The sequence below is a fragment of the Sphingomonas endophytica genome, from assembly GCF_014199415.1.
GTDB classification, from domain to species: domain Bacteria; phylum Pseudomonadota; class Alphaproteobacteria; order Sphingomonadales; family Sphingomonadaceae; genus Sphingomonas; species Sphingomonas endophytica.
The window spans coordinates 395992-450866 of sequence record NZ_JACIJN010000001.1 but is presented as its reverse complement, the minus strand read 5'-3'; the positions used below and the strand labels follow the sequence as shown (position 1 = coordinate 450866).

General features: G+C 68.8%; 56 protein-coding genes and 1 other RNA gene (2 of these 57 only partly in view). 31 read left to right on the top strand and 26 right to left on the bottom strand.

The genetic code is table 11. The features are described from left to right. Positions 1 to 531: the end of a glutamine--fructose-6-phosphate transaminase (isomerizing) gene (gene glmS / locus FHS97_RS02095; RefSeq protein ID WP_184032789.1), read on the top strand. It extends 1293 nt beyond the left edge of the window; 531 of the gene's 1824 nt are visible here — the last part of the coding sequence; its start codon lies off the left edge, out of view; the stop codon is at positions 529 to 531. Positions 532 to 533: 2 nt separating this feature from the next. Here glmS and FHS97_RS02090 read toward each other — a convergent pair whose 3' ends face one another. Genes FHS97_RS02090 through FHS97_RS02080 form a run of 3 tightly spaced genes read right to left on the bottom strand, consistent with a single transcriptional unit; the run spans position 534 to position 5082 of the window. Next, positions 534 to 1976 carry a flavin-containing monooxygenase gene (locus FHS97_RS02090; protein ID WP_184032788.1) on the bottom strand — a complete coding sequence of 481 codons (1443 nt, stop codon included), beginning with the start codon at positions 1974 to 1976 and terminating at the stop codon, positions 534 to 536. 35 nt (positions 1977 to 2011) lie between these two features. Further along, positions 2012 to 4066 (bottom strand): TonB-dependent receptor, encoded by a 2055-nt coding sequence (locus FHS97_RS02085; RefSeq protein WP_184032787.1) that lies wholly within the window; start codon positions 4064 to 4066, stop codon positions 2012 to 2014. Positions 4067 to 4095: 29 nt separating this feature from the next. After that, the gene (locus tag FHS97_RS02080; RefSeq protein WP_184032786.1) at positions 4096 to 5082 is read right to left on the bottom strand and encodes an alpha/beta hydrolase; all 987 of its coding nucleotides are present in this window, start codon (positions 5080 to 5082) and stop codon (positions 4096 to 4098) included. A 222-nt stretch (positions 5083 to 5304) separates the two neighbouring features. Between FHS97_RS02080 and FHS97_RS02075 the strand changes: the two genes are divergently transcribed. Together FHS97_RS02075 and FHS97_RS02070 are read left to right on the top strand one after the other, a co-directional pair. Beyond that, positions 5305 to 6375, top strand: coding sequence for a LacI family DNA-binding transcriptional regulator (locus FHS97_RS02075; protein WP_184032785.1), 1071 nt, complete (start codon positions 5305 to 5307; stop codon positions 6373 to 6375). Between the two features lie 101 nt (positions 6376 to 6476). Next, positions 6477 to 8174 carry an asparagine synthetase B family protein gene (locus FHS97_RS02070; protein WP_184032784.1) on the top strand — a complete coding sequence of 566 codons (1698 nt, stop codon included), beginning with the start codon at positions 6477 to 6479 and terminating at the stop codon, positions 8172 to 8174. Here FHS97_RS02070 and FHS97_RS02065 read toward each other — a convergent pair. The 4 genes from FHS97_RS02065 to FHS97_RS02050 all read right to left on the bottom strand — a co-directional run bounded on the left by FHS97_RS02065 (position 8140) and on the right by FHS97_RS02050 (position 12057). Next, positions 8140 to 9096: an alpha/beta hydrolase gene (locus tag FHS97_RS02065; protein ID WP_184032782.1), complete on the bottom strand. Its 957-nt coding sequence runs from the start codon at positions 9094 to 9096 to the stop codon at positions 8140 to 8142. The genes FHS97_RS02070 and FHS97_RS02065 overlap by 35 nt on opposite strands. A gap of 72 nt (positions 9097 to 9168) precedes the next feature. Beyond that, entirely contained in the window at positions 9169 to 9594 is a 426-nt protein-coding gene (locus tag FHS97_RS02060; RefSeq protein WP_184032780.1) for an MAPEG family protein, read from the bottom strand. Positions 9595 to 9656: 62 nt separating this feature from the next. Continuing rightward, on the bottom strand, positions 9657 to 10715 hold the full coding sequence (locus FHS97_RS02055) for a 1,9-bis(guanidino)-5-aza-nonane synthase (RefSeq protein ID WP_184032779.1): 1059 nt from the start codon (positions 10713 to 10715) through the stop codon (positions 9657 to 9659). 109 nt (positions 10716 to 10824) lie between these two features. After that, positions 10825 to 12057 (bottom strand): type III PLP-dependent enzyme, encoded by a 1233-nt coding sequence (locus FHS97_RS02050; protein ID WP_184032778.1) that lies wholly within the window; start codon positions 12055 to 12057, stop codon positions 10825 to 10827. A gap of 149 nt (positions 12058 to 12206) precedes the next feature. Between FHS97_RS02050 and FHS97_RS02045 the strand changes: the two genes are divergently transcribed. Together FHS97_RS02045 and FHS97_RS02040 are read left to right on the top strand one after the other, a co-directional pair. After that, positions 12207 to 13169: a threonine ammonia-lyase gene (locus FHS97_RS02045; RefSeq protein WP_184033042.1), complete on the top strand. Its 963-nt coding sequence runs from the start codon at positions 12207 to 12209 to the stop codon at positions 13167 to 13169. Further along, entirely contained in the window at positions 13166 to 13345 is a 180-nt protein-coding gene (locus tag FHS97_RS02040; RefSeq protein WP_184032776.1) for a hypothetical protein, read from the top strand. The genes FHS97_RS02045 and FHS97_RS02040 overlap by 4 nt, the downstream gene beginning before the upstream one ends. A 325-nt stretch (positions 13346 to 13670) precedes the next feature. Here FHS97_RS02040 and FHS97_RS02035 read toward each other — a convergent pair whose 3' ends face one another. Both FHS97_RS02035 and FHS97_RS02030 read right to left on the bottom strand, forming a co-directional pair. After that, a complete protein-coding gene (locus tag FHS97_RS02035; RefSeq protein ID WP_246346367.1) occupies positions 13671 to 13841 on the bottom strand; it encodes a hypothetical protein in 171 nt (56 codons plus the stop codon). A 194-nt stretch (positions 13842 to 14035) separates the two neighbouring features. Continuing rightward, a complete protein-coding gene (locus FHS97_RS02030; protein WP_028965652.1) occupies positions 14036 to 14692 on the bottom strand; it encodes an alpha/beta hydrolase in 657 nt (218 codons plus the stop codon). A gap of 84 nt (positions 14693 to 14776) precedes the next feature. Here FHS97_RS02030 and FHS97_RS02025 point away from each other — a divergent pair, with 84 nt between their 5' ends. From FHS97_RS02025 to FHS97_RS01990, 8 genes are all read left to right on the top strand, one after another. Next, positions 14777 to 15829, top strand: a complete 1053-nt coding sequence (locus tag FHS97_RS02025) for a cysteine desulfurase family protein (RefSeq protein ID WP_425506271.1) — start codon at positions 14777 to 14779, stop codon at positions 15827 to 15829. Further along, a complete protein-coding gene (locus tag FHS97_RS02020) occupies positions 15826 to 16905 on the top strand; it encodes a cysteine desulfurase family protein (protein WP_184032770.1) in 1080 nt (359 codons plus the stop codon). The genes FHS97_RS02025 and FHS97_RS02020 overlap by 4 nt, the downstream gene beginning before the upstream one ends. Further along, positions 16902 to 17189 (top strand): 2Fe-2S iron-sulfur cluster-binding protein, encoded by a 288-nt coding sequence (locus tag FHS97_RS02015; protein ID WP_184032768.1) that lies wholly within the window; start codon positions 16902 to 16904, stop codon positions 17187 to 17189. Before FHS97_RS02020 ends, FHS97_RS02015 begins: the two co-directional genes overlap by 4 nt. A gap of 70 nt (positions 17190 to 17259) precedes the next feature. Then, a complete protein-coding gene (locus FHS97_RS02010; RefSeq protein WP_184032766.1) occupies positions 17260 to 17589 on the top strand; it encodes a hypothetical protein in 330 nt (109 codons plus the stop codon). A gap of 49 nt (positions 17590 to 17638) precedes the next feature. Next, positions 17639 to 17736, top strand: an RNA gene (gene ffs, locus FHS97_RS02005) — signal recognition particle sRNA small type. Positions 17737 to 18281: 545 nt separating this feature from the next. Further along, positions 18282 to 19919, top strand: a complete 1638-nt coding sequence (locus FHS97_RS02000) for a DNA polymerase III subunit gamma/tau (protein WP_184032764.1) — start codon at positions 18282 to 18284, stop codon at positions 19917 to 19919. 13 nt (positions 19920 to 19932) lie between these two features. Then, on the top strand, positions 19933 to 20256 hold the full coding sequence (locus tag FHS97_RS01995) for a YbaB/EbfC family nucleoid-associated protein (protein ID WP_184032762.1): 324 nt from the start codon (positions 19933 to 19935) through the stop codon (positions 20254 to 20256). A gap of 89 nt (positions 20257 to 20345) precedes the next feature. Continuing rightward, positions 20346 to 20591: a hypothetical protein gene (locus tag FHS97_RS01990; protein ID WP_184032760.1), complete on the top strand. Its 246-nt coding sequence runs from the start codon at positions 20346 to 20348 to the stop codon at positions 20589 to 20591. Positions 20592 to 20756: 165 nt separating this feature from the next. Here FHS97_RS01990 and FHS97_RS01985 read toward each other — a convergent pair whose 3' ends face one another. The 4 genes from FHS97_RS01985 to FHS97_RS01970 all read right to left on the bottom strand — a co-directional run bounded on the left by FHS97_RS01985 (position 20757) and on the right by FHS97_RS01970 (position 26989). Next, positions 20757 to 22364 (bottom strand): DNA methyltransferase, encoded by a 1608-nt coding sequence (locus FHS97_RS01985; protein ID WP_184032759.1) that lies wholly within the window; start codon positions 22362 to 22364, stop codon positions 20757 to 20759. Positions 22365 to 22655: 291 nt separating this feature from the next. Then, positions 22656 to 24836: a sodium-translocating pyrophosphatase gene (locus tag FHS97_RS01980; RefSeq protein ID WP_184032757.1), complete on the bottom strand. Its 2181-nt coding sequence runs from the start codon at positions 24834 to 24836 to the stop codon at positions 22656 to 22658. A gap of 78 nt (positions 24837 to 24914) precedes the next feature. After that, complete coding sequence (thiL, locus tag FHS97_RS01975) at positions 24915 to 25793, bottom strand: thiamine-phosphate kinase (protein ID WP_184032756.1); 879 nt, start codon at positions 25791 to 25793, stop codon at positions 24915 to 24917. A gap of 134 nt (positions 25794 to 25927) precedes the next feature. Further along, positions 25928 to 26989 carry a DUF2332 domain-containing protein gene (locus tag FHS97_RS01970; RefSeq protein WP_184032755.1) on the bottom strand — a complete coding sequence of 354 codons (1062 nt, stop codon included), beginning with the start codon at positions 26987 to 26989 and terminating at the stop codon, positions 25928 to 25930. A gap of 46 nt (positions 26990 to 27035) precedes the next feature. Here FHS97_RS01970 and hisG point away from each other — a divergent pair, with 46 nt between their 5' ends. Continuing rightward, the gene (hisG, locus tag FHS97_RS01965) at positions 27036 to 27701 is read left to right on the top strand and encodes an ATP phosphoribosyltransferase (protein ID WP_221233064.1); all 666 of its coding nucleotides are present in this window, start codon (positions 27036 to 27038) and stop codon (positions 27699 to 27701) included. Further along, positions 27698 to 28993: a histidinol dehydrogenase gene (hisD, locus tag FHS97_RS01960; RefSeq protein WP_184032753.1), complete on the top strand. Its 1296-nt coding sequence runs from the start codon at positions 27698 to 27700 to the stop codon at positions 28991 to 28993. Before hisG ends, hisD begins: the two co-directional genes overlap by 4 nt. 145 nt (positions 28994 to 29138) lie before the next feature. Here hisD and FHS97_RS01955 read toward each other — a convergent pair whose 3' ends face one another. Continuing rightward, the gene (locus tag FHS97_RS01955; protein ID WP_184032752.1) at positions 29139 to 29654 is read right to left on the bottom strand and encodes a YciE/YciF ferroxidase family protein; all 516 of its coding nucleotides are present in this window, start codon (positions 29652 to 29654) and stop codon (positions 29139 to 29141) included. Between the two features lie 134 nt (positions 29655 to 29788). Here FHS97_RS01955 and nusB point away from each other — a divergent pair, with 134 nt between their 5' ends. Beyond that, complete coding sequence (nusB, locus tag FHS97_RS01950; protein WP_184032751.1) at positions 29789 to 30244, top strand: transcription antitermination factor NusB; 456 nt, start codon at positions 29789 to 29791, stop codon at positions 30242 to 30244. A 2-nt stretch (positions 30245 to 30246) separates the two neighbouring features. After that, positions 30247 to 30426 (top strand): DUF4169 family protein, encoded by a 180-nt coding sequence (locus tag FHS97_RS01945; protein ID WP_184032750.1) that lies wholly within the window; start codon positions 30247 to 30249, stop codon positions 30424 to 30426. Here FHS97_RS01945 and FHS97_RS01940 read toward each other — a convergent pair. Beyond that, on the bottom strand, positions 30413 to 31315 hold the full coding sequence (locus FHS97_RS01940; RefSeq protein WP_184032749.1) for a pirin family protein: 903 nt from the start codon (positions 31313 to 31315) through the stop codon (positions 30413 to 30415). The two genes, FHS97_RS01945 and FHS97_RS01940, sit on opposite strands and share 14 nt — an antisense overlap. Positions 31316 to 31427: 112 nt before the next feature. Between FHS97_RS01940 and FHS97_RS01935 the strand changes: the two genes are divergently transcribed. Both FHS97_RS01935 and FHS97_RS01930 read left to right on the top strand, forming a co-directional pair. Then, complete coding sequence (locus tag FHS97_RS01935; protein ID WP_184032748.1) at positions 31428 to 31817, top strand: hypothetical protein; 390 nt, start codon at positions 31428 to 31430, stop codon at positions 31815 to 31817. 37 nt (positions 31818 to 31854) lie between these two features. After that, positions 31855 to 32211 carry a hypothetical protein gene (locus FHS97_RS01930; protein WP_159760654.1) on the top strand — a complete coding sequence of 119 codons (357 nt, stop codon included), beginning with the start codon at positions 31855 to 31857 and terminating at the stop codon, positions 32209 to 32211. 249 nt (positions 32212 to 32460) lie between these two features. On the opposite strand, the gene FHS97_RS01925 is transcribed toward FHS97_RS01930, so the two are convergent. The 5 genes from FHS97_RS01925 to FHS97_RS01905 are packed head-to-tail and all read right to left on the bottom strand — an operon-like array spanning position 32461 to position 37536. Next, positions 32461 to 33132 (bottom strand): TIGR02117 family protein, encoded by a 672-nt coding sequence (locus FHS97_RS01925; RefSeq protein ID WP_246346366.1) that lies wholly within the window; start codon positions 33130 to 33132, stop codon positions 32461 to 32463. 16 nt (positions 33133 to 33148) lie between these two features. Beyond that, on the bottom strand, positions 33149 to 34093 hold the full coding sequence (locus FHS97_RS01920; RefSeq protein WP_184032747.1) for a 50S ribosomal protein L11 methyltransferase: 945 nt from the start codon (positions 34091 to 34093) through the stop codon (positions 33149 to 33151). Further along, positions 34083 to 34781, bottom strand: coding sequence for an SDR family NAD(P)-dependent oxidoreductase (locus tag FHS97_RS01915; protein ID WP_184032746.1), 699 nt, complete (start codon positions 34779 to 34781; stop codon positions 34083 to 34085). The genes FHS97_RS01920 and FHS97_RS01915 overlap by 11 nt, the downstream gene beginning before the upstream one ends. Before the next feature lie 28 nt (positions 34782 to 34809). Then, positions 34810 to 36159: a methyl-accepting chemotaxis protein gene (locus FHS97_RS17595; protein ID WP_184032744.1), complete on the bottom strand. Its 1350-nt coding sequence runs from the start codon at positions 36157 to 36159 to the stop codon at positions 34810 to 34812. Between the two features lie 21 nt (positions 36160 to 36180). Next, positions 36181 to 37536, bottom strand: coding sequence for a methyl-accepting chemotaxis protein (locus FHS97_RS01905; protein WP_246346365.1), 1356 nt, complete (start codon positions 37534 to 37536; stop codon positions 36181 to 36183). 184 nt (positions 37537 to 37720) lie between these two features. Here FHS97_RS01905 and sdhC point away from each other — a divergent pair, with 184 nt between their 5' ends. From sdhC to FHS97_RS01885, 4 genes are all read left to right on the top strand, one after another. Next, positions 37721 to 38146 (top strand): succinate dehydrogenase, cytochrome b556 subunit, encoded by a 426-nt coding sequence (gene sdhC / locus FHS97_RS01900; protein WP_281391585.1) that lies wholly within the window; start codon positions 37721 to 37723, stop codon positions 38144 to 38146. Further along, entirely contained in the window at positions 38146 to 38523 is a 378-nt protein-coding gene (gene sdhD / locus FHS97_RS01895; RefSeq protein WP_184032743.1) for a succinate dehydrogenase, hydrophobic membrane anchor protein, read from the top strand. Before sdhC ends, sdhD begins: the two co-directional genes overlap by 1 nt. Beyond that, positions 38523 to 40328: a succinate dehydrogenase flavoprotein subunit gene (gene sdhA / locus FHS97_RS01890; protein WP_184032742.1), complete on the top strand. Its 1806-nt coding sequence runs from the start codon at positions 38523 to 38525 to the stop codon at positions 40326 to 40328. The genes sdhD and sdhA overlap by 1 nt, the downstream gene beginning before the upstream one ends. Positions 40329 to 40536: 208 nt before the next feature. Continuing rightward, positions 40537 to 41109: a ClpP family protease gene (locus FHS97_RS01885; protein ID WP_184032741.1), complete on the top strand. Its 573-nt coding sequence runs from the start codon at positions 40537 to 40539 to the stop codon at positions 41107 to 41109. Between the two features lie 3 nt (positions 41110 to 41112). On the opposite strand, the gene FHS97_RS01880 is transcribed toward FHS97_RS01885, so the two are convergent. Next, positions 41113 to 41706: a DnaJ domain-containing protein gene (locus FHS97_RS01880; RefSeq protein WP_184033034.1), complete on the bottom strand. Its 594-nt coding sequence runs from the start codon at positions 41704 to 41706 to the stop codon at positions 41113 to 41115. Between the two features lie 45 nt (positions 41707 to 41751). Between FHS97_RS01880 and FHS97_RS01875 the strand changes: the two genes are divergently transcribed. Together FHS97_RS01875 and FHS97_RS01870 are read left to right on the top strand one after the other, a co-directional pair. Continuing rightward, on the top strand, positions 41752 to 42036 hold the full coding sequence (locus FHS97_RS01875) for a BolA family protein (protein ID WP_184032740.1): 285 nt from the start codon (positions 41752 to 41754) through the stop codon (positions 42034 to 42036). Beyond that, the gene (locus FHS97_RS01870; protein ID WP_184032739.1) at positions 42033 to 42740 is read left to right on the top strand and encodes a glutathione S-transferase family protein; all 708 of its coding nucleotides are present in this window, start codon (positions 42033 to 42035) and stop codon (positions 42738 to 42740) included. The genes FHS97_RS01875 and FHS97_RS01870 overlap by 4 nt, the downstream gene beginning before the upstream one ends. Positions 42741 to 42770: 30 nt before the next feature. Here the strand turns inward: FHS97_RS01870 and FHS97_RS01865 are convergent, their stop codons facing one another. After that, positions 42771 to 43214 carry a DUF3597 domain-containing protein gene (locus FHS97_RS01865; protein ID WP_184033033.1) on the bottom strand — a complete coding sequence of 148 codons (444 nt, stop codon included), beginning with the start codon at positions 43212 to 43214 and terminating at the stop codon, positions 42771 to 42773. Between the two features lie 1327 nt (positions 43215 to 44541). Here FHS97_RS01865 and FHS97_RS01860 point away from each other — a divergent pair. Both FHS97_RS01860 and FHS97_RS01855 read left to right on the top strand, forming a co-directional pair. Continuing rightward, a complete protein-coding gene (locus tag FHS97_RS01860) occupies positions 44542 to 44814 on the top strand; it encodes a BrnT family toxin (protein ID WP_184032738.1) in 273 nt (90 codons plus the stop codon). Further along, positions 44774 to 45052, top strand: a complete 279-nt coding sequence (locus tag FHS97_RS01855) for a BrnA antitoxin family protein (protein ID WP_184032737.1) — start codon at positions 44774 to 44776, stop codon at positions 45050 to 45052. Before FHS97_RS01860 ends, FHS97_RS01855 begins: the two co-directional genes overlap by 41 nt. 513 nt (positions 45053 to 45565) lie before the next feature. On the opposite strand, the gene FHS97_RS01850 is transcribed toward FHS97_RS01855, so the two are convergent. Together FHS97_RS01850 and uvrA are read right to left on the bottom strand one after the other, a co-directional pair. Further along, positions 45566 to 46144, bottom strand: a complete 579-nt coding sequence (locus tag FHS97_RS01850; RefSeq protein WP_184032735.1) for a hypothetical protein — start codon at positions 46142 to 46144, stop codon at positions 45566 to 45568. Between the two features lie 285 nt (positions 46145 to 46429). Further along, on the bottom strand, positions 46430 to 49339 hold the full coding sequence (gene uvrA, locus FHS97_RS01845) for an excinuclease ABC subunit UvrA (RefSeq protein WP_184032734.1): 2910 nt from the start codon (positions 49337 to 49339) through the stop codon (positions 46430 to 46432). A 159-nt stretch (positions 49340 to 49498) separates the two neighbouring features. Here uvrA and FHS97_RS01840 point away from each other — a divergent pair, with 159 nt between their 5' ends. The 4 genes from FHS97_RS01840 to tal all read left to right on the top strand — a co-directional run bounded on the left by FHS97_RS01840 (position 49499) and on the right by tal (position 54007). Beyond that, positions 49499 to 49804 carry a hypothetical protein gene (locus tag FHS97_RS01840; RefSeq protein ID WP_184032733.1) on the top strand — a complete coding sequence of 102 codons (306 nt, stop codon included), beginning with the start codon at positions 49499 to 49501 and terminating at the stop codon, positions 49802 to 49804. Positions 49805 to 49974: 170 nt separating this feature from the next. Continuing rightward, positions 49975 to 50652 carry a ribose-5-phosphate isomerase RpiA gene (rpiA, locus tag FHS97_RS01835; protein WP_184032732.1) on the top strand — a complete coding sequence of 226 codons (678 nt, stop codon included), beginning with the start codon at positions 49975 to 49977 and terminating at the stop codon, positions 50650 to 50652. 70 nt (positions 50653 to 50722) lie between these two features. Further along, positions 50723 to 52792 carry a transketolase gene (gene tkt, locus FHS97_RS01830; RefSeq protein ID WP_184032730.1) on the top strand — a complete coding sequence of 690 codons (2070 nt, stop codon included), beginning with the start codon at positions 50723 to 50725 and terminating at the stop codon, positions 52790 to 52792. A gap of 105 nt (positions 52793 to 52897) precedes the next feature. After that, positions 52898 to 54007, top strand: a complete 1110-nt coding sequence (tal, locus tag FHS97_RS01825; protein WP_184032728.1) for a transaldolase — start codon at positions 52898 to 52900, stop codon at positions 54005 to 54007. Positions 54008 to 54123: 116 nt separating this feature from the next. On the opposite strand, the gene FHS97_RS01820 is transcribed toward tal, so the two are convergent. Further along, positions 54124 to 54513 (bottom strand): acyl-CoA thioesterase, encoded by a 390-nt coding sequence (locus tag FHS97_RS01820; protein ID WP_184032726.1) that lies wholly within the window; start codon positions 54511 to 54513, stop codon positions 54124 to 54126. Continuing rightward, positions 54510 to 54875: the 3' portion of a DedA family protein gene (locus FHS97_RS01815; RefSeq protein ID WP_184032724.1), read on the bottom strand. It continues 198 nt past the right edge of the window; the window shows 366 of its 564 coding nt (coding positions 199-564); its start codon lies off the right edge, out of view; the stop codon is at positions 54510 to 54512. The genes FHS97_RS01820 and FHS97_RS01815 overlap by 4 nt, the downstream gene beginning before the upstream one ends.

Genomic DNA, 54875 nt, shown 5'->3' with positions numbered 1-54875 from the left:
GTCCGCCAGCTCGCCGAGGCCCCCGCCGCGATCAACGGCGCGCTCGCCTATGACGAGTCGATCGAGGCGATCGCCGGGGTGATCGCGGGCGCGCGCGACGTGCTGTATCTGGGGCGCGGGACCGATTATCCGCTCGCGCTGGAAGGCGCATTGAAGCTCAAGGAAATCAGTTACATCCACGCCGAAGGTTATGCGGCGGGCGAGATGAAGCACGGGCCGATCGCACTGATCGACGAGAATGTTCCGGTCGTCGTCATCGCGCCTTCCGGGCCCTTGTTCGACAAGACCGTCAGCAACATGCAGGAAGTGCAGGCGCGCGGCGGGAAAGTCCTGCTGATCAGCGACTATGACGGGGTCGAGGCGGCGGGCGAAGGCTGTGTTGCGACGATCACCATGCCCAAGGTCCACCCGTTGATCGCGCCGATCGTCTATGCGGTGCCGGTTCAGCTACTTGCCTATCACGTCGCGGTGGCGAAGGGGACGGACGTCGATCAGCCGCGCAACCTCGCGAAAAGCGTAACCGTCGAATAATCCTAGCGAAAGCGTAACACGCCGTCGTCGAGGCGGCGGCGCATCGTCAGTCTGTCGCGGACGTAGTTCTGCTGCACCCGCCACGGTATGCGCTTGCCCTGGCGGGGCAGCCACTCGGCAACGCGTTGAATGTAGCCGGAATTGAGGTCGAGGAGCGGGGTGGTGGCTTCCTCCGCCGCCTGCGGGATCGGGGTCGCGATCGTGGTGCCGGTGGCGTCCATGTGGTCGAGCAGGCGGGCGACGAAACGGGCGCTGAGATCGCTCCGCAGCGTCCAGGAGGCGTTGGTGTAACCCGTTGAGAAGGCCATGTTCGGTACGTCGCTGAACATGACGCCCTTGTAGACGAGGTGGCGGTGCGGCTCGACTGCGCGGCCGCCGACCGAGAGGGCGGCGCCGCCCATGATCTTCAGGCGCAGGCCGGTGGCGGTGACAACCACGTCGGCGGGGAGAATGTCGCCCGACATCAGGGCGATACCGTCGGGAGTGAAGTGATCGATCGTGTCGGTGACGATCGTGGCGCGGCCGTCGCGCAGGACGGTGAACAGGTCGCTGTCGGGGACGAGGCATAGCCGTTGATCCCACGGATTGTAGTTTGGGGTCAGATGTTTGGCGACGTCATAGCCGTCGCCGAGTGCGGCGCGCTGTTGCTTGGCGATCTGGCGCTTCACCAGAGCGGGGCGGCGGCGGGCGAGCGTGTAGCTGCCGATCCCGTAAGCGATGCTCTTCCAGCGGGTTAGCCTATCGGCCAGCCGGGTGGGGAGGATGCGGTGCAGGGCGGCTCCGAGGCGGTCGCGGGCCGGCATCGCGACGATATAGGTGGGCGAGCGTTGCAGCATGGTGACGTGTGCGGCACCTCGTGCGACCAGCGCGGGGACGAGCGTGACCGCGGTGGCGCCCGAGCCGATCACCACCACGCGCCGCCCAGTGACCGACAGGTTCGCAGGCCACGCCTGCGGGTGCACGATGCGGCCGGAAAATACCCCCAGGGCGGGCCATTCGGGGGCATGGCCGCACGCATAATCGTAATAGCCGGAGCAGAAAAACAGGAAACGGCACGTCAGTTGCGCGGAATCGCCGTCGACCTCGTAATGAACGGTCCAGCGCGCCGCCTCGCTCGACCATTCGGCGGCCGTGACGCGGTGGCGGAAACGGATGTGGCGGTCGATGCCGAAGGTGCGCGCGGTGTCGCGGAGATAGGCGAGGATGTCGGCACCGTCCGCGATCGTCTTCTCGCCGCGGTACGGATGGAACGGGAAGCCGAGCGTCGTCATGTCCGAGTCCGAGCGGATGCCGGGATAGCGGAACAGATCCCACGTCCCGCCGATCGCGTCGCGCGCCTCGAAGATCGCCCAGCGCCGGTCGGGGCGGTTTTGGCCGATCCGGTAGGCGGCGCCGATCCCCGACAGGCCGGCGCCGACGATCAGCACGTCGAGATGCTCGTTCATGCCGCCCCCTTACGGGCGCGGACCGGGGCTTGTCATCACGAGCGGAGGCGGACGCCGATCCACAAGGTGCGCGGGGTGGCGCGCTCGACCACGCCGGTGCCGCTGATCCCGGCCTCGACGCGCGCGTCGAAGACGTTCTCGGCGCGCGCCTCGATCGCGATCCGGCGGGTGAGCGGGAGCGCGGCATAGCCGTCGAGCGTCGTCGCGGCGGCGAGGGTGCGGCTGTTCTGATCGTCCTCGAACTGCGCGGCGCTGTGGCGGAGTGTCGCGGAGAGCGCGGCATCCTGTTGTCGCCAGCCGAGCGCGGTCGAGACGAGGTCGCGCGGGGTCTGCGCCGGGCGGAGGTCGTCGAGCGCGGCGGCGCTGCCTGTCGCGCGGACGTGCGGGTTCACATGGCTCCACGAGGCGCTGGCGAACCATGGGCCGTGATCCCAGCGCGCGTCCAGCTCGACGCCGGTCGACTCGATCGCGTCGAGATTCTGGCGCACGCGATAGGTGCCGCCGGCCGCGACGAAGCCGACGCCGGGGAAGGTGCCGGGGCCACGCCCGGCGGTGACGTTGCTGATCGCGTCGGTCAGCCGGTTCCAGAACAACGTACCCGTCAGGCTGACCCCGCCGACCGGCACCAGGGTCACCCCGCCGTCGACCCCGGTCAGTCGCTCGGGCGACAGCAGCGCATTGGCGGCGACCGCATCGGTGCCGACGCGGAACGGGCGGTAAAGTTCGTTGAGCGTCGGCAACCGCCAGCCGCGATAGGCCGAGGTGCGCAGCGTCAGCGGCGGCGCGATCGTCCACGCCGCGCCGGCGCGGCCGGTCCATTCGGTGCCGCTGCGGTCGGCGAAGTCGCTGGTGGTCAGCGCCGAACCGTTGGTGAGCGCGACCTCGCGCAGGCGGCCGTCGGTGAGCTGCCAGCGATCGACCCGCCCGCCGAGCGTCAGCGTCAGCGCGCCCGCGGTCAGCGTGCCGTCGCCGAACACGCCCCAGTTGAGCGCCGCGCCGCCCGCGACGCGGCGGCGGGTCGGGAGGCCGGCGACATAGGTGTAGAGTTCCTGCGTCCGCCCCTCGACGCGGCGGATGTCGGCACCGAAGCGCAGGTCGCGGCCTTCGCCGATACGCGGTGCCAGCTCGATCCGCCCGCCCATGCCGGTGGCGGGGGTGTTATACTGGTCGAGCGTCTGGGTGGCGGTCCGGCGCGCGGCATCGACGCTGGCGAATTGCGAGGCGAAGGCGCGGGTCTGGAGATAGGCGAGCGCCGACCAGCCGAGCTTGCCGCGCCCGACGAGCCGCACGCTGGCGTCCGCACCCTCGCTGCGGTTGGCGGTGAAGGCGGTGCCGCGTTCGCGCGTGTCGGTGAAGCGGGAGACGTTCGCCTGCAACTCGGTCGACGGCGCGATGGTGACGACGGTGCGCGCGGCGGCGGAGAATTGCTCATAGGGCGCGGGACGGTCGGCGGGGCCGCGCTGCCCGGCGACGGTGGGAATGAAGCCGTCGCCGCGCGTATAGGCGCCGGAGAGCGTCGCGAAACCCGCGCCGCGTTCGAGCAATGCCGAGGCGGTCGCGTCGACCGAATGGCGGCTGCCATAGGCGAGATCGGCGGCGAGCGCGGGCTGGTCGCGCGGGCCGCTGCTGTCGATCTCGACCGTGCCGGCCAGCGCGCCGGGGCCGAAATAGCCGCTGCCGCCGCCGCGCGTGACGCGGATCGCGCCGATCCGGTCGGTGGCATAGGCGGGAAACGGTACCCAGCCGCCGAACGGATCGGTCTGCGGCACGCCGTCGAGGATCAGCAACGCGCGGCTCGATGCGTTGCCGCCGATCCCGCGCAAGGAAATCCCCTGACTGGTGGGGTTGGCCGAGCGTGAATCGGCGCGGCGGAATTGCTGCAGCCCGGCGACATCGGCGAGCATGCTTTCGAGCCGGTTGCTGGCGTTTTCGCGAACGCGCGCGGCGTCGAGCGTGACGACGGACGCGGCCTTGTCGCCCGGACGCGGCGCGAGCCCGCGGCCACGCACGACGACCTCCTCGCCGTCCTGCGCGGCGGCCGGGGTGGTGAGCGTGCCGGCGAGCAGCAAGGCGGTGGTCAGGTGTTTCATCGATGGTCTCCGGGCGGCGAGGCCGCCGGTCAGGGGGTCGCGGCGGCGGGCAGGAGCCCGAGTTGCGCGGCGAAGGCGGCGAAGAGCGTCGGCCAGGCCGCGGCGGGCGTGCCGGCGGGCAGGCGCACGCCGAAGCCATGCCCGCCCTTGTCGAAAGCGTGCAGCTCGGCCGGGCGCTGCGCGGCGAGGAGCGCCTGATACATGGCAAGGCTGTTGGCGATCGGCACGGTGCCGTCGTCGCTGGCATGGACGAGGAACACCGGCGCGGTCTGCGCATCGACATGGCGCTCGACCGAGGCGGCGCGGCGCGCGGATTCGCCGGAGGGGGTGCCGAGCAGATTGTCGCGCGAGCCGGTGTGCGTGAACGGCTCCGACAGCGAGACGACCGGGTAGATCAGCCCGGCGAGATCGGGGCGTGCCGACAGCCGGTCGCTGGCGTCGACCGGGGCATAGGTGCGCTCGGCGTGGCGGGTGGCGAGGCTGCCGGCGAGATGCCCGCCCGCCGAAAAGCCGATGACCGCGACGCGCTTCGCATCGACGCCGTAGCGCGCGGCATGGGCGCGGATCAGCCGCAGCCCGCGCTGCGCGTCCTGCAGCGGCACCAGCGCACGGTCGCGCCAGCCCTCGCCGGGCAGGCGATAGGTGAGGATGAAGCAGGTGACGCCGCGCGCGGTGAGCCAGCGCGCCTGCTCCTCGCCCTCATTGTCGAAGGCGAGAAAGCCATAGCCGCCGCCCGGGATCAGCATCACCGCCGCGCCGTTCGGCTGTGCCGGGCGGCGGACGGTGAGCGTCGGCATCGCGATCCCGGTCAGCCAGCGATCGTTGAAGCCGGCGGTCTTCGAGCGTTGCTCGACCTTGCGCACCGGCAGCGTCGCGGGCGCGCCCGGCGGCGCCTTCGGCCAGAGCGGCAGCGTCTCGTCTCCGGCCTGTGCGGCGGCGACGTCCGGGACGAGCGGCGCGGCGGCGAGCGCGGCGAGCAGCGCGCGGCGGGTGGGAGCGTCGAACGTCGCGGCCATGCAGTCTCTCCAGTGGATTATCGCGCAGGGCTTAGGGTTTGTGCGCGGTCCCAACAAGGTCGTGACGGAGGGGACTTCAGCGAGCTACGCCGCCTCATTCGTCATCCTGGCGACGAAGGGATGTGGGGATCGGAAACGAGCATGACGCGCCATCCGTGAACGCTATCATCAAAATTCGCGGGAATGACTTACCTGCGGCAAGGTTGATGCTAAGCAGGGCGAATGACGGGGGAGAGACGCAAGCGACGGTCGGGCGTGCCGACGATCGCCGATGTGGCACAGCTGGCCGGCGTGTCGCAGATGACGGTATCGCGCGTCATCAACGCCGAGGGCAATGTGCGCGCCGAGACGCGCGACACCGTGAACGCGGCGATCCGGCAGCTCGATTATTCGCCCAATCCGGCGGCGCGGCGGCTGGCCGGCGCGGCGCAGCTGCGCGTCGGGCTGTTGTTCAGCAACCCCAGCGAATCGTATTTAAGCGCCTTCCTGCTCGGCAGTCTCGATCAGGCGGGGCGCTCCGACATCCAGTTGATCGTGCAGAAATGCGAGCTGGACGATCACGAGGGGGACGTCGCGGCGCGCCTGATCGCGGGCGGGATCGACGGGGTCATCCTGCCGCCGCCGTTGTGCGACTCGCCGGTGGTGCTCGACGTGTTGCTGGCGGCGGGCATTCCGACCGTCGCGGTGGCGACCAGCGCGCCGCCGCCGCTTGTGGGAGCGGTAGCGATCGACGATCGCGGCGCGGCGCAGGCGATGACCGCGCATTTGCTGGGGCTCGGGCATCGGCGGATCGGTTTCATCACCGGCAACGACAATATCCATGCCAGCGCCGAGCGGCTGGCGGGCTATCGCGCCGCGCTGGTCGTCGCGGGGCTGGAGCCCGACGAAGCGCTGGTCGCGAACGGGCTGTTCGATTACCGCTCCGGACTGCTCGCCGCCGAGCGGCTGCTCGACATGGCCGCACCGCCGACCGCGATCTTCGCGAGCAACGACGATATGGCGGCGGCATCGGTGGCGGTGGCGCATCGCCGCGGGCTGGACGTGCCGCGCGACCTGACGGTGTGCGGCTTCGACGACAGCGCGCTGGCCACGACGATCTGGCCGGAGCTGACGACGATCCGCCAGCCGATCGCCGACATGAGCCGCGCCGCGATCGAGCTGCTCGCGGGGATGCTGACGGATCGTCGCGAGACGGGGCGCGGCGCGGCGAAGCAGGTGACGCTGGATTACACGCTGGTACGGCGGGGATCCGACGCGCCGCCGCGTCCGGCTGCCGCCGAACGGGGTCGCTGAACCGCCCGGCGCGTGATAGCGCGCGGCGATGATCAGGCGGTCGGTGACGGGGCGTGGAGAAGTGACGGTGCGTGACGGCGCGGCAGCGGGGCGCGGCTGAGATGGGCGCGATCGCCGGGCTGTTCCACCCCTCGACGCCGAAGCCGGTCGATCCGGCGCGCGTCCGCGCGATGGCGGCGGCGATGGCGCATCGCGGCCCGGACGGCGCGGGCGAGTGGACCGCGCCGGGGGTCGGCTTCGCGCACCGGCGGCTGGCGGTGATCGGCGGTGCGGCGGCGACCCAGCCGGTCGCGACCGCGGACCTGCGCTATGCCGCGATGCTCGACGGCACGATCCTCAACCATGCGGCGCTGCGCGCGGAGCTGCGCGGGCTGGGGCATCGGTTCGTCGGGGAAGGCGATGCCGAGGTGGTGCTGCACGGCTTTGCGGCATGGGGGCCGGCGCTGCTCGACCGGCTGGAGGGGGCGTTCGCGATCGCGGTTCACGATGCGGCGACGCAGACGCTGTTCCTGGCGCGCGACCGGCTGGGCGCCAAGCCGCTGCATCTGACGCTGCTGCCGGATGGCGCGCTGATCTTCGCCTCCGAGCTGAAGGGGCTGCTCGCGCATCCGCTGCTGCGGCGCGCGCCCGATGCGGCGGCGGTCGCCGACTATCTGGCGCTCGGCTACGTGCCCGATGATGCCTGTATGATCGCGGGGGTCGAGAAGCTGGCGGCCGGGCATTTCCTGCTCGTCGAGCGCGGGCGTGCGCTGCGGGGAGCGCGCCGCTGGTGGGGCTTGCCTGACGCGGGTGAGGCGCCCGCCGATGCGTTGCTGCCCGAGCTGCGTGCGGCGGTGGCGCGGGGCGCGGGCGCGGCGCGGCCGGCGGCGTTGCTGCTCGGCGGGCTGGGCGATGCGGCGGTGGTCGCGCTGGCGGCGGAGGCGAGCGCGAAGGCGGTCGCGACGGTCGGGGTCGGGGATGATGGCGGGGTGGCGGCGCGGTTCGCGACGGCGCACCGTCGCGCGAGGCTCGACGACCTGCCGGCGTTGCTCAACGATCTGGTGGCGGCGTTCGATGAGCCGTGCGGCGATCCGGCGGCGCTGGCGGCGATCGTCGCGGCGCGAGGGAGCGGGCCGGTCGTGATGTCGGGGGCCGGCGCTTCGCTGCTGCTGGAGGGCGGGCGCTGGCGGCGGTTCGCGCGGCGCGAGCGCTGGCGGCGGTGGCGGTGGACGCTGCCCGGGCTGGGCGCGGCGGAGGCGGATTATGCGCTGGCGACCGGCGCGGCGGAAGCGAGCGAGCTATGGAGCGCGGCACGCGAGCGGGCGGTGATGCAGCGGTTCGCGACGGCGTGGCGGGGCGGTGATCCGCTCGATGCCGCGCTGCGCACCGATCTGGCGACGCGGTTGCCGGGGCAGGTGCTGACGATCGCGGATCGCGCCGGGATGGCGGCGGGGGCGGAGTGGCGGACGCCGTTCGCCGACGCGCGGCTGGTGACGTTCGTGCTGTCGCTGCCGGGTGGCGCGCGACGGGCGCGGACGTCGCCGCTGGTGGGGGCGGTGGCGCGGTACCTGCCCGCGACGCCAGTGGCTGCGCCGCCGCTGCCGGTGTCGCAATGGTTGCGCGGGCCGCTGCGCGCGGAGGTGGCGCGGCTGGAGCGATCCCGGTTGCTGGCCGAGCTGGGCTGGTTCGACACGGCGCGGATCGCCGCGGGCATCGAGCGACACCGCGGCGGGGAGGACGCGCAGGCTGCGCTGCTGTGGCGGTTGCTGGTGCTCGAGCGGAGCCTCAGCCGGTTGTTCGGCTGGCCAGCGTCCGCTTGACGAACAGGTCGAACAATTGCGGCCAGTGCGATCCGGGAAGTTCGGGCGCGAGATAGGCGGGGCCGAAGCCATGCCCGCCTTCCTGGAAGAAATGCGCCTCGACCGGTACGCGCGCCGCCTGACACGCAGCGAGCATCGCCATTGGCTGCGCGGCGGGGACGACCGGATCGTCTAGCGCATGGGCGATGAAGATCGGCGGGGTGCCGCGATTGACGCGCCGGTCGGTGTCGAAGCGCGCCGCGCCGAGCGCGCCGACGCGCATCATGTCGCCGGTGATGACCGGATAGACCAGCCCGGCGAACGCCGGGCGTGCGGGTTGGTCGTCGGCGGCGTCGACACGATCGTAGACGGGATCGGCATAGGCGGTGGCGATGCTGGCGGCGAGCAGCCCCCCGGCCGAGAATCCCACCACGCCCAACCCTGCGGGGTCGATCGCGAAGTCGGCGGCGCGGGCGCGGATCAACCGCATCGCGCGCTGCGCGTCCTGCAACGGCACGTCCTGCGGCTCGAGCCAGCCTTCGCCGGGCAGGCGATAGGCGAGGACGAAGACCGTCACGCCAAGCGGGTTGAAGGTCCGCGCGACGTTGATGCCTTCGTTCTCGACCGAGAGGAAGCGGTAGCCGCCGCCGGGGAGCGACAGCAGCGCGCGGCCATCCGGCCGCGCGGGGCGGTAGACGCCGACGACCGGCTCGGCGACGCCACGCAGGTGGAGTTCGCGGCGCGGGGGCTGGCCGTTCATCTCGTTGTTGGGCGTGGGGAGGCGGCGCGGACTGTTGGGCGGCCGGTCCGGCCAAAGCTTGAAGTGCTCGCGTGGCGGCCATTGGGTGGTGGCGGTGGCGTCTTGCGCGGTCGCTCGCTGCGTCATCGCGAGCGTGGCGAGGCTCGCCGCTCCGCCGATCAAGGCGCGCCGGTCGATGTGCATCGCTATGTCCTCCCGATGTTTTCCGTGGAGCTGGTGTAAGACGGCGACCGAGCGGCGCGCAACATCGTCAGGTCAGAACACCGCGATCGCCGCGTTGAGCGTCAGCGCGGCGAGCAGCAGGCTCGACAACAGGAACAAGGCGAAGCGCGGAGCGACGCGGTTGACGGTCGCCTGCACCAGGCTGTGCACCATGCGGACCGCCACATAGCCCCAGGCGAGCCACGCATTGATCCCGTTGCCGGTGCCGCTGATCGCGATTACGGCGGAGACGGCGTAGAAGAGCGTCGGCTGCTCCAATAGATGGTTGTAGTTATGCGCCTTCCACTGCGCCGCGGCGGGCAGTGCGCGATCGGCGTCCGCGCCCTTGGTCCCGACCAGCTTCCGCAGATCGATGCCCGCCGCCGCCATGGCCGGCATCCGCGTCGCGATCATCCAGCCGAGCATCACCAGCGTCCAGGCGATCAGCGCCACCATCGGGCTCAGGAAGTCGCTGTGCATGAAAAAGCCTTCCCCGGTTGGTTCCCGGGGAAGGCTGCATCAGCGCGCCTGCCGGCGCAACGTTACTTCGTGTCGAACAGCGTCGCCCACTTGCGGGTCGGGCGGTCCTTCCACAGGCCGCGGTGATAGGCGTCCGAGGCGAGCAGCGGCATCACCGAGCCGGCCTCGGCGAACACCATCTGCTCGATGCCGGTGTTGACCTTGCCCCAGCTCGCCGCTTCCTGCAGCGTCGACGACGAGCACGCGCCGTCGCGGACGTCGGCGACGGTGATCTGCACCGCGTATTTATGCACCTCGACATCCTCGTGGCCGAGGATCTCGGCGCAGACGACGGTGTCCTGGATGAAGTTCTTCGGCACGCCGCCGCCGATCATCAGCAGGCCGGTGGTGCCCGCCTTGATCTTGATGTCGGTCAGCTCGCGGAAGTCCGCGACCGCGTCGATCATCAGATACGGCTTGCCTTCGTTGGCACGATCGACCTGATGTTTGACGAGACCGAAGCCCGCCGAGCTGTCGACGAACGCCGGGCAGAAGATCGGCACGTCATGCTCATAGGCGAGCTTGACGAGGCTGTTCTCCTTCTTGCCGTGCTCGACGAGATACTTGCCCATCTCGCGGATAAAGGCGCGCGACGAATAGGCCTTCGGTTCGACCTGATTGCAGATCTCGTAAATCGTGTGGTCGCAGTCCTGAAGCTGCTCCTCGTCGATATACGTGTCGTAGATGCGGTCGATGTAGAGCGAGCGCAGCGTGTCGTCGTCGGGCACTTCGAGCGCCTGATAATGTTTGTGGCCAAGGCCCTCGAAGAAATCCATGTCGACGATCGTCGCGCCAGTGGCGACGATCACGTCGACCATGTTGTTGCGCACCAGTTCGGCATAGAGGTCCATGCAGCCGCCGGCCGAGGTCGACCCGGCGATGACGAGGACGACGGTGCAGTCCTTGTCGCCCAGCATCTGGTTGTAGATCTTCGTCGCGCGGCCGAGGTCGCGGCTGGTGAAGCTCATGTCGCTCATCGCGTCGACGATCGGGCGCGCGTCGAAGCTCTTGATGTCGATGTGCTTGACCTGCTTCGACAGCAGCTCGGCCTTGCGAATGTCGTTGATCTTGGTGTCGGTCATGGGGGCTCCCACAGGGAAATGCACGTCGTTCAATGGGGACGCGAAGACCCGAACGATGACGGCGTGCGGAATGTCCGCACGCCGTCACCGGATCACTGAAGTCGGAAGGTTACAGCTTCACGACGTTGCCGGTAACCTGTCGCGGCAATTCGATGTAGAGCGACTCCATCGGCTCGTCGGTGGCGACCACCGTCTCGTCCGAGGTGAAGCCGTTGAACGCGGTGCGCATCGCCGCGCCATAGGCGCCGAGCATCCCGATCTCGACATAGTCGCCGACGGTCACGTCCGCGGGGAGCGGGAACGGACCGGGCATATAGTCCATGTCGTCGCAGGTCGGACCCCACAGGCTGAACGCATGATCGCGGACGGTCGACTCCGGCTCGCGCAGCAGCGCGACCGGGTAGCGCCAGCCGATGTGCGCCGCGTCGAACAGCGCGCCATAGGCACCGTCGTTGATGTACAATTCCTCGCCGCGGCGACGCTCGACGCGCACCACGACCGAACTGTACTCGGCGCTGAGCGCGCGGCCCGGCTCCGCCCAGAGTTCGGCCGAATAGCTGATCGGCAGGCTCTCGAATGCGCGGTGGATCGTCTCGAAGTAACGCTCCAGCGGCGGCGGGGTCATGCCCGGATAGGCCGAAGGGAAGCCACCGCCGACGTCGATGACGTCGACCGTCACCGCCGCGGCGACGATCGCCTGGCGCACGCGCTCCATCGCCTGTGCATAGGCATCCGGAGTCATCGCCTGCGAACCGACGTGGAAGCAGATGCCGAGCGCATCGGCGACCTGACGCGTCGCGAACAGCAGCTCCTGCGCTTCGTCGGGAGCGACCCCGAATTTGGCGCCGAGGCTGAGCTTCGAATGCTCCGACGAGACGCGCAGCCGCACGCAGAGCGTGAGGTCGGCAGCGCCGCGGGTGGCACGCACGATCTTCGCCAGCTCTTCCATGCTGTCGAGCGAAAAGGTGCGGACACCGTGCGTGAAATACGCCTCGGCAATCGCTTCCTCGGCCTTGACCGGGTGCATGAAGCACAGGGTCGCGTCCGGCAAGGTGCGGGCGACCAGACGGACCTCGGCGATCGAGGCGACGTCGTAGGTCGTCACACCATTGTCATAGAGCGTGCGTAGCAGCTCCGGGCTCGGGTTCGCCTTGACCGCATACATGGTCCGGCCCGGAAACTTCTCCGTAAAGAAGCGGGCGGCCCGTGCCGCGGCGTGCGGACGAACGATCGTCACCGGCTGAACCGGCTGACGAATGGCGATGTCGATGGCCCCGGCGACGGAATCGGCGGGAACGGTCGAGAGGGGCGCTAACCCCAGCGCGCGATGATGCTGGTGCAACTCAAGGGACCTCCAATTGCCTTGCGGCATACGGTGACAAAAAGCTGCCTTGCGGTTGGAAGTCCCATGGGGCAGCGGAGGCGCGAAATATGATCGCTGGACGTGGATGTAAAGTGTCCATTGCGACGAAAGGTTCAATCGTGACGATTATGCGACACCCGACCCGCGCCGGGGTGCGCGACGCTGCCGCCAAGGTGGCTGCCGTGCTCCCGCCGACGCCGATATATCATCGTGAAATCAACGGTGTGGAGATCGTTTTCAAAGCGGAATGTCTCCAGCCGATCGGCGCGTTCAAGGTCCGCGGCGCCTGGCACCGGCTGACCGCGTTGAGCGACGAGGCGAGGCAGCGCGGCGTCGTGGCGTTCTCGTCGGGCAATCATGCGCAGGGAATCGCCTGGGCGGCGAAGCGACTGGGTATTTCGGCAACGGTGGTGATGCCCGCCGACGCCCCTGCCGCGAAGCGTGAGTCGACGCTGGCACTCGGCGCGGAGCTGGTGCCGTATGACCGTGCCACGGAGTCGCGCGAGACGATCGCGGCGCGGCTGGCGGAGGCGCGCGGCGCGACGTTGGTGCCGAGCTTCGACGATCCGTGGGTAATCGAGGGGCAGGGCAGCGCGGGAGTCGAGGCGGCGGCGCAAATGGCGGCGGCGGGGCTCGGCGCGCCGCGCCATGTGGTGGTGCCATGCGGCGGGGGCGGGCTGGCGGCGGGACTCGCGCTGGCCTTGCCCGAGGCGCGGGTGACGGTGGTCGAGCCGGAGGGCTGGGACGACATGCGCCGCAGTCTGGAGGCGAGCTGGATCGAGCCGGTCGGCGACGCGCCGCCGCCGACCGCGTGCGATGCGTTGCAGGCGATGCGTGTGTCGCCGCTCACGTTCGATGTGCTGGCGCGGCGCGACGCGACCGGGGTGGCGGTCAGCGAAGCGGAGGTGCGCGCGGCACAGCGCTGGGCGGCGGCGCAGCTGCGGCTGGTGGTCGAACCGGGCGGGGCGGTGGCGCTCGCGGCGGTGCTGGCCGGGCGGGTCGCGGTCGAGCCGGGGATGCTGGTGATCCTGTCGGGTGGGAACGTCGACATGGCGGACTATGCGCGGGTGCTGGCGGGGGAAGGGGCGTGAACGGCGCGCTGACAGGGATTGCGGCGGTCGCGCCGGCGGTGGCGATGCTCGCGGCGTTCGCGTGTGCGATCGGCGGCGGGTATCTGCTGGTGAAGCGGCGGCAGTGGTTGAAGGGCGTGCTGATGCTGGTGATGGCCGCCGTGCTGGTGGGGAATGTGCTGATCTGGACGATGTGATGCCCGCGCGAATGTTGCGAATGCTGAGACGCTGGCGGGGTCCGCGCGGGCGGCGCTCTTAAGAACGTCGAGGCGGTGGCGGTGGCGGTGGCAAGGGCGCGCGGCAGGCATGACGCGAACGCATATGCCTTGTCGAGGCGTGTAGGACAGGCCGGTTGCGTGGCGAGGGAGTGATCCCCCTGTGTCCGTCATCCCGGGCCTGACCCGGGATCCAGCTTCTTCTGTCCCGCGTGGGTTGAAGCGGGGCCTCGGATCACGTCCGGGGCGACGAAAGAGGTGACGTACTGGCGTCGCTTTCAGCCCCGCGGCGTCATTCGCACTCGCCTCACCGCCAACGCCAGCCGCCATTGGTCTTGAAGGCGGCGACGACCGCCAGCAGCACCGCGGCAGTAAGGATCGCGGCGGTTCGTGCGCCTTGGTCGAGGAAGATGTTCGCGAGCGTCACGATCGCGAAGAAGAGCGCCAATAATGCCCAGCCCTGCCATGTGATTGGCATTCCCGCGCCATAACCGTAACGCTTCAGGGCGAACCATGGCTTTTGCGGGCGTGACGGCATCGCGAACCTCCGCCGGCTTTATATCGCGGGGGGCAGACGCGGGCAAAGCCCGCGTCGTCGGTCGGCGCGGGGCGCCGCCGGCCGGGCTGGCGCGCGGGGCGCGGATCAGCGGGGCTGATCCGCTCGCGCCAGCCTCACTTGATCGGCGAGTTCGGGTCCAGCCGCATGTCGAGGTAATTGTCGACCGACTTCATCAGGTCGTCCATCTCATGCTCGAAGAAATGGTTGGCGCGCGGAATCACGTCGTGGTGGATCGTGATGTGCTTCTGCGTGCGCAGCTTGTCGACCAGCTTCTGCGAGGCGAGCGGGGTGGCGACCTCGTCCTCGGCGCCCTGGATGATGATCCCCGACGACGGGCATGGTGCGAGAAACGAGAAGTCGAACAGGTTGGCGGGCGGCGCGATCGAGATGAAGCCGCGGATCTCCGGGCGGCGCATCAGCAGCTGCATCGCGATCCACGCGCCGAAGCCGAAGCCCGCGACCCAGGTGGTCTGCGCCTCCTGATGGAAGCTCTGCACCCAGTCGAGCGCGGAGGCGGCGTCGGACAGTTCGCCGATGCCGTTGTCGAACGTTCCCTGGCTCTTGCCGACGCCGCGGAAGTTGAAGCGCAAGGTTGCGAAACCGCGGCGCTGGAAGGTCTTGTACAATTCCTGCACGATCTTGTTGTTCATCGTGCCGCCCGCGTTCGGGTGCGGGTGGAGGATCATCGCGACGGGCGCGCGCGGGCGCGGGGCGGGGGCGAAGCGCCCCTCGATGCGGCCTTCGGGTCCGGGAAAGATGACTTCTGGCATGATGACCTTGTGCTTGGGCAGGCAGCCGTTGGGGCCGGCGGGAAGCGCGCTATATAGGCCCGAACGCCGAAAATGGAATGTGTCTTGACCGAGCCGCTGTACCTCGACCACGCCGCGACGACTCCGATCACCCCCGCGGCCGTGCAGGCGGTGCGGGACGGGATGGCGATGTGGGCCAATCCGTCCTCGCCGCACGCCGCCGGACGCGCGGCGCGCGCGGCGCTGGAGGCGGCGCGCGGGCGGATCGGCGCGGCTTATGGCTGGACGGGCGAGGTGTTGCTGACGAGCGGGGCAAGCGAGTCGCTCGCGATCGCGCTGGGACGGTGCGTGCTGGCGCGGCGGATCGTCTCGGCGGTCGAGCATGACGCGGTGTTGCGCGCGGGCGGACGCGCCGAGGTGCTGTCGGTCGACGCGCTGGGGCGGGTCGATGCGGGGGCGCTCGGCGACGTGGCGGGCGCGCTGGTCGCGGTGCAATGGTGCAATAGCGAGACCGGCGTGCGGCAGCCGATCGCCGACATCGCGGCAGCCGTGCGGGAAGGCGGCGGACTGTTGCTGGTCGATGCCGCGCAGATGCCGGCGTCGGATGAGCTGGCGGCGGTGGCGGATTTCGTCGCGGTGTCGGCGCACAAGCGTGGTGGCCCGCCGGGAACGGGCGCGCTGCTGGTGCGCGACGTCGCGACCTTGCACCCGAGCGGCGGGCAGGAGCGTGGCTATCGGCCCGGGACCGAGAATTTGCCGGGCGTGCTCGGCCATGCCGCGGCGCTGGAGGAGGCGGAGCCGGATCACGGCGAACGGCGTACGCGGCTGGATGATGCGATCCGGCGCTCGGGGGGCATCGTCGTCGCGGAGGATGCCGTGCGGCACCCGGCGATCGGCGCGTACCGGATGCCGGGGGTCGCGTCGGCGGCGCAGCTGATCCGCTTCGATCTGCAGGGGATCGCCGTGTCGGCGGGGAGCGCGTGCGCGAGCGGGAGCCTCAAGCCCAGCCATGTGCTGCGCGCGATGGGGTGGAGCGAGGAGGCGACGCGCGAGGTGGTGCGGGTGAGCTTCGGGCGCACCACGACCGATGCCGATGTCGAGCGCTTCATTGCGGCATGGCGCGGGGTGGCGCGCGCGACCGGGCGGTTCGCGGCATGACCTATCTCGATTATCAGGCGACCACGCCGCTCGCGCCCGAGGCGTTCGATGCGATGCTGCCGTGGCTGCGCGACCAGCACGCCAACCCGCATTCCCCGCATCGTGCCGGGCGAGCGGCGAAGGCGGCGGTGGAGGTGGCGCGCGCGCAGGTCGCGGCGCTGCTGCCTGCCGGCGGGCGCGTAATGTTCACGAGCGGGGCGACCGAGGCGCTCAACTGGGCGATCAAGGGCGTCGGCGGCGCGACCGTGACGCAGGCGACCGAACATGCCGCGGTGCTCGATACCGTGGCGGCGAGCGGGCGCGCGAATGTGGTGCTGCCGGTTGATCGCGGCGGGCGGGTCGCGCCGGATGCGGTCGCGACGGCGGTGCAGGAGACGGGCGCGGGGCTGGTCGCGGTGATGCTGGTCAACAACGAGATCGGGACGATCCAGCCGGTCGCCGAGATTGGAGCGGCGGTGAAGCCGCTTGGCGCGCTGCTGCTGTGCGATGCGGTGCAGGGCTATGGACGGATCGCGATTCCGGAGGTTTGCGACATGATCGCGATCTCCGCGCACAAGATCTACGGGCCTAAGGGAATCGGCGCCTTGTGGGTGCGCGATGGCGTTTCGTTGACGCCGTTGCTGCATGGCGGGGATCAGGAGGGCGGGCGTTCGGGCACGCTGAGCCCTGCTTTGTGTGCGGGCTTCGGGGCGGCGGCGGCGTTGGCAAAGACTCGGATGGCAGAGGATGCGGCGCAGGCGGCACGGCTGTTCGATCTGGCGCGGGCGCGGCTGAGCGGGTGGACGCTTAATGGCCCCGACGAGCAGCGCTGGCCGGGCAATCTGAGCGTGCGGCGCGACGGGCTGGATGTGGCGCGGTTGATGAGCGACGTGCGCGACGTGGCGTTCTCGGCCGGGTCGGCGTGCGCGAGCGGGTCGGGGCGGACCAGCCATGTGCTGCGCGCGATCGGGCTGAGCGACGCGCAGGCGCGCGCGACGATCCGCGTCGGCTTCGGTCGCTATACGACGGAGGATGAGCTGGTGGCGGCGCTCGACCGACTGGCGGCGGCGGCGGACGCGCAGAAGGTGGCGGCATGAAGGTGATCTTCGACGGCGACGAACTGGCGGCGCGCGCGGGCGAGCGGTTGCTCGACGTGGCGCGGCGCAACGGGCTGCCGCTGGAGGGGACGTGCAACGGCGATCTGGCGTGCGCGACCTGCCATGTGATCGTCGATGCCGACTGGTTCGCCAAGCTGCCGGCGGCGCGCGAGGAGGAGGAGGACATGCTCGACCTCGTGGCCGATGCGCGGCGGACCAGCCGGCTGGCGTGCCAGATCGTGCTGACGCCGGAATTCGACAAGCTTTCTGTCAGCTTACCATAGGGTTCAGGGTCGGTGCAGCGCTCCCGGCGCATCTTGCCAAACAGGGCAGGGGATTTCGGGAGTAGAGCGTATGAAACTGATGACCTTGAGCTTCGCGGGCCTGATGGCGGCGATGACATTGGTGCCGACCGCGGCCTCCGCACAGCCGGGACCGCGGCATGGCTGGGACGATCGCCGCGGCTGGGACGACCGGCGCGACGACCGGCGTGGGTACGAAGATCGGCGCGGCTGGCGTGGTGATCGCGGGTATCGCGGGGATCGCGGCTGGCGGAGCGATCGTGGCTGGCGCGGGGATCGCTACGCGTGGAACGGCTATCGCGGGCCGCGCACGCAGACCGTATGCCGCTGGGTAGACGGCTATTACGGTCCGCAGCGCCGCTGTTTCCGCGTGCGTCGCTAACGATGTGACGCTTTGACTTGATCGGGCCGCCCGGCTCCGCCATAGGGCGCGCGGGAGTCGGGCGGACGTGGTCGTCGCCAACTTGGTCAGGTCCTGACGGAAGCAGCCACAACGATTTCGCCGCGGGTCGTTCCGGCTCCCACCGCGCAGCGCGCACATGGCCATGCTGGCCATGAGACGCGCAAGCGCGGCCGGCGGGTCGGCGCCGCCGAACCCGACCGACGACGCGGCTTTGCCGCGGCGGTTTTGTTTTTCTGACACATCGGCGTTTGATCCTGCCGCGAGCGGATCGCGGGACTTTATAGACATGGGCCCTTGCCTGCGCAGGGCGACGGTGCGCAGCGCGCAGGCGGCGCTGCTGGCCGGCAGACGCGCAAGCGTGGCCGGCGGGGCGCAGCGCCGGGCGACGACGCGACTTTTGCTGCGGCGGTTCTCTTCTGACACATCGACGATTGCGGGTTCGGCGAGCGGATCGCGGGACGGCACAGCCATGGGACCCCGCCTTCGCAGGGGCGACGGTCTTTCCTCGTCATCCCGGACTTGATCCGGGATCGCGCTCTTTACCTCCGTCGAGAATAAGCGGGCTTCGGCTCAAGTCCGGGGCGACGGCCTTGGTTTGGGTGTCGGCCACGTTCCTCCGCCGCCGGAGAAGCCTTCGACAAGCCGTCCGCGCGCTCCTATATCCGCCGGTAATGTCCGACTCTCTCGACCTCGGCACGCCGCCGCCGCCCGCGGCAAGCGCGCAGCCCTATCGCGTGCTGGCGCGCAAATACCGGCCGCAGACGTTCGCCGCGCTGATCGGGCAGGACGCGATGGTCCAGACGCTCGGCAATGCGATCAAGCGCGACCGGATCGCGCATGCCTTTCTGCTGACGGGCGTGCGTGGCGTCGGCAAGACCTCGACCGCGCGGCTGATCGCCAAGGCGCTCAACTGTATCGGCGTGGACGGGCAGGGCGGGCCGACGATCGATCCGTGCGGGGTGTGCGAGCCGTGTCGCGCGATCGCCGAAGGGCGGCATATCGACGTGATCGAGATGGACGCCGCCAGCCACACCGGCATCGACGACGTGCGCGAGATCATCGAGGCGTCGCGCTACGCCGCGGTATCGGCGCGCTACAAGATCTATATCATCGACGAAGTCCACATGCTGTCGAAGGCGGCGTTCAACGGGCTGCTCAAGACGCTGGAAGAACCGCCGGCGCATGTGAAATTCCTGTTCGCGACCACCGAGGTGAACAAGGTGCCGGTGACGGTGCTGTCGCGCTGCCAGCGGTTCGACCTGCGGCGGATCCCCGCGCAATTGCTCGCCGAGCATTTCGGGCGCGTGGTCGAGGCGGAGGGCGCGCAGGCCGACCCCGAGGCGCTGGCATTGATCGCGCGGGCGGCGGAAGGGTCGGCGCGCGACGGGCTGTCGATCCTCGATCAGGCGATCGCCCACGCCGATCTCGAAGGCGGTGGGGTGCGCGCCGACGCGGTGCGCGAGATGCTCGGGCTGTCGGACCGCAATGCGGTGCGCGACCTGCTGGCGCTGGTGCTCGCCGCGGACGCGCCCGGCGCGCTGGCGGCGCTCAGGCGGCAATATGAACTGGGGGTCGATCCGCTCGGCGTGATGCGCGCGCTGCTGGAGGCGGTGCATGGCGTGACGCAGGTCAAGGTCGGCGCGCCCGACGACGCCGCGCAGCCCGCCGAGGAGCGTGCGGCGTACCGGGAGTGGGCGGGCAAGCTGTCGTTCCCGGCGCTGCACCGGCTGTGGCAATTGTTCCTGAAGGGGCATGAGGAGGTCGGCCGCGCGGCGCTGCCGATCGAGACCGCCGAGATGGCGATCCTGCGCGCGATCCATGCCTCGACGCTGCCCGATCCGGGCGAGCTGGCGCGGCGGCTGGCGGCGGGGGATGTGCCGGTCGCGGCGCCGAGCGCGCCGGCCCCGCCCGCCGCGCCGCCGGCCCCGGAGAACCGTGCGCCCAAGGAATTCGCGGGCGTGTTGTCGCTGCTCGACGAGCGCGGCAAGCTCGACCTGCTGGTGCGGTTGCGGCGCGGCGCGAGCCTCGTGCGCTATGCGCCGCCCGAGATCGTGTTCAGCGGCACGCGGCCGCTGTCGACCGATACGCTCACCGAGCTGGCGGCGGTGTTGCGCGAGGCGACGGGCACGCCGTGGAAGCTGGCGATGGCGGACCTGCCCGGCGCGCCGACGATGTTCGAGGCCGAGCAGGACGTGGTGCAGGCGCGGCATGATGCGGCGCGCGCGCACCCGATCGTCGCCGCGGCCTTCGATGCCTTTCCGGGCGCCGAACTGATCGATCCGAAACCTGCGCAGCGCAGTATTACATGATGGGGAGTATCACATGAAGGATCTCAACGACATTCTGGCGATGGCCCAGAACGTCCAGAACGAACTGCAAAAGGCGCAGGACAGCCTCGACACGATCGAGGTCGAGGGCGTCGCGGGCGGCGGGCTGGTGAAGGTCAAGGCCTCGGCCAAGGGGCGGATCATTGCGGTCGCGCTCGATGATTCGCTGATCGTGCCGTCCGAGAAGCAGATGCTCGAAGACCTGATCGCGGCGGCGCTGAACGATGCGCGCGCCAAGGCGGATGCGGCGTCGTCGACCGAGATGTCGAAGATGACCAGCGGCCTGCCGCTGCCGCCGGGGTTCAAGCTGCCGTTCTGATCCGGATCGGGACGGTCGAAGTCCTTGCGGTAGCGGAACATTGCCGATCCGGTCGCATTCATGGCTCCACCAGTCGAAGGGAGAGAGCCATGAGTGACGATCGCGTGACGCAGACCCCGCATACCACGATCATCGAGCGCCGCAGCGGCGGCGGCGGCGGGTTGCTGATCGGGCTGGCGGTGCTGATCGTCGTCGTGGTGGCGGCCTATTTCATGATTGCGCGTGGCGACAGCGAAACCGCGAAGAACAACGCGATCACCTCGGCGGCGAAGAGCGTCGAGAGCACCGCGGACAAGGCCGGGTCGGCAATCGACGGGGCGACCGACGGGAAGTGAGTTCGTCAGCTCGGACTTGATTATGGGGCCCGTTGCTAGATCATGATAACGTCTGGTCGAATGAAGCGGTCGTCATTGCGAGCGTAGCGAAGCAATCCAGGGCGTCCTGGTTCGGCCCTGGATTGCTTCCCCCGGCCTGCGCCGGGGTCGCAATGACGGATCACCTTACAACAGCGACCCCTGCCGACTATTGCTCTCGCGCGGGGCCTGTCGGAACGCCGCGGTGGCGTCGACATAGGGCAGGTCGGGGCGGTGGCCTTTGAACAATTCGGCCAGCGTGATGATCTGGAGTCGCGGATAGCTTTTGCCCGTCACCTCCGACGCGAAGCGGCCGGCGGCAGCGGCTTCCTTCTCCATCGGGCGCGACGGCGCGACCTTGGTGACGAAGACCGCGGCGGCGGCTTTCTCGCGGATCATCGCGGAATGGAGGTCGCGGATCATCGTCACCCCGACATGATCGCCGCCCTTCACCGACACCAATGCGCGTTCGGTGTGGCGGCCGTCGGGCTTGAAATAGATGATGCCGTCGATCCCGCCATCCGCGCCCTTCTTCCGGCCGGCATAGGGCATGGCGTCGACCATCGACACCGCCCACCATTGGAACTGGTATTTGTCGCGGCGCGCGAGATCCTCGGCAGAGGCGAGGTCGCGCGGCGTGCCCTCGACGGTGAAGGCGACGCCGGGGAAGGCGGCCTGCATCCGCCTCTCGATCAACGAGATCGCCAGATGGGTGACGTCGATGCCGATCCACTGGCGATCGAGCTTCTGCGCGGCGTGGACCGCGGTGCCGCAGCCGCAGAACGGGTCGAGCACGACATCGTCTTCGTTCGAGGAGGCGGCGATGATCCGTTCGAGCAGCGCGAGCGGCTTTTGCGTCGGATAGCCGAGCCGTTCCTGCGCCTGCGAGTTGAGCGCGGGGATGTCGGCCCATAACGCCTGCACCGGCATTCCCTTGGCCTCGTCGAGATAGCGTTTGAGGCGGATGCCGCCGCTGCGCGTGAAGTGCAGCCGGCCTTCTGCGTCGAGGCGGCGCATCGTCTCCTCGGGCATTCGCCACAGCGAGGTCACGCCTTTGTATTCATAGGTATAGCCGCCGCCCGACAGCCCCTTGGCGGTGAGATTGTCGTCCATCCAGCGGCGGCGATCGGGGTCGCGCTGGCGGAAGCGCGCTTCGTACTCTGCGTCATAGGTGGTGTAAGGCGGGTCCCAGACATATTCCGCGCCGCGCGTGTAGAACAGCAGCGTGTCGAGGTTGCGCCCCCAGCGGCCGCCATCGGCGTGCGCGGTGGTGCGCTTCCAGATGATCTCGTTGCGGTAGCGTTCGGCGCCGAACACGCCGTCGAGCAGCAGCTTGAGGTAATGGCTCGCGGTGGAATCGCAGTGGAGATAGAGGCTGCCGCTGGGCTTCAGCACGCGGTGTAGCTCGATCACGCGCACCGCCATCATCGCCAGATAGGCCATCATGTCGTTCTCGCCGAGGAAGGCGCGCATCGCGTTGAGCAGGTCAAACGCCTTGGTGTGGCCGCTGCGCGCGACCTGGTCGAAGGCGTCCTCGGCGCGGTCGTTCCAGCGCCACGTGTCCTCGAAGGCCTCGATCTGCGCGTCGGCGCCGTCGCCGGTCGGCGAGCGGAAGAGGATGTTGTAACTGGCGTTCGAGTTGAAGGGTGGGTCGAGGTAGATCAGGTCGATCGAGGCATCGCCGATCTCGCGGCGGAGCACGTCGAGGTTGTCGCCGTAATAGAGGTGGTTGGTGGGTCGGTTCGCGCTGGACATAGGCGCGACTGGAGCGGGGTGCGGCGGGGTTGTCGCGGTGAGGTGGGGTCGGTGTGGAGCGGGTTGGGGCTTGCCTGCTCGGTGGGGATGGCACCGGAATGGAGGCAGTTGCGCGAGCTGTGTTCACTCCTCCCTTTCGGGGGAGGGGCTGGGGGTGGGCAGTTCCGCGAGTCTGACGCTCGTGGACAGGCCCCACCCCAACCCAGCCGCAGGTAAACGATGCCCCGCATCGTTTAGGTCATGATGGTAGCATGACCGACCTGCGACTCCTAAAGGGGAGGGGCTTTCAGGTCAGCCGTGGCCGGCCAGTGCCGCCAGCAGCAGTAGCGCGACGATGTTGGTGATCTTGATCATCGGGTTGACCGCCGGGCCGGCGGTGTCCTTGTACGGATCGCCGACCGTGTCGCCGGTCACCGCGGCCTTGTGCGCCTCCGAGCCCTTGCCGCCGTGGTTGCCGTCCTCGATATATTTCTTGGCATTGTCCCACGCGCCGCCGCCGCTGGTCATCGACAGCGCGACGAACAGTCCCGAGACGATCACGCCGAGGAGCATCGCGCCGAGCGCCGCAAAGCCGCTCGCCTGTCCGTCGACCGCGCGGACGATGAAGTAGAGCGCGATCGGTGACAGCACCGGAAGCAGCGACGGCACGATCATCTCGCGGATCGCGGCGCGGGTGACGAGGTCGACGGTGCGGCCGTAGTTCGGGCGGCTGGTGCCCTGCATGATGCCGGGGTTGTCGCGGAACTGCTCGCGGACTTCCTCGACGACCGCGCCGGCCGCGCGGCCGACCGCGGTCATCCCGAACGCGCCGAACAGATAGGGGAGCAGCGCACCGAGCAGCAGCCCGACAATCACGTAGGGATTGCTCAGCGAGAAATCGACGGTGAGGTCGGGGAAGTAGGTGCGTAGGTCAGTGGTATAGGCGCCGAACAGCACGAGCGCCGCCAGCCCCGCCGAGCCGATCGCATAGCCCTTGGTCACGGCCTTCGTCGTGTTGCCGACCGCGTCGAGCGCGTCGGTGCGTTCGCGGACTTCGTCCTCCAGACCGGCCATTTCGGCGATGCCGCCGGCATTGTCGGTGACCGGCCCGTAGGCATCGAGCGCGACCACCATGCCCGCGAGCGCGAGCATCGCGGTGGCGGCAAAGGCGATGCCGATGATCCCGGCGAGCTTGTAGGCGGCGATCACCGCGATCACGATCACCAAGGTCGGCAAGGCGGTCGCCTCGAGGCTGATCGCGAGGCCCTGGATGACGTTGGTGCCGTGGCCGGTCTCGCTGGCCTTGGCGATCGACTTGACCGGGCGATAGTTGGTGCCGGTGTAATATTCGGTGATCCAGACGATCAGCCCGGTGACGGCGAGGCCGATCATCATGCACCAGAACAGGTCGGTGCCGGTGAACGCCGTGGCGGCGGGGACGCCGGCAATTGCCGCGTCCGCGCTGCCGGTGGTGATCGCGTCGAAGGCGGCGTCACGGTCGGCGTCGAGGAAGCCCGCGCCGCCGATCACCGCATTCATGTCGCCGAGCGTCCATTGCGTGATCGCCCAGATCGCGGGTACCGACAGCAAGGCCGACGTCCAGAAGCCCTTGTAGAGCGCGCCCATGATCGAGCCGCGCCCGAGCCGGACCATATAGGTGCCGATGATCGAGGTGATGATGCACACGCCACCGATCGCGAGCGGCAGGCTCATGAGGCGCATCAGTTCGGCGGGGCTCGCCTGGATCAGCAGCGCGATCGACACCATCGTCACGCCGAGCGTCACGACATAGGTCTCGAACAGATCGGCGGCCATGCCCGCGCAGTCACCGACATTGTCGCCGACATTGTCCGCGATCACCGCCGGGTTGCGGGGATCGTCCTCGGGGATGCCGGCCTCGACCTTGCCGACCAGATCGGCACCGACGTCGGCGGCCTTGGTGAAGATCCCGCCGCCCAATCGCGCGAAGATCGAGATCAGCGACGCGCCGAACGCCAGCGCGGTCAGCGCTTCGACGATCGCGCGATCGTTGGGGAGCAGGCCGGAGGGGCCGGTCAGGTACCAGAAGAACAAGGCGATCGCGAGCAGCCCGAGCCCCGCGACGAGCATGCCCGTGACCGCGCCGGAGCGGAACGCCATCGTCAGCCCGCCCTGCAGCGACCCGCGCGCCGCCTCGGCGGTGCGGACGTTGGCGCGCACCGAGATGTTCATGCCGACGAACCCCGCGAGGCCCGACAGCAGCGCGCCGATGACGAAGCCGATCGTCGATAGCGTGCCAAGGGTGGCGAAGAGCACGGCCGCGACGACCACGCCGACGATCGCGATGGTGGTATATTGCCGCCCGAGATAGGCGCGCGCGCCCTCCTGGATGGCGGCGGCGATATCCTGCATCCGCTCGTTGCCCGGCGAGGCGGACAACACCTGTCGACTGGTCACGAAGCCATAGAGTACGGCGATCAGGCCGCAGACGATGGCAAGATAGACGATCGTCATGCCCTTCATCCCTCCTTGTGGCGCGTCCGGTCTGTCGCCGGTACGTCGCGCGGGAGGCGAGGCTAACAGGTGGCCGCGTCAGCGCAACCCGTGCTGGTAGCCGAGCGACGCGGGGAGCGGGATCAATCGGTTATCCTGCGTCAGCGTCAGGCCGGCGCCGGGGGTGAAGGTGCCGACGCGGGTGGCGGGGACGGGCAGCGCGCGGTCGGCGGGGGCGGCGAACAGGAGTTCGTAATCGTCGCCGGCGGTGGCGGCGGCGAGCGGGTCGGAGACGCCGCGCGCGAGTGGTACGGCGGCGAGGTCGATCGTGACCGCGAGCGCGCTGGCGGCGGCCATGCGCGACGCGTCGATCAGGAGGCCGTCGGAGAGGTCCATCATCGCATTGACTCGCGGCGCGAGCGCGCGGCCGTCGGCGAGGCGCGGGACCGGGCGACGGTAGCGAGCGAGCAGTTCGGGGTCGCCGGTGCCGGCGCGGGCGATGGCGAGCCCGGCGCCGGCATCCCCGATCGTGCCGGTGACGTAGAGCGCGTCGCCGGCCTTCGCGCCCGAGCGCGGCGGGGCGGGGGCGTCGCGGCCGAAGGCGGTGACGGTGAGGATGCGCGGAGCGTTGGCCGGGAGCGTCACCGTGTCGCCGCCGAGGAGCGGACAATCCAGTTCGGTCAACACTTCGCTGAGGCCGTCGAGGAAGGCGGCATCCCATGTTTCGTCGCCGAGCGGGTAGTTGAGGAGGATGCCCTCGACGATCGCGCCCTTGGCGGCGAGGTCGGAGAGGTTGGTGGCGACCAGCTTCCACGCGACGTCCTGCGGCGGGTCGGCGGAGAGGAAGTGGATGCCCTCGACGAGCGTGTCGGTGGTGATGGTGAGGCCGGCGAGCGCCGCGGTGTCGTCGGTGAGTCCCTGCGCGCCCGGATGGAGCGGGAGCGTGCGGAGGCGGGCGAGGAAGTCGGCTTCGGTCATGCGATTACCGTGCGCCCACGACCGTCATCCCCGCGGGGGCGGGGATCCAGAACCTCTGACGGTTGAGATTCTTGCGAAGACCTGCGCGTCTGGATTCCCGCCTTCGCGGGAATGACGGTCCGGGCGGGACGGCGTCACTCATAGGCGCCGCGGCGCATGACATAGTCGCGGGTTTCGTAGGGCGCGGGTAGCCCCTCGACCCACGCGCCATGCGCATGGGTGAGCGCGACCAGCTGCATCGGCTGCTTGGAGGGCCAATATTGCACGCGCACCTCGTGGCGGTGGAGGTCGCGGTTGGGCTCCATCATCACCCAGCCGAGCGGGCGCTCCGCGGTGGCGCGCGCGCCGGCGTCGGCCATCGCGGCGCGGATGCGCTCGCGCGAGGACGCCGGAAGATACTGCCAGACCACCGAATGCATCAGCACGCGCGCGACGCCTTCCTCCTGCGGCTCGGCGAGGCGTGCCTCGACCCAGTCGGCGGCGTCGCCCTGCACCAGGTCGACCGGACGCGCGCGGACCATGTCGAGCGCGGTGGCGAGGCGGGTGAGGCGTTCGTGGTTGTCGACCCAGACATAGCCGGCGAGGCGCTCGGCCTGCGCCGGGTCGCGGACGTCGACGGGGGCGATGTCGACGCCGCGGGTGCGGCCGATCGCGATCGGTGCGGCGGGCGGCGGCGGGCCGCGCCAGTCGGGGACGATCGCAAGCGGCGACTCGGGCGGCCCCACGCGCACCCCGCCCAGATCGAAGCGCATCCGGTCGATCAATAGATTGAGCCCCGCGCTGGAGCCGATTTCCAGCACCTCGATACGCGAGCCAAGCGCGGCGGCGACGTGGAGCAGGCCGGTCATCAGCCCCGCCGAGCGCTGCGCCTCGTTGGTCTGCGGCGGGCCGTCCAGCCACGGCAGCAGCGCGGCATCGTGCGTAGCGAGAATCGTCGCCAGCGTCGCGTCGTCGGCGGCGAAGGGGTCGGCGACGCCCCGACGGGCGAGCGCATGGAGGCCGCCGACGATCCGCAGCACGGTCGCGTCAGCGACCGGCTCGCCCGGCCAGTCGAGCAGCCGCGCGCCGACCGCGGTGTCGCGGGTCAGCACCCGCGCGAGCGCGCGGCACAAAGCGGCGGTCTGCGGCGCGGCCATCGCGTCGCAATATTGCGCCTGTACCTCGAAGGCGGCGCGATTGGTCGACTCGTCTGCCATGCGCGCCTCATTGCGCCCGCGGCGGTGCCTTCGTAAAGCCGCGCGCATGTCCGAGCCGCCCATTCCCGACCCGATCGTTATCGCCGTTCCCAAGGGGCGTATCCTCGAAGAAGCCCTGCCGCTGCTTGCGCGCGCCGGGATCGTCCCCGAGCCGGCGTTCGGCGACGAGAAAAGCCGCGCGCTGCGCTTCCGCACCGATCGCGACGGGATCGAGCTGATCCGCGTGCGCGCGTTCGACGTCGCGACCTTCGTCGCGCATGGCGCGGCGCAGCTGGGGATCGTCGGCTCCGACGTGCTCGCCGAGTTCGATTATGCCGAGCTGTATGCACCGGTCGATCTGAACATCGGCCATTGCCGGCTGTCGATCGCCGAGCCCGCCGACATGGCCGCGAATGACGATCCGCGCGGGTGGAGCCATGTGCGGGTCGCGACCAAATATCCGCATGTTACCGCGCAGCATTTCGCGCGCGCCGGGGTGCAGGCCGAGTGCATCAAGCTGAACGGCGCGATGGAACTGGCGCCGACTTTGGGGCTCGCCAGCCGGATCGTCGATCTGGTATCGTCGGGCAAGACGCTCAAGGAAAACGGACTGGTCGAGGTGGAGCGGATCATGGAGGTGTCGGCGCGGCTGATCGTCAACCGCGCGGCGATGAAGACGCGCGCGCATGTCTTTCCGCTGGTCGAGGCGTTCCGCGCGGCGGTGGCGGCATGATCCGGCTCGACACGCAGGACGGCGATTTCGCGACGCGCTTCGACACATTGGTCGATGCGCGGCGCGAGGCGGCGAGCGATGTCGCGCGCGACGTGGCGACGATCGTGCGCGCGGTGCGCGACGAGGGCGATGCGGCGCTGCACGCGTTCACGCAGAAGCTCGACCGGCACGACCTGAACGAGACCGGGTGGCGCGTCGATGCGGCGGCGTGCGCGGCGGCGTTCGATGGGCTTGAGCCGGAGTTGCGCGCGGCGCTGGAACTCGCCGCGACCCGCATCCGCGCCTATCACGAAAAGCAGCGGCCCGAGGATGTGAGCTATACCGATGCGGCGGGCGTGCGGCTCGGCGCGCGGTGGCGCGCGGTCGATGCGGCGGGCATCTACGTGCCGGGCGGGCGTGCGGCCTATCCCTCGACCTTGCTGATGAACGCGATCCCGGCGCGGGTCGCGGGGGTCGAGCGGCTGGTGGTGGTGACGCCGACGCCGGATGGCGAGGTGAATCCGCTGGTGCTCGCCGCGGCGCATCTGGTCGGGGCGGACGAGGTGTGGCGGGTCGGCGGCGCGCAGGCCGTCGCGGCACTGGCCTATGGGACCGAGCGGATCGCGCGGGTCGATGTCGTGACCGGGCCGGGCAATGCATGGGTCGCCGAGGCCAAAAGGCAGGTCTACGGGGTGGTCGGGATCGACATGGTCGCGGGGCCGAGCGAGATCGTCGTCGTCGCCGATGGCGCGAACGATCCCGAATGGATCGCCGCCGACCTGCTGAGTCAGGCCGAGCATGACACGACCACGCAGTCGATCCTGTTCGCCGACGATGCGGCCTTTGCCGATCGGGTCGCCGAGGCGGTCGAGCGGCAGTTGCAGGCGTTGCCGACGCAGGCGGTGGCGCGGGTGGCGTGGGAGGACAATGGCGCGATCGTGATCGTGCCGTCGCTGGAGGCGGCGATGCCGCTGGTCGACCGGCTCGCGCCCGAGCATGTCGAGCTGGCATGCGACGATCCGCAGGCGTTGTTCGATCTGTTGCGGCACGCGGGGTCGGCGTTCCTCGGGCGGCATACGCCGGAGGCGATCGGCGATTATGTCGCGGGGCCGAACCATGTGCTGCCGACCGGGCGGCGGGCGCGGTTCGCGAGTGGGCTGGGGGTGAGCGATTTCATGAAGCGGACCAGCTTTTTGCAGCTCGATGAAACGGCGCTCAATGAGTTGGGGCCGGCGACGATCGCGCTGGCGCGCGCTGAGGGGTTGCCGGCGCATGCGCAATCGGTGGCGTTGCGGATTCGGACGAACCGGTAACGCGCGTCGCCCCTGCGGAGGCAGGGGCCTATGACTGTTTCGTCCTGATCATGGGGCTGACACAGCAGCTTCGCGCTTTGTGTCAGGCCGACTGGCCGACTTCACAGACATGGGCCCCTGCCTGCGCAGGGGCGACGGAGGTTGTTTATGCGCTGGCGAGTTCGGCTTTCCTGTTGACCTTCTTCTCGGCCAGCGTCGTCAGCTTGTCGTCGGTGGCCTTTTCCTCGTCGAGCGTCGCTTGCAGCAACGACACGACATTGTCGTGGCCGAGCTGCGTCGCCCAGGCGATCAACGTGCCGTAGCGGGTGATCTCATAATGCTCGACTGCCTGCGCCGAGGCGATCAGCGCGGCGTCGAGCACCGCCTTGTCGGCGATCTCGCCCGCGACCTCGTTGGCCTCCTTGATGATGCCGTCGATCGCCGGGCAGGTGACCGCCTTCGCCTTCTGGTCGAGTGCCTCGAACACCTGCTCCAGCCGCGCGATCTGACCCTCGGTCTCGCGCAGGTGCGTCTCGAAACCCTTCTTCAGCTCGGGCGCGGTGGCCTTGTCGATCATCTTGGGCAGCGCCTTGGTGATCTGGTGCTCGGCGTAATAAACATCCTGCAACTGGTGGAGGAACAGGTCCTCGAGCGTCGCGATATCCTTGGTGAACAGGCCCATGTGCCATCTCCTCGGGTGAAGTTACCCGCGACGAACGAGGCGCCCGGCGGAGCGTTGCGAACAAACTTGCTGATCGAGGTCAAAGCGCGGTGGGGGGTGACGAACGCGCGCCAAGCGACTATGGCGCGCGGCCTATGTCCCGCACCGCTGCTCGTACCAAGGCCCGCGCCGCCGCGCGCCTCGCCGCCGTCCAGGCGCTCTATCAGCATGAGATGGAGGGCACCGCCATCCCCGTGCTGCTCCACGAATTCCACCAGCATCGGCTGGGCGCGACGATCGAGGACGTCGAATATGCCGAGGCTGACGTCACCTTCTTCGACGATCTGGTGAAGGGCGTCACCGCGCGGTCCGGCGAGATCGACACGCTGGTGGAGGCCAAGCTGAGCGCCGGGTGGACGCTGGAGCGGCTAGACAAGCCGATGAAGGCGATCCTGCGCGCGGGCACCTACGAACTGCTGGCGCGCGCCGACGTGCCGGTGGGGGCGGCGATCAGCTCCTATGTCGATGTCGCGCACGCTTTCTATCAGAAGCGTGAGGCGGGGTTCGTCAACGGCCTGCTCGATGCGATCGGCAAGCAGGTCCGCGCCTGACGATGGGTGAGATCGTCTCCTTCAAACACGCGCGCAAGGCCAAAGCACGCGCCGCGAAGGAGACGCAGGCCGCCGCCAATCGTGCCGCATTCGGGCGGACCAAGGCGGAGAAGGCTGCCGACGCCGCAGAGCGGGCGCGCAAGGACGCGCTGCTCGACGGCGCGAAGCTCACGGATAGCTGACGGTTTTCGGTACCTCGGGCAGCGGGATCCACTCGCTATCGTTGGGAACGCTGGCGAACTCGCCGGCCTTCCATGCGCGCTTGGCCTCGCGGATCGCGTCGCGCGAGGAATGGACGAAGTTCCACCACACATGCCGCGGGGTCGCGAATGCCGCGCCGCCCGCCAGCATCGCGCGGCCGCCCGCCTGTGAGTGGAGCGTCGCGGCGACGCCGGGGCGTAGAACGTAAAGTCGCTGCGGTTCGAGCGCGAGGCCGTCGAGCGTCGCCTCGCCGCTGGCCAGATAGATCGCGCGCTCGTCGGTGCTATCGTCGATCGGCACCGCCGCGCCGGGCGCCAGCACGATGTCGGCGTAGATCGTCTCGGCATAGGCGGTCACCGGCGAGGTCGCGCCCCACAGCGAACCCATGATGACGCGCGCGGTCGCGCCATGCGCCTCGACGACCGGCATCTTGTCCGCGGCAACATGCTCGAAGGCGGGGGCGCGATCCTCCTGCCCGTCGGGGAGCGCAAGCCACGTCTGGATGCCGTCGAGCCGCGGACCGTCGATGCGCACGTCGTCGGGCGAGCGCTCCGAATGAACGATCCCGGCGCCGGCGGTCATCAGGTTCACCGCGCCGGGCGTGATGCGGATGTCGCTGCCGAGCGAGTCGCGATGCTGGAACGCGCCCTCGAACAGATAGGTGACGGTCGACAGGCCGATATGCGGGTGCGGGCGCACGTCGACGCCGTTGCCGGGCGGCAGATGCGCCGGCCCCATCTGGTCGAAGAACAGGAACGGGCCGACCATCGTCCGTTCGCGATGCGGCAAGGTGCGATAGACCTTGAAGCCGCCAAGGTCGTGGGTGGCGGGCTCCAGCGTCTGCAGCACCAGATCGTCGCGGGTCGACATGCGCTTCCTCCGTCAGCGTTTCCCGCCGCTTAGCAGCGAAGTCACGCGGGCGGAACCGGCCGGAACGTGGGCCCGTTGAGGCGGGCGGACGGCGTAAAACCGGAGAATTGATATGAATTACAAAGGTTTGAGTGTCGGGCTCGGCCTGTTCTCGCTGGCGCTGGGCGCGGCGGAACTGTTCGCGCCGCGCCGGATCGCGCGGCGGCTGGATGCCGAGGATCATCGCGGCGTGGTGCGCGGCTTCGGGGTGCGCGAGGTCGTGTCGGGCCTCAGCATCCTCGCGAGCCCGGCGGCGTCGGCGACGGTGTGGAACCGCGTCGCGGGCGATGCGATGGACATGGGCGCGCTGGCGCTCGCTGCGCGCCGCTCGCCGCGCAATCGCGCGATCTGGGGCACGATCGCGTTCGTCGCGGCGACCACCGCGCTGGACGTGCTGACCGCGCGCGGGCTGGACGAAGAGACGGGCAAGCTGTCGCCGTTGCGTGCGCCGGCGCTGGCGTGACGGGAACGCGGATGCACGGGTGAGGGTTGAAGCGGCCATGACCAAGAAGAAACAGCAATCGCGCGCCGTGAAGGCGCAGGAGGCCCGGCGGACGCGGGCGATCGTCGCGGCGAGTGCGGTCGGCGCGGTGATCGCGGGCGTGGGGGCGGCGTTCGGGATGGGGTGGCTCGACCGCTTCCTGCCGACCGGCAATGCCGAGCATGACGCCCCGGATCTCGCCGCCGACGCGCCGACGCCCGGCTCGACGCGCGCACCCGAGGCGTTCCGTCCCGATCCGACCGCGCCGGTGCCGGCGTCGGAACGCGAAGGGCTGCGGCCGGCGACCGGGCCGGCGCCGACGCTGGCGGCGACGCGGGGCGAGATGGCCAACCAGACCGGATCGTCGAACGGGTGAGGTGTGCTTTGGGGCTGGCTGTCATGCCGGCTCCTTACGTCATTGCGAGCGAGGCGAAGCAATCCAGGGCCGGGTCAGGACGCCCTGGATTGCTCGGCTACGCTCGCAATGACGGATTAGTCGTCTGCCTGCGGGGTGGTTCACGGCCGTTTCGTGTTCCTGCGAACACAGGAACCCAGAGCCGCACAGGACAACGCTCGATCCTCTCGGCTCCTGCGTTCGCAGGAGCACCGCGTATTTTCATCAAGCCTAGCTTGTTGCGGGCTCGAACCACTGCATCACCGATGCCGAGAAGGGCGTCCACCAGCCGATCTTCACCCCGGCATTTGCGAGGCGGTCCCCCGTCCATGCGTTGCAGGTCCTGATCGCGTCGTAGCGGCCCGACGCCGGGTAGAAAATATCATAGCCGGCGTAGCCGCGGATCGCTTTACCGCCCGCGCGACTGACGCGGATCGCGGCGGCGAGGCGTCGGTATTCGGAGGGGCGGAGCAGGACCGTACGCACGTCCTTCGTCGCATGCGGGCGGGGGATGTGCTCGACATGGAGCAGCGTTTCGTCGCTGCCGACGGCCGCGTGCAGCACGGTGGCGGGACGCACGTCGGCCCAGGTCGGGGTGCCGAGAAAGAAGTTGCGCTCGCCCCAGCCGACCGCGACATGATCGTTCGCGGCAAAGCGCGGGTCAGGGAGATCCGCGGCGGGGAAGTCGCCGCGCCAGTCGATGCCGGCGGCGACCTTGGGCATCACGATGCCGGTGTGGACGCCATTGTCCTCGATCCAGATCGTCACGCCGCCGGTCATCGGGGGCTGCCAGTCGCGGTTGCGCGGGATCGTCGAGAGCGCGGTGCCGGCGAGCAGATAGACGAAGGCGACGACCGCGAGCCCGCCGAGCGTGCGCGCGGCGATCGTAGCGATCCGCCTCAACGCGCGCGGCACCGCGTCACAGATCGAGCGCCCAGCCGTCGCGGCCCTTGGGGTCGATCGGGCGGGTCGGAACGTGGCGCTCGGCACCGGCGCTGAGCCGCAGGATCGACCAGTCGCCGCGGCGATCGACTGCCTCGACGGTGCAGCCGCAGGCGGTAAAGGCGCGCTCGACCTCGGCGCGCTGCGTCTCCAGCAGGCCGGCGAGCACGATCGCGGCGTGCGGTGCGGCGATCGCGGCGACCTCCGGGGCCATCGAGATAAGCGGGCCGGCGAGGATGTTGGCGATCAGCAAATCATAGGGCGCGCGCGCGGCGATCGCCTCCGACAGCGCGCCGTCGGCGACGATCAGCTCGATGCCGTCGACGTGGTTGGCCGCCATGTTCTCGCGCGTGACGTCGATCGCGGCGGGGTCGATGTCCGTCGCGGTGACCGATGCGGTTGGCCAGAGATGTGCGGCGGCGAAGGCGAGCAGCCCGGTGCCGGTGCCGAGATCGATCGCGTTGGTGACGGGGTGTGCGGCAAGCCCGTCGAGCATCGCAAGGCAGCCCGAGGTGGTGGCGTGGTGCCCGGTGCCGAACGCCTGACCCGCGTCGATCAGGAACGCGCGGCCACCTTCGGGCGCGTCGACAGGATGCGCGCTGGTGTGGACGACAAAGCGGCCCTCGCGGATCGGCTCCAGCCCGGCCTGACTCATCGTCACCCAGTCCTGCGCGGTCAGCGGCGTGACGGTCGGCGCGGTGCCGGCGGCACTCGGCACCAGCGCGGTGAGCGCGGCAAGCATCGCGGCGTCGGGCTCATGCTCGCAATAGGCGTCGAGCCGCCAATGCTCGCGATCGTCCTCGACCTCTTCGGTGGTCATCAGCACCGCGTCGATCGTCAGGTCGTCGGCGGCGTCGATCGCCTCGGCCTCGGCGCGGGTGCAGGGCAAGGTGACGCGCCAGCTGTCGATGTCAGCGGACATAGCTCGCTCCGTTGATGTCGAGGATTGCGCCGGTCATCGAGGGCGGGGCGTCGATCGCGCAGAAGCGCGCGAGCGTCGCGACCTCCGCCGGCTGCGCCACACGGCCGAGCGGGATGTCGGCGAGCAGTTTCTCGCCGCCGCGGCTGGCGAGATAGTCGTCGGCCATGCCGGTCATCGTGAAGCCCGGACAGATCGCGAAGGCGAGGATGTTGTCGCGGGCATAGCCGCGCGCGATCGTCTTGGTCATCGCGACCAGCCCGGCCTTCGCGGCGGCATAATGCCAGTGCGCGGGCGAGTCGCCGCGCCAGGCGGCGCGGCTCGCGACGTTGACCAGCCGCCCGCCGCCATTGCCCTGCCAGTGGCGGACGGCGTGGCGCGAGAGCTGCGCGGCGGCGGTGAGATTGATGCGCTGCGTCCGCTCCCAGCCGGCCAGCCAGTCGGCATCGTCACCGTCGAGCGGATTGGCCTCGAACACTCCGGCGTTGTTGATGAGCACGTCGATGCGGCCATCGAGCCGTTCGAGCGCCTCGGCCCAGAGCGCGTCGGGGGCGGCGGGGTCGGCGAAGTCGGCGGCGATTCCGCTGCTGGTGCCCTGTCCGGCGACCACCACGTCGGGGATCGTCGCCAGCGTTTCGGCGATCGCGGCACCGATGCCACGGCTGGCGCCGGTGATGAGGATGTTGGTCATGGCGCCGTCTGTAACGACGCCGCGCGGATCAGGCTACGTTGGCGAAGCCGTCCGCTTCCGCACGCAGCGTCTCGAAGCGCTGCGCGATCATCTCGAACGACTGGCCGAGCGACTCGACCTCGCCGGCGACGGTCTGCGTTCCTTCGCGGATCGCCGCGATCGTATGCGACATCGAGTCGGCGGTGAGCGCGGTCTCGTCGACGGCGGCGGTGATCGCAGTGACGGTGCGCGCCTGTTCGAACATCGAGTCGTTGATATGCCCCGCGGCGCCGCGCAGCTGCTCGATGCTGGTTTGGATCGAGGCGGATTTTTCGACGGTGACGCGGGTCGCGGCCTGGATCGCGGCGATCTTGGCGGCGATGTCGTCGGTTGCGCGCGCGGTCTGGTTGGCGAGGCTCTTCACCTCTTGCGCGACCACCGCGAACCCGCGGCCGGCATCCCCGGCGCGCGCGGCCTCGATCGTCGCGTTCAGCGCGAGCAGGTTGGTCTGGCCGGCGATGTCGCGGATCAGCCCGAGGATCGACTCGATCGATTTGGCGTGCTCGTCGAGCGCGGCCGAGGCGGCGACGGCGCCGTCCGCCTGATCGGTCGCGGCGGTGAGCGTCCGGGTCGCGACCTGCATGTCGCGCTGGACGCTGCCGATCGCGTTGATGAGCCCGGCGGCGGTCGAGGCGGCGTCGCGCATCGCCAGCGCGGATTGCTCGGCGGCGACCGAGACCTCGCTGGTCTTCTCGATCATCCCGCTGGCGGCACCGGCGGTCGAGCGCGCGCGGTCGCGCACCACCCGGCCGCGGGCGGCGATCGCATCGATACCGTTGCCGATGCGGGTGCGGAACGCGGCGGCGTGCTCGGCGCGCAATGCGCGGGCCCGCGCCACCCCGATCGCCCCGAGCTGGGTCGTGAGCAGATCCGATTCGAGCATCGCCATCCGCAGCAAGGCGTTGCCGAGCCGCAGCAGCCGCGGCGTGTCGTCGCCGACCGCGGCGGCGACCAGCTCGGTGACGCGGCAATGCGCCGCCGACAGCCCGGAGAGCAGGGCAGTGAGCGGGATGCCCGCCGCCTGCGAGTCGTCGACCTGCGTGACGACCATCTCCTGCCACGCGACGCTGAGCGGCGCGCGGTAGCGCAGCCGGGTGTAGTTCATCGCGACCTGCACCCGCCGTTCGCGATCTGGCGGCGACAGCTCGCGGACGGCCGCAGGGACGTTGTTGCGCGAGGCGAGATGCGTCCAGAAGGTCAGCGCGATCTCCGCCCAGGCGTCGCCGGCGTCGAGGATCGCGGCGATCTCGGCACAGTCGGCCAGCACGCGCCCGTCGGGATCGAAGTCGCGTGCGCGCTCGGCGAGCGGACGCAGATCGTGGTGGACGAGCGTGATCATCGTGACGGTCCCCCCAGAACGTCAGGCGGCGACGCGGGTGGCGAAATTGCCGGCGCGCGTGTCGAGATCGCCGAGACGGCTGGCAAGCGACTCGAAGCCGGCGCCGAGCTGGTCGATCTCGCTGGCGACCGCTTCGGTATCGGTGCGGATCGTCGCGATGGTGTGCGACATCGAGTCGGCGGCGAGCGCGGTCTCGTCGACCGCCGCGGTGATCGCGGTGACGGTCTGCGCCTGCGATTCCATCGCGTGGCGGATGCGGGTCGCGGAATCCTGCACCTCCGCCACCGTGTTGCGGATCGAGGCCGAGGTGTCGACGGTGACGCGGGTCGCGGCCTGGATCGCGGCGATCTTGGCGGCGATGTCGTCGGTGGCGCGCGCGGTCTGGTTGGCGAGGCTCTTCACTTCCTGCGCCACGACCGCGAAGCCGCGGCCGGCGTCACCGGCGCGGGCGGCTTCGATCGTGGCGTTGAGCGCGAGCAGGTTGGTCTGGCCGGCGATGTCGCGGATCAGCCCGAGGATCGACTCGATCGACTTGGCATGGTCGCTGAGCGCGCCCGACACGGTCACCGCGTCGCCGGCCTGCGAGGCGGCGCGGGTGGCGATGTCGGCAGCGACCTCGACCTCGGCGCGGGCGTCCTCGATCGCGCGGATCAACCCGGCGGCGGTGGAAGCGGCGTCACGCATCGCGACCGCGGATTGCTCGGCAGCGGCGGCGACCTCGCTGGTCTTCCCCAGCATCCCACGCGCCGACGACGACGCGACCGACGCCTGCGAGCGCAGGCTGTGCCCCTCATGCGTGGTGGCCTCGACCGTCGCCGCGATTTCATTCCGGAAATCGGCGGCCAGCTTGTCGCGCGCGCCCTGCGCATTGTGGGCGTTGTAGACCGAATAGATGGCGACGGTGATCTCGCCTTCCAGCGCCGAGAGCCGCATCAGCGTGTCGATGAGCTGCGGCAGCCGCGGATCCTCGCGCGGGACGTTGGCCATCAACACGCCGAGCGCGGCGCGGTCGCTGGCGCTGATCATCGCCAGCAGCGCCATCGGCGAGACCTTGGCGCCATAGGCCGAGGCCACCGACCGCTCGATCGACTCGACCCAGGCGCGCTCGCGCGTGCGCAGGAAGCGGTTTTCGAGAAAGGCGACGCCGATGTCGATCATTCGCTCGTCTTCATGCGCAGCGTGACTGGCGGTCGTGCCGAAGCAGCGCCGCCAGTGCGACCAGTAAGCGTCGGCGATCGTGCGGGCGTGCGGGCGCAGCGTCTCCCATGCGTCGCGCGCGGCGCGCGTCAGCTCGCCGCCCAGATCGAACACGTCGAAACGTGCATTGAGGTCCAGCGCGGCGGCGACGGATCCGATCGGCGGCAAATCGTTGGGCAACACCTGCTCCGTGCAGTAGGGAAGAACCGGCACCGGACTAGCGATGATCCGTTAACAGCGGGTTAGGGACCGTCACCGACTTTGGCGGTGCCGGACGGTCCGCTGCGCTTGCATCGCGCGCGCCACGGACGCATAGACCGCCGCAAACTCGCCAGCACCGGCCCATATTCAAGGAATTTCGCGCTTGGCCTCGAAACCCGCCCGCCCGCGCAGCCCGCATCTGTTCAGCGGGCCCATGCAGTTGCACTATCGCTGGAGCCCCGCGATGACCGCGTCGATCGTGCATCGCGCGACCGGCGACGGCATGGCGACGATCGGCACGCTGCTGCTGGTCTGGTGGCTGGCGGCGATCGCGGCGGGGCCAGCGGCCTATGGCGTGTTCCTCGACGTGTTCACCACCTCGACCGGGTCGCTGAACCTGCTCGGCTGGATCGTCGGGGTCGGGCTGACCTGGTCGGTGTTCCAGCATATGATGAGCGGCATCCGCCATCTGGTCATGGACACCGGCGCGGCGTTCGAGCTGAAGGTGAACCAGCGGCTGGCGCTGCTGACCTTCGTCGCCTCGACGTTGCTGACGATCGCCTTTTGGCTCTTTCTGGGGAACAAGTGATGGGCACCGAGATCGGTCGCGTTCGCGGGCTCGGCAGCGCCGGGCATGGCGCGCAGCATTGGTGGCACCAGAAGCTGACCGCGGGCACCAATTTCCTGCTGATCGTCTGGCTGCTCGCGTCGATCGCGACCTTGCCGTCCTATGATCATGGCACCGTGCGGCTGTGGCTGCATTCGGCGTGGGCGGCGATCCCGATGGCATTGCTGATCGCCTCGGTCTTCTACCATTTCCGGCTCGGCCTGCAGGTCGTCATCGAAGATTATTCGCACAAGGAAAGCCGCTTCGTGCTGACCGTCCTTGTCAACGTCTTCACGCTGGCGACCGCCGGCACCGCCATCTTCTCGATCCTCAAGGTCGCTTTCGGAGCCACCGCCTGATGTCTGCCGACGCTTACAAGATCATCGACCACACCTATGACGCGGTCGTCGTCGGTGCGGGCGGCTCGGGGCTGCGCGCCACGATGGGCATCGCCGAAAGCGGGCTGAAGACCGCGTGCATTACCAAGGTGTTTCCGACCCGGTCGCACACCGTGGCAGCGCAGGGCGGGATCGCGGCCTCGCTGGGCAACAACACGCCGGACCATTGGTCGTGGCACATGTTCGACACCGTCAAGGGCTCCGACTGGCTCGGCGACCAAGACGCGATCGAGTACATGGTCCGCGAGGCGCCCGCCGCCGTCTACGAGCTGGAGCACGCCGGTGTGCCGTTCAGCCGCAACGACAATGGCACGATCTACCAGCGGCCGTTCGGCGGGCACATGCAGAACATGGGCGAAGGCCCGCCGGTGCAGCGCACCTGTGCGGCCGCCGACCGGACCGGCCACGCCATGCTCCACGCGCTCTACCAGCAGAGCCTGAAGTATGACGCCGACTTCTACGTCGAATATTTCGCGCTCGACCTCATCATGGAGAACGGCGCGTGCCGCGGCGTGATCGCCTTGTGCATGGAAGACGGCTCGATCCACCGCTTCCGCGCGCATTCGGTGGTGCTGGCGACCGGCGGCGGCGGGCGCGTCTACCAGTCGGCGACCTCGGCGCACACCTGCACCGGTGACGGCAACGGCATGGCGCTGCGCGCCGGGCTCGCGTTGCAGGACATGGAGTTCGTGCAGTTCCACCCGACCGGCATCTATGGCGCGGGCGTGCTCATCACCGAGGGCGCGCGCGGCGAGGGCGGGTATCTCACCAACTCCGAGGGCGAGCGCTTCATGGAGCGCTATGCGCCGTCCGCCAAGGATCTGGCGAGCCGTGACGTGGTCGCGCGCTCGATGGCGATGGAGATGCGCGAGGGCCGCGGTGTCGGCAAGGACAAGGACCACATCTACCTCCACCTCGACCATATCGACCCCAAGGTGCTGCATGAGCGGTTGCCGGGGATCACCGAGACGGGGAAGATTTTCGCGGGCGTCGACCTGACGCGCCAGCCGCTGCCGGTGACCCCGACGGTCCATTACAACATGGGCGGCATTCCGTGTAACTACCACGGCGAGGTCGTGCGGCTGAAGGACGGCGATCCGGACTCGGTGGTACCCGGGCTGTTCGCGGTCGGGGAAGCGGCGTGCGTCTCGGTGCACGGCGCGAACCGGCTCGGCTCGAACTCGCTGATCGATCTGGTCGTCTTCGGGCGCGCGACCGGGCTGCGGCTCAAGGACACGCTCAAGCCGAACACGCCGCACAATCCGCTGCCCAAGGGCTCGGAAGAGATGGCGCTCGGACGGCTCGACCATTTCCGCCATGCCAGGGGCGGCACGCCGACCGCCAAGCTGCGCGCCGAGATGCAGCGCACGATGCAGCGGCATTGCGCGGTGTTCCGCGACAGCGAGCTGCTCAGCGAGGGCGTCGCCAGGATCGAGACGATCTACCAGGGGATGAACGACGTCAGCGTCGCGGATCGCTCGCTGATCTGGAACACCGATCTGGTCGAGACGATGGAACTCGACAATCTGATCGGCCAGGCGGTCGTGACGATGAAGAGCGCCGACAATCGCAAGGAAAGCCGCGGTGCGCATATGCACGAGGACTTCCCCGAGCGGGACGACGCGAACTGGATGAAGCACACGATCACCACCTTCGACGGCTGGGGCGGCAAGGGCGGCGCGACGCACATCGATTATCGCCCGGTGCATGATTACACGCTCACCGACGACATCGAGTATATCAAGCCGAAGAAGCGCGTTTACTGAGCCCATCCGCGTGCCCCGGCCGTGCGCCGGGGCTACGCTTGCTTCCGCGTGCCGGACGAAGCGGCGCTCCTGATCGAGCGCCGGGCGGCGGTTCGCGACCTAGAAACGTTGAGAAAGAGCGTGTGCCGAGTGGCACGCTCCGGATAGCGCATTGCGGCGATGTAGGACAGCGGCGGAACTCGCGCCGCGCTCGCGGCTTGAGCGCGGCATGACCGAGACCCACAACGCCGCCGCTTATCCGCTGCTCGCGGTTCCGCACATCCAGCTCCACGGCACCGTGGACGAGATGATGTACGCAAACTTCAAGGACCAGCTCGCCGCCGCGCCGGGCGACGGGCCGATCGTGGTGTCGATCACCACGCTCGGCGGCGACCCGGAGATGGCGCGCGCCATGGGTGACTCGATCCGGCTGCTGCGCGATTATACCGGGCGTGAGGCGCTGTTCCTCGGCAAGGTCGCGGTCTATTCGGCGGGGGCGACGTTCATGTCCGCCTTCCCGGTCGACAAAAGGTTCCTGACCCGCAACTCACGGATCATGATCCACGAGCGGCTGATGAACTCGACCATCCAGCTTTCGGGTCCGCTCAACACGCTCGCGCCGGTGCTCAAGGCCAAGCTCAACGAAATCGAGGATTCGATCCGCATCCAGGAAGAAGGGTTCGCCGACCTGGTGCGCGGCAGCAAGGTGTCGCTCGACGAGCTCAAGCAGCGCGCGCCCAACAATTGGTACATCGAGGCGGCCGAGGCGCGCGAGCTGGGGCTGGTGCTCGACATCATCTGACGCTCACGCAAAGGCCGGCGCGCGGCGGAGGTGCTGATAGGCGGTAATGACCTTGCGGAGCGCCGCCTCGTGCGTGCGGTCACCGCCATTGCGATCAGGGTGGTAGCGCCGGACCAGCTCCGAATAGCGTTTGCGCAGCGCATTGCGGTCGGCGTCGAGCGGCAGCCCGAGCGTTTCGAGGCTGCGGCGGTCCTCGCCCGACAGCGCGCGTCCTTCGGCACGCGGCGCGGTGCGCGCATATTTCGCGCCGATCGCATCGAGCGGGTCGCTGAAATCGGCCCAGCGCGGTCCCTGATCGCCCATCCGCGTCCGCGAGAAGGCGCGGGTTTCGCGCTCCCAGCCCGCCAGCGGCCGCTGCGCCTGGTGGATCTCGTCGGCGCTCATGCCGTCGAAGTAATTATAGCCGGCGTTGAACGCACGGACATGGTCGAGGCAGAACCAGCGGAAGCGTGGCGGGCCGTCGTGCGCGCAGGCACCCTCCAGAGGCGGCGCACGGAACTCGCCGGGTTCGGCGCAGCCGGGATGCGCGCACGGGCGGTCGGAATCCGCTACCCGGCCGTGGAAACGCGTATGAGGTCGATCGTTCTGGGGCTTCACCACTCACCCGTCGCTTGACGCACAAAGCGCACTATATGGGGTCGCATGACTGACACCGCCACCGGCACGATCGCGGCCGACATCACCGAGCGGCTGACCGCCGCGCTGTCTCCGACCCGGCTCGAGGTCATCAACGAAAGCGCGCAGCATCGCGGGCATCTCGGCGATGACGGCACCGGTGAGAGCCACTTCCGCGTCATCGTCGAGAGCGCGGCATTCGCCGGCCAGTCGCGGGTCGCGCGGCAACGGCTGGTCAACCGCGCGCTCGCCGATCTGCTCGCCGCACGGATCCATGCGCTGGCGATCCAGGCGAAGGCGCCCGGCGAGTGACGTACGACCTGTGGTACTGGCCGACGATCCAAGGGCGCGGCGAGTTCGTGCGGCTGGTGCTCGAGGCGGGCGGGATCGCCTATCGCGACCGGGCGCGGACGGACGGCGTCGAGGCGATGATGCACGATATGGCGGCGCGCGGTCCGCGCGCGCCGTTCGCGCCGCCCTATTTGGTCGCGGGCGACACGACCGTCGCACAGGTGGCGGATATCGTGCTGTTCCTGCAGGACCGGCACGGCATCGAGCCGCGTGACGAAGCAGCACGCTACTGGCTCCACCAGCTGCAGCTGACGGTGGCCGATCTGGTTGCGGAAGTGCATGCGGTGCATCACCCGGTCGATCCGATGGCTTATTACGACGAGCAACGTGCCGAGGCGATGCGCGCCGCCGCGCAATTCCGCGCCGCGCGGCTTCCCAAATTCCTCGGCCATTTCGAGGCGGCGCTCGGCGCGGCGGATGGTGCGTTCGTGGCCGGGGAGAAGTGGAGCGGGATCGACATGGCCCTGTTCCAGATCGTGGCCGGGCTCCGCTACATGTTTCCGCGCCGGATGGCGGCGCTTGCCGGGGACTATCCCCGGCTGGCGGCGCTGCATGACGGAGTGGCGGCGCTGCCCGCCGTGGCGGCCTATCTGGCGAGCGACCGGCGCGTGGCGTTCAACACCGACGGCATCTTCCGCCACTATCCCGAGCTGGACGGCGACTGACCCGCCGCCGCCCGCCCGGCGATGCGCCCGTCAGTCCTTGAGGCTGGCGGGAACGGTGCCGCCGCTCTTCTCCAGCTCGCGCATCACCGCCTTGTGGAGCCAGATGTTCATTTCGGCCGATCCGTCCTTCGCGCCGCTATAGCCGAGCTCGGTGGCCAGTTCCTTGCGGTTGGCGAGGCTGGAATCGAGATCGAGCAGCTTCATCAGATCGACGATCGACGTCCGCCAGTTGAGATCGGGATTGCCCTTCTGCTGCGCGATCCCGGTCAGCACCGCCTCGACGTCGACCGGCTGCTGCGGCGCGGCCGGCGCGGGGCTGGGGGCGGCGGGCGCCGCGGTCGCGCCCGGCGCGCTCGGCGCCGTCGGGGCGGGCGTCGGCGCCGCGGCCGGCGCGTCCTTCTTGCCGCCGAACTGTCCGCCCAGCGGGCCGTGGTCGCCAAAGATCGCCTTCTTGATCGCGCCGAAGATGCTCATGTCGGATGGCTCCTGTGTGGTGAATGCTGCGGGGGCAACGTCGCCGGACGAGGAAGGTTCAGGTGGATCGGGGGAGACGGCACGGGCGAGGAACCACGCGTCGCGCTCGCGGGTGAGGTGCAGGACCAGCCCGCGGTCGCTGTCTTCGGGCGGATCGCCCATTAGCGCTTCCTCGGCATCGGTCAGCGAGCGTTCGTAATCGGCATCGGCGGGATCGCCGTTTTCGATGCCGAGGAAGTCCGCGGGCGGCGGGAAGTAGGTGCGCCAATCCTCTGCCTGATCGTCCCACCATACCGGCTCGGCGGGTGCGGCCGAATGTTGCGAACGTTGAGACGCCGGCGGGGTTGTTTCCGCGGCGGGCGGGGCGGCGAAGGCGATCAGCCCGGCGGCCTCGGCGCGCGTCCATTGCTCGGCGGACCAATGCTGGCGCTGCGCGGGGTCGAGATCGGCGACCGGCACGTCGGCGGCACTGGCGTGGCCGGTGCGCGCGAAGCGGTCCGCGGCGGCGAGCCCGTAGAGCGGGGCGAGATCGACGGCGGTTTCGGCATCGGCGTCGAGCATGCCGCTGCGCTGCGCGAGGAACAGCCCGGCGCGCGCGGCACCGCCGCCTCCCGCGACGAGATCGAGATAGGCGTCGAACTCCTGCGCGACGAGCCGCGCGGCCTTGACGTCGGTGTCGGGGGCGGCCTCGACCTGCCGGTCGAGCCGCGCGAGCAGGCTCATCGCGAGGCGGTTGTCGTGGCGGTGGCGGGTGACGACCGAGCCGTCGGCACGGGTGTAGGTGTCGGTCTGGCCGTCGAGCGCGCGGACCATCAGCGTCTCGGCGACGACCTCCCGCGCGACCAGCGACGCGGCGCGCCAGCCGAGCGCGAACGCCGCGCCCTTGGCGGTGCGGCGGAAGGCATAGGCGGAGGTGGCGGACAGCCCGACGCGCGCGCAGGCGGCGTCGACGCCGTGGCCCTCGGCGATCGCTTCGAGGAAGGCGCGCTGGTTGGTGGCGGACCAGCCGTCGTGGCGGCGGGATTGGGTGGTTTCGGTGAGGAGGGTGATGGCGGGCGGCGGCGTCGTGGCCCGGCGGGCGGGGGCGGTGATGCCTTCCATCGGGGTCATGACGGTCATTTTGGGTGCGCCTCCTGCGGAAAGGGTGCGGGAGGGTGGCTTATGTTGGAGGGTGTAGGACAGGCCGCCGCGCCGAGGTGGCAGCGCAGCTACCGGCGCGGCGAACCGCGGCGGCCTCGGCCGGCGGCGCGGAAAGCGCCGTCCGACGACGCGGCTTTGCCGCGGCGGGTTGTTGACTGCGCCACTTATGTAGCTACATAATTGCGGCGTGGAGATCAGCTTCGACCCTGCCAAGCGTGCGAAGACATTGGCCGAGCGAGGGCTGGACTTCGCCGATGCCGGGCAGATGTTCGCCGGTTTGACGATGACACGGCCCGATGATCGCTTCGACTATCCCGAGCCGCGCTTCCAGACGTTTGGTTTGTTGAACGAACGGCTGGTGGTTGTGGTGTGGGCGGAGGTGGACGGACATCGTCGCATCATCTCGATGAGGAAGTGCAATGAGCGAGAGCAGCATTGGTTTGCCCGGCAGCTGGGTTGACCCCGACGACGCACCGGAGTGGACGGAAGAGATGTTTGCCGAGGCGGAGATCGCGGTCGGGGGCAAGGTCGTTCGAGCAGGCAAGTGGCGGAACGCCGGCCGCCCGCCACTTGGGCTGGCGGCGAAGCGGCAGGTAACGTTGCGGCTCGATCCAGAGGTGATCGAGAAGTTTCGCGAGGGCGGGCCGGGGTGGCAGGGGCGGATGAACGAAGCGCTACGGAAGGCGGCGGGTTTGTGACTTAGCGTTTTTCGCCTCGCCTGTAATCTAGAAGGCTCAGCAGATTAGTGAAATTCACCACACCCCAGCACTCCCTCATGGCGAGGCTGAGAAGGAGATAAAGCCAAAATCCCGATAATAGCGAGTCGGTCTCCTGCCCGAAAACAATTATTGACAAGCCCCCACCCGCCATTATCGCCACATAAGTTACCATTAGCATGATGACGAGTATGGCTAGCTGAAAGCCGTATACGTAGTCTTCGGCGCGCCGATCGTTTCTGAAAAGGGCATCTCTTAGGTCGGCAGATTGGAGAAGCGTCGATGCGCGTGTAGTCCATGCCAGCGACATGCCGATCAAAATAGAGGATGCTGGGAAAAGCGCCTTCGCTGCAAAGGTAAATGGGTCGGACTTGATAAGAAGCGTAGCGACCGTGGCAATGGCGACATGAACCAGAAGAAAACTATTCGCAATATTGCCTATTCCTCGGGGCGATCCGGGCTGGCGATGTAGCAACCATTTCCAGAATGTTTGCTTTACAAATCCACTGGGCCTCGAACCCTATGGTAAGCTCGCTTCGTGGCATCGAGTATTGACGAAAATACCGACTCGCGAGGTGACGGTTCAACGCGCTCTACCACCGGATTTCCTGACAGATGTACGCGCTTGGGCGGGCCACCCTCTCCCGTCCGTACGCTGGCGGACGCCTGCTCCCCGTCCGCTGCGACAGCTTTGGCCACGTCCTCAATCAAGCCCTTATCGAGACTTTCGCCTTCAACTTCAACGCGTGTTCTTTCGCCGCCAGCCTCTTTGGTAAACTCCTTCGCAGGTCCCTGGATCAATCTGTCAACATCATGTGGATTCGGCCAAGTGACTGTAAAACTGAAACGAATGACCGCTTCTGCTTCCCGGATCGAAGAGATGAAGTCGATAGGATCCGGAATTGGTTCGACTACAATCTCGTAGTTTGACTCTCTGGCATACGGCGCAGAGTTCAGTAGCTTGGCCAATTTTCCGGCGATTTCACTCGAGCTTTGTGAAACGCCACCCTTGCGAATTATACCACAGGACTGAGTTTCTTTATCAAACACGCCGAGCGTGAACGGAGCTCGCATTGCCTCCTCTTCAACGAAGTTGTGCGTGCTCAGATCAAATTGTGGTGTAGTGACAGCTTGCGTTCGACCCATGGCAAACCCGACGCCGCTTTCGTCAATTCTTTCTACGTTCCCGATGTGCCACTCTGATCCTCTCCCAACCATCCGCAGTCGGTTTCGACTCTAACGATCGTACAATGACAGACACAGGGTCGCTTGCCTCACGAAGAAAATCGCCTTGCGGCATGCCCTCGCATTTCACACGAAGTATCTGGATATAGAACATCGGCCCCTCCCAGGGCCAAATTACCCGGCTGCATGTTGCCTGTCATCATTCCTCGAAAGCAACGGCGCCAGATACCGCCCCGTAAAGCTCCGCGGCTCCTTCACCACCTCCTCGGGCGTGCCGGCGGCGACGATCTCGCCGCCCTTCACGCCGCCTTCAGGCCCCAGATCGACGATCCAGTCGGCGGTCTTGATGACGTCGAGGTTGTGCTCGATCACCACCACGGTGTTGCCCTGCTCGACCAAGGCATGGAGCACCTCCAGCAGCTTGCGAACGTCCTCGAAATGCAGGCCGGTGGTCGGTTCGTCGAGAATATACAGCGTGTTGCCGGTGGCGCGGCGGCTGAGTTCCTTGGCGAGCTTGACGCGCTGCGCCTCGCCGCCCGACAGCGTCGTCGCCTGTTGCCCGACCTTGACGTAGCCGAGCCCGACCTCGACCAGCATCGCCATCTTGTCGCGGATCGGCGGGACGGCGGCGAAGAAGCTCGCGGCGTCCTCGACGGTCATGTCGAGCACGTCGGCGATGCTGTGCCCCTTGTGCTTCACCTCCAACGTCTCGCGATTGTAGCGCGCGCCGTGGCAGACGTCGCAGGTGACATAGACGTCGGGGAGGAAGTGCATCTCGATCTTGAGCACGCCGTCACCCTGGCACGCCTCGCAGCGCCCGCCCTTGACGTTGAACGAGAAACGCCCGGGCTTGTAGCCGCGCGCCTGTGACTCGGGCAGCCCCGCGAACCAGTCGCGGATCTGCGTGAACGCGCCGGTGTAGGTGGCGGGGTTGGAGCGCGGGGTGCGGCCGATCGGCGACTGGTCGATGTCGATGACCTTGTCGAGATGCTGGAGCCCGGTGATCTTGTCGTGCTTGCCCGCGAGGATGCGGGCGCCGTTGAGCGTGCGCGCCGCGGCGGCATAGAGCGTGTCGATCGTGAAGCTCGACTTGCCCGACCCCGACACGCCGGTGATGCAGGTGAAGGTGCCGAGCGGGATCGACGCGGTGACGCCGGTCAGGTTGTTGGCGGTGGCGTTGTGGACGGTGAGCTTCTTGCCCGAGCCCTTGCGGCGCTTCGCCGGGACCGCGACTTCGCGGGTGCCGTTGAGGTAATCGGCGGTGATTGAGGTCTTGCTCTTCAGCAATTGCTTGACGGTGCCCTGCGCCACGATCTGCCCGCCGTGGACGCCCGCGCCCGGCCCCATGTCGATCACGTAATCGGCCATGCGGATCGCATCCTCGTCATGCTCGACGACGATCACGGTGTTGCCGAGGTCGCGCAGCCGCCGCAGCGTGGCGAGCAGCATGTCGTTGTCGCGCTGGTGGAGGCCGATCGACGGCTCGTCGAGGACGTAGAGCACGCCCGACAGCCCGCTGCCGATCTGGCTGGCGAGGCGGATGCGCTGACTCTCGCCGCCCGACAGCGTGCCGCTGGTGCGGTCGAGGTTGAGATAGTCGAGCCCGACGTTGTTGAGGAAGCCAAGCCGCTCGATGATCTCCTTCAGGATCCGCTCGGCGATCGCGCGCTGCTGGTCGCCGAGGTGGTTGGGGAGGTCGGTGAAGAAGGCGAGCGCGTCGACGACGCTCATCCTGGTGGCGTGGCTGATGTCTTCGCCGGCGATCTTGACCGCCAGCGCCTCGGGCTTGAGCCGCGCGCCCTTGCAGACCTCGCACGGCTGGCTCGACTGGTATTTGGACAGCTCCTCCTTCATCCACGCGCTCTCGGTCTGGAGCAGGCGGCGGTTGAGGTTGCCGATCACGCCCTCGAACGGCTTCTTGACGTCGTAGCTCTTCTTGCCGTCGATAAAGGTCAGCGTCACCGCCTTGCCCTCGGTGCCGTAGAGGATCTTGTCGGCGATCTCGGGGTGCAGCTCGCCCCAGGCGGTGTCGAGCGAGAAGCCGAACTCCCGCGCGAGGCTGGCCATCACCTGCATGTAATAAGGCGAGGGCGGGTTGGACTTGGCCCAGGGGACGACCGCGCCCTTCTTGATCGAGAGTTCATGGTTGGGCACGACGAGGTCCTCGTCGAACACCAGCTTCTCGCCGAGCCCGTCGCACGCCGGGCAGGCGCCCTGCGGCGCGTTGAACGAGAAGAGCCGCGGCTCGATCTCGGCGATGGTGAAGCCGCTGACCGGGCAGGCGAACTTTTCTGAGAAAACGATGCGGCCGGGCGGGGCGTGGTCGCCGAGCACGACGCTTTCGGGGGTGCGCGGCTCGACCGGGTCCGCGGGATCGATATAGGCGAGGCCGTCGGCGAGCTTGAGCGCGGTCTCGAAACTGTCGGCGAGGCGGGTGGCGGCGTTCTCGTTCACCGCGAGGCGATCGACGACCACCTCGATATCGTGCTTGTACTTCTTGTCGAGCGCGGGGGCCTCGTCGATCTCGTGGATCGTGCCGTCGATGCGGACGCGGGTGAAGCCCGCCTTCTGCCACTCGGCCAGCTCCTTGCGATACTCACCCTTGCGCCCGCGCACGACCGGCGCGAGCAGGTAGAGCCGCGTGCCCTCAGGAAGCGCCATGACGCGGTCGACCATCTGGCTGACGGTCTGCGCGGCGATCGGCAGCCCAGTGACCGGCGAATAGGGCACGCCGACGCGCGCCCACAGCAGCCGCATGTAATCGTAGATCTCGGTGACCGTCGCGACCGTCGAGCGCGGGTTGCGGCTGGTGGTCTTCTGCTCGATCGAGATCGCGGGGGACAGGCCCTCGATATGGTCGACGTCGGGCTTTTGCATCAGCTCGAGGAACTGCCGCGCATAGGCCGACAGCGATTCGACGTAGCGGCGCTGCCCCTCGGCATAGATGGTGTCGAAGGCGAGGCTCGACTTGCCCGACCCCGACAGCCCGGTGATCACCGTCAGCGTATCGCGCGGAATATCGACGCTCACGTCCTTGAGGTTGTGCTCGCGCGCGCCGCGGACGGAGATCGTCGTCAATGCCATAAGGGAGTTTGTTCCATATCTGTTCGGCCGCGTCCAGCCCGGCGGCGAACGCGCGATGTGGGGCGGGTGCCGCACTGCGGCAAGACGCACGGGCGACACGACAGTTGCGGGGCGGCGGCGGTGTCTTATATGACTGTGACAGTCAGGAGGCACGAGGCGATGGCCAAGAAGAAGAAGGGCAAGCTGCCCAAGGAAGTGCTGGGGGTGAAGGTGCCCAAGGAGCTGCGCAAGGCCGGCGAGAAGCTGATCGAGCAGGTGCAGGGGCCGGCGGGCAAGCAGGCGCTGGCGGCGGTGGTCGGCGCGGTCGCGACCGCGGCGCTGACGCGCGAGGCGGCGAAGGCGGCGGAGTGGGGCGAGAAGGCTGACGGCGCGAAGCCCGAGGCAGCGCCGCGGACCGAGCCCGGCGAGGCGTTCGCGCGCGCGGCGGAGTTGCTGGTGGGGAAGATTTTCGCGCCGCGCGTTTGAGGGGGCTAGGTCAGCTTCTTCCATGGATCGACAGCTTCCCTCGACCGTCGCCCCGGACTTGATCCGGGGCCCCGCTTCTTCATGGCGCGCGTTCAGGAAGAAGCGGGATCCCGGATCAAGTCCGGGATGACGGAGGGGGGCAAGGGGGCGGGGCTGGAGCGCTGGAGGCGATGATGACGCAGGATGACGACAAGCGCGCCGCCGCCGAGGCAGCGGTGGCCGAGGTGCAGCCCGACATGCTGGTCGGGCTCGGCACCGGATCGACGGTGCGCTTCGCGATCGAGGCGCTCGGGCGGCGGGTGGCCGACGGGCTGCGCGTGACCGCGGTCGCGACGAGCCTCGACAGCGCCGCGCGCGCGGCGGCGTTGGGGATCGTCGTGCGCGACTTCGCCGAGGTAGCGCGGGTCGATCTGACGATCGACGGTGCGGACGAGGTGGACGACCGGCTGTGGGCGATCAAGGGCGCGGGCGGGGCGATGCTGCGCGAGAAGATCGTCGCCGCGGCGTCGACACGGATGGTGGTGATCGCCGATGCCTCGAAACGGGTGACGGCGATCGGTGGGGTCAAGTTGCCGGTCGAGGTGCTGCCGTTCGCGCGTGGCTATGTGACCGACCGGCTGGCGATGCTCGACGCGACCGTGACGGTGCGCGACGGTGTGACCGACAATTGCAACATCGTGCTCGACGCGCGCTTCGCGGCCTTCCCCGACGCGCCCGCGCTGGCGGGGGCGCTGGATGCGACGCCCGGCGTGCTCGGGCACGGGCTGTTCCTCGACCAGGTGGATGCGACCTATGTCGCGGATCGTGGCATCGTTACGCGGCTGGAACGCGTCGAGGTGAGCGGTTAAGGGGATGAGGACTCGGCAACCGGCGTCGCGCCGGTGCGTTCGACCCCGTGACTCCCGACATGAGGATTGCATGACCGACACCGCCAGCTCGCCCGCCGGTTTCCACGAGGACGGCAGCCCGGAGCGGCTGCAGATCGATACGATCCGCACGCTGTCGATGGACGCCGTGCAGAAGGCCAATTCGGGCCACCCCGGCACGCCGATGGCGCTGGCGCCGGTCGGCTGGACGGTGTGGACGCAGTTCCTGCGCTACGACCCCGCGCACGCCGACTGGCCGAACCGCGACCGCTTCGTGCTGTCGGTCGGCCATGCCTCGATGCTGCTCTACTCGCTGCTGTATCTCGCCGGGGTCGAGGAGATCGACGCGCATGGGCAGAAGAGCGGCAAGCCGGCGATGTCGCTCGACGACATCAAGCAGTTCCGCCAGCTGTCGTCCAAGACGCCGGGCCATCCCGAATATCGCCACACCACCGGTGTCGAGACGACGACCGGGCCGCTGGGCGCGGGCTGCGGCAATTCGGTCGGGATGGCGATTGCCGAGCGTTGGCTGGCGGCGCGCTACAACCGCCCGGGCTTCGCGTTGTTCGATCACGACGTCTATGTGCTGTGCGGCGACGGCGACATGATGGAGGGCGTCTCCGCCGAGGCGGCGTCGCTGGCCGGGCATCTCAAGCTCAGCAACCTGTGCTGGATCTACGACAGCAACCAGATTTCGATCGAGGGCGACACCGATCTGGCGTTCGACGAGGATGTCGGCGCGCGCTTCCATGCTTATGGCTGGAACGTCATCCATGTCGATGACGCCAACGATATCAAGGCGCTGACCGAAGCGCTTGAGGCGTTCCGCGAGGAAACCGAGGCACCGACGCTGATCGTCGTCAAGTCGGTGATTGGCTGGGGTAGCCCGCGCGCCGGCAGCGAGAAGGCGCATGGCGAGCCGCTGGGCGCCGAGAATATCGCGAAGACCAAGGAAGCCTACGGCTGGCCGGCCGAGGACTTCTTCGTGCCCGAGGGCGTGAAGGAGGCGTTCGGCAAGGCGGTGAAGGACCGCGGCGGCAAGGCACGTGACGAATGGGTTGCGCTGTTCGACAAGTATCGCAGCGAACATGCTGATTTGGCAGCGGAACTCGACCTGCTGCTCAAGGACGAGCTGCCCGAGGGCTGGGACAGCGAGATCCCGACCTTCGAGGCCGACGAAAAGGGCGTCGCGAGCCGCGACGCGGGCGGCAAGGTGCTCAACGCGATCGTCAAGAAGGTGCCGTGGCTGCTCGGCGGCTCGGCCGATCTGTCGCCATCGACCAAGACCGACATCAAGGGCGCGGCGTCGTTCGAGGCCGACAATTATGCCGGTTCGAACTTCCACTTCGGCGTGCGCGAGCATGGCATGGGCGCGGTGGTGAACGGCATGGCGCTGTCGCACCTGCGCGCCTATGGCTCCACCTTCCTCGTCTTCCTCGATTACATGCGCGCGCCGGTGCGGTTGTCGGCGATCATGGAGATCGGCGCGGTGTGGGTGTTCACGCATGACTCGATCGGCGTCGGCGAGGACGGGCCGACCCACCAGCCGATCGAGCATCTCGCGACGCTGCGCGCGATCCCGGGGATCGACACCTTCCGGCCGGGCGACGCCAATGAGGTCGCGGCGGCGTGGCGCGCGGTGATGAAGGATGCGAGCACCCCGGCGGCGCTGATCCTGTCGCGGCAGGCGCTGCCGACGCTCGACCGCTCCAAGTACGCGAGCGCGGACGGCGTCGAGAAGGGCGCCTATGTGCTGGCGGGCGGCGATGGGACGCCGGACGTGATTCTGATCGCGACCGGCTCGGAAGTGTCGCTGGCGGTGCAGGCCTATGAGAAGCTGGTCGCCGAGGGCGTCAAGGCGCGGGTCGTGTCGATGCCGAGCTGGTATCGCTACGAGCTGCAGGACGCCGCCTACAAGGAGAGCGTGCTGCCCAAGGCGGTCAAGGCGCGCGTCGCGATCGAGATGGCCGGGTCGCTCGGCTGGGATCGCTACGTCGGTTATGAGGGGCGGCAGATCACGATGTCGACCTTCGGTGCGTCGGCGCCGCTCGCCAAGCTGGCGGACAAATACGGCTTCACGGTCGAGAATGTCGTCAAGGTGGCGAAGGAAGCGATGGCCTGACCGTCGCGGTATCGTCGTCGCGTCCCTATATCGGTCGGCGATACCGTTCGTGGTGAGAGACATGGGCGCCTGCCTGCGCAGGCGCGACGGACGTGGAGAGAGCAGATGAGCAAGCTACAGGACCTCAGCAAGGCTGGCACCGCGGTGTGGCTGGACTTCGTCGATCGCAAGTTCCTCGAACAGGGCGGTTTGCAGAAGCTGGTCGACGAGGACGGGCTGACGGGCGTCACCTCCAACCCGACGATCTTCGAGAAGGCGATGGGCGCGGGTGACGCCTATGACGCCGGGTTCACCGAATTCGACAAGGCCAATCCGGGTGCCGAGCCGATGGCGCGGTATGAGGCGCAGGCGGTCAAGGACATCCAGGCGGCGTGCGACACGCTGCGCCCGGTCTATGACCGGCTCGACGCGAAGGACGGCTATGTCAGCCTCGAGGTGTCGCCGTATCTCGCGCTCAAAGGCCCGGAAACCGCCGAGGAAGCCGAGCGGCTGTGGCAGGCGGTCGACCGCCCGAACCTGATGATCAAGATCCCCGGCACCGACGACGGCGTGCGCGCGATCCGCGACACGATCGCCAAGGGGATCAACGTCAACGTGACGCTGCTGTTCGGGGTCGAGGCGTACAAGAAGGTCGCCTACGCCTATGTCGAAGGGCTGGAGGAGCGCGTCTCCAAGGACCTGCCGATCGCGCGGATCGCGAGCGTGGCGAGCTTCTTCGTCAGCCGGATCGACAGCAAGATCGACGATGCGATCGACGCCGGTCAGGGTGGCGAGGAAGCCAAGGCGCTGAAGGGGAAGGTGGCGATCGCCAATGCCAAGCTGGCCTATGCCTGGTATCAGGAGTTCATCGCCTCGGATCGCTGGCAGAAGCTGGCGGCGAAGGGCGCGCAGCCGCAGCGATTGCTATGGGCGTCGACGGGCACCAAGAACCCCGATTACCCCGACACCTTGTACGTCGATCAGCTGATCGGGCCGGAGACGGTCAACACGATGCCGCCGAAGACGATGGACGCGTTCCGCGACCATGGCACGGTGGCACAGACGCTGACGCAGGGCGTCGACGAGGCGCGGCACGTGATTGAGGAACAGGCGCGGCTCGGGCTCGATCTGGACGGCGTGACGAAGACGCTGGTCGAGGAGGGTGTGGCGAGCTTCTCCAAGTCGTTCGACGATCTGATGAAGGTGATCGGCGCGAAGCAGCCCGCGAACGCTTGATGTTGGGTGGCGGGGACTGGTGACGGCCTGCGCCTCCTCGTCATTGCGAGCGTAGCGAAGCGATCCAAGGCCGGATCAGGACTTCTTGGATCGCGTCGCTACGCTCGCAATGACGTTCAAGGCTGAAACGGCGCGGCGATCTCGGGCGTGATCCGCAGCAGCCGCCCGGTTGCGCGGTCGAGCAACGCCCATGTCGTCACACCCTCGACGCGCAGCTTGCCATCGGTGCCGAGGAAGCGAAAGTGGCGGTCGAAGCGCGCGCCGCGCGGCGGGTCGGGGACCCAGGTCTCGCCGGTCACCGTCTCGCCTTCCACGACATTGCCGCGATAGTCGATGACGTGGCGGGTGATCATCCAGACATAGGCCGCTTGATGCGCCGGCGGCGCGATCGCCGCCCAATGCGCGACCGACAATTCCTGTATCCAGCGCACCCAGACGGCGTTGTTGACGTGGCCGAGCTCGTCGATATCGGCGGGTTGCGCGGTGAAGGTCTGCGTGAAGGTCATGCGTGACGCGCCTTGTACCAGCGCCAGCCCGCGAAGGCGATGCCCGCCGCGAGCAGCGCGCCGAGCGCCCACCACAAATGCCGGTCCGCGACGATCCGCCCAAGCAATTGCTCGAAGCCGTGTCCGAACAGATAGCCGATCCCGGTGAACAGGATCGCCCAGCAGGTCGCCGACACGGCATTGACGATCGCGAAGCGCCTGGCAGACACGTTGGTCGAGCCGATCGCGATCGGGCTGACGGTGCGCAGGCCGTAGAGGAAGCGGAAGGCGAAGATGAACGCGGTCGGGTGGCGCTCGAACGCCGCGACCGCGCGCGCAAAGGCGGGCTTGGCGCGCGCGGCGGCGATCCATTTGTGGTCGCG

Excerpts from the sequence above, each read along its gene's own strand:
- FHS97_RS02090 (WP_184032788.1), bottom strand. The coding sequence starts at position 1,976 with ATGAACGAGCATCTCGACGTGCTGATCGTCGGCGCCGGCCTGTCGGGG.
- FHS97_RS02085 (WP_184032787.1), bottom strand. The coding sequence starts at position 4,066 with ATGAAACACCTGACCACCGCCTTGCTGCTCGCCGGCACGCTCACCACC.
- FHS97_RS02080 (WP_184032786.1), bottom strand. The coding sequence starts at position 5,082 with ATGGCCGCGACGTTCGACGCTCCCACCCGCCGCGCGCTGCTCGCCGCG.
- FHS97_RS02075 (WP_184032785.1), top strand. The coding sequence starts at position 5,305 with ATGACGGGGGAGAGACGCAAGCGACGGTCGGGCGTGCCGACGATCGCC.
- FHS97_RS02070 (WP_184032784.1), top strand. The coding sequence starts at position 6,477 with ATGGGCGCGATCGCCGGGCTGTTCCACCCCTCGACGCCGAAGCCGGTC.
- FHS97_RS02065 (WP_184032782.1), bottom strand. The coding sequence starts at position 9,096 with ATGCACATCGACCGGCGCGCCTTGATCGGCGGAGCGGCGAGCCTCGCC.
- FHS97_RS02060 (WP_184032780.1), bottom strand. The coding sequence starts at position 9,594 with ATGCACAGCGACTTCCTGAGCCCGATGGTGGCGCTGATCGCCTGGACG.
- FHS97_RS02055 (WP_184032779.1), bottom strand. The coding sequence starts at position 10,715 with ATGACCGACACCAAGATCAACGACATTCGCAAGGCCGAGCTGCTGTCG.
- FHS97_RS02045 (WP_184033042.1), top strand. The coding sequence starts at position 12,207 with ATGCGACACCCGACCCGCGCCGGGGTGCGCGACGCTGCCGCCAAGGTG.
- FHS97_RS02035 (WP_246346367.1), bottom strand. The coding sequence starts at position 13,841 with ATGCCAATCACATGGCAGGGCTGGGCATTATTGGCGCTCTTCTTCGCG.
- FHS97_RS02030 (WP_028965652.1), bottom strand. The coding sequence starts at position 14,692 with ATGCCAGAAGTCATCTTTCCCGGACCCGAAGGCCGCATCGAGGGGCGC.
- FHS97_RS02020 (WP_184032770.1), top strand. The coding sequence starts at position 15,826 with ATGACCTATCTCGATTATCAGGCGACCACGCCGCTCGCGCCCGAGGCG.
- FHS97_RS02015 (WP_184032768.1), top strand. The coding sequence starts at position 16,902 with ATGAAGGTGATCTTCGACGGCGACGAACTGGCGGCGCGCGCGGGCGAG.
- FHS97_RS02010 (WP_184032766.1), top strand. The coding sequence starts at position 17,260 with ATGAAACTGATGACCTTGAGCTTCGCGGGCCTGATGGCGGCGATGACA.
- FHS97_RS02000 (WP_184032764.1), top strand. The coding sequence starts at position 18,282 with ATGTCCGACTCTCTCGACCTCGGCACGCCGCCGCCGCCCGCGGCAAGC.
- FHS97_RS01995 (WP_184032762.1), top strand. The coding sequence starts at position 19,933 with ATGAAGGATCTCAACGACATTCTGGCGATGGCCCAGAACGTCCAGAAC.
- FHS97_RS01990 (WP_184032760.1), top strand. The coding sequence starts at position 20,346 with ATGAGTGACGATCGCGTGACGCAGACCCCGCATACCACGATCATCGAG.
- FHS97_RS01985 (WP_184032759.1), bottom strand. The coding sequence starts at position 22,364 with ATGTCCAGCGCGAACCGACCCACCAACCACCTCTATTACGGCGACAAC.
- FHS97_RS01980 (WP_184032757.1), bottom strand. The coding sequence starts at position 24,836 with ATGACGATCGTCTATCTTGCCATCGTCTGCGGCCTGATCGCCGTACTC.
- thiL (WP_184032756.1), bottom strand. The coding sequence starts at position 25,793 with ATGACCGAAGCCGACTTCCTCGCCCGCCTCCGCACGCTCCCGCTCCAT.
- FHS97_RS01970 (WP_184032755.1), bottom strand. The coding sequence starts at position 26,989 with ATGGCAGACGAGTCGACCAATCGCGCCGCCTTCGAGGTACAGGCGCAA.
- hisG (WP_221233064.1), top strand. The coding sequence starts at position 27,036 with ATGTCCGAGCCGCCCATTCCCGACCCGATCGTTATCGCCGTTCCCAAG.
- hisD (WP_184032753.1), top strand. The coding sequence starts at position 27,698 with ATGATCCGGCTCGACACGCAGGACGGCGATTTCGCGACGCGCTTCGAC.
- FHS97_RS01955 (WP_184032752.1), bottom strand. The coding sequence starts at position 29,654 with ATGGGCCTGTTCACCAAGGATATCGCGACGCTCGAGGACCTGTTCCTC.
- nusB (WP_184032751.1), top strand. The coding sequence starts at position 29,789 with ATGTCCCGCACCGCTGCTCGTACCAAGGCCCGCGCCGCCGCGCGCCTC.
- FHS97_RS01945 (WP_184032750.1), top strand. The coding sequence starts at position 30,247 with ATGGGTGAGATCGTCTCCTTCAAACACGCGCGCAAGGCCAAAGCACGC.
- FHS97_RS01940 (WP_184032749.1), bottom strand. The coding sequence starts at position 31,315 with ATGTCGACCCGCGACGATCTGGTGCTGCAGACGCTGGAGCCCGCCACC.
- FHS97_RS01935 (WP_184032748.1), top strand. The coding sequence starts at position 31,428 with ATGAATTACAAAGGTTTGAGTGTCGGGCTCGGCCTGTTCTCGCTGGCG.
- FHS97_RS01930 (WP_159760654.1), top strand. The coding sequence starts at position 31,855 with ATGACCAAGAAGAAACAGCAATCGCGCGCCGTGAAGGCGCAGGAGGCC.
- FHS97_RS01920 (WP_184032747.1), bottom strand. The coding sequence starts at position 34,093 with ATGTCCGCTGACATCGACAGCTGGCGCGTCACCTTGCCCTGCACCCGC.
- FHS97_RS01915 (WP_184032746.1), bottom strand. The coding sequence starts at position 34,781 with ATGACCAACATCCTCATCACCGGCGCCAGCCGTGGCATCGGTGCCGCG.
- FHS97_RS17595 (WP_184032744.1), bottom strand. The coding sequence starts at position 36,159 with ATGATCACGCTCGTCCACCACGATCTGCGTCCGCTCGCCGAGCGCGCA.
- sdhD (WP_184032743.1), top strand. The coding sequence starts at position 38,146 with ATGGGCACCGAGATCGGTCGCGTTCGCGGGCTCGGCAGCGCCGGGCAT.
- sdhA (WP_184032742.1), top strand. The coding sequence starts at position 38,523 with ATGTCTGCCGACGCTTACAAGATCATCGACCACACCTATGACGCGGTC.
- FHS97_RS01885 (WP_184032741.1), top strand. The coding sequence starts at position 40,537 with ATGACCGAGACCCACAACGCCGCCGCTTATCCGCTGCTCGCGGTTCCG.
- FHS97_RS01875 (WP_184032740.1), top strand. The coding sequence starts at position 41,752 with ATGACTGACACCGCCACCGGCACGATCGCGGCCGACATCACCGAGCGG.
- FHS97_RS01865 (WP_184033033.1), bottom strand. The coding sequence starts at position 43,214 with ATGAGCATCTTCGGCGCGATCAAGAAGGCGATCTTTGGCGACCACGGC.
- FHS97_RS01855 (WP_184032737.1), top strand. The coding sequence starts at position 44,774 with ATGAGCGAGAGCAGCATTGGTTTGCCCGGCAGCTGGGTTGACCCCGAC.
- FHS97_RS01850 (WP_184032735.1), bottom strand. The coding sequence starts at position 46,144 with ATGCGAGCTCCGTTCACGCTCGGCGTGTTTGATAAAGAAACTCAGTCC.
- uvrA (WP_184032734.1), bottom strand. The coding sequence starts at position 49,339 with ATGGCATTGACGACGATCTCCGTCCGCGGCGCGCGCGAGCACAACCTC.
- FHS97_RS01840 (WP_184032733.1), top strand. The coding sequence starts at position 49,499 with ATGGCCAAGAAGAAGAAGGGCAAGCTGCCCAAGGAAGTGCTGGGGGTG.
- rpiA (WP_184032732.1), top strand. The coding sequence starts at position 49,975 with ATGATGACGCAGGATGACGACAAGCGCGCCGCCGCCGAGGCAGCGGTG.
- tkt (WP_184032730.1), top strand. The coding sequence starts at position 50,723 with ATGACCGACACCGCCAGCTCGCCCGCCGGTTTCCACGAGGACGGCAGC.
- tal (WP_184032728.1), top strand. The coding sequence starts at position 52,898 with ATGAGCAAGCTACAGGACCTCAGCAAGGCTGGCACCGCGGTGTGGCTG.
- FHS97_RS01820 (WP_184032726.1), bottom strand. The coding sequence starts at position 54,513 with ATGACCTTCACGCAGACCTTCACCGCGCAACCCGCCGATATCGACGAG.